General features: G+C 52.4%; 57 protein-coding genes and 2 pseudogenes (1 of these 59 running past the window's edge). 30 read left to right on the forward strand and 29 right to left on the reverse strand.

Features of this window, described 5'->3' with window-relative positions:
• Positions 1-174: 174 nt before the first annotated feature.
• Positions 175-387: a 50S ribosomal protein L31 gene (rpmE, locus tag ACH0VJ_RS20570; RefSeq protein WP_000715284.1), complete on the reverse strand. Its 213-nt coding sequence runs from the start codon at positions 385-387 to the stop codon at positions 175-177.
• 203 nt (positions 388-590) lie between these two features.
• Here rpmE and priA point away from each other — a divergent pair, with 203 nt between their 5' ends.
• The 7 genes from priA to rraA all read left to right on the forward strand — a co-directional run bounded on the left by priA (position 591) and on the right by rraA (position 8,571).
• Positions 591-2,789 carry a primosomal protein N' gene (priA, locus tag ACH0VJ_RS20575; protein WP_000109393.1) on the forward strand — a complete coding sequence of 733 codons (2,199 nt, stop codon included), beginning with the start codon at positions 591-593 and terminating at the stop codon, positions 2,787-2,789.
• Positions 2,790-2,943: 154 nt separating this feature from the next.
• A complete protein-coding gene (gene cytR, locus ACH0VJ_RS20580; protein WP_000841337.1) occupies positions 2,944-3,969 on the forward strand; it encodes a DNA-binding transcriptional regulator CytR in 1,026 nt (341 codons plus the stop codon).
• Between the two features lie 93 nt (positions 3,970-4,062).
• Positions 4,063-5,034, forward strand: coding sequence for a cell division protein FtsN (ftsN, locus tag ACH0VJ_RS20585; RefSeq protein ID WP_000068814.1), 972 nt, complete (start codon positions 4,063-4,065; stop codon positions 5,032-5,034).
• A gap of 91 nt (positions 5,035-5,125) precedes the next feature.
• Positions 5,126-5,656, forward strand: a complete 531-nt coding sequence (gene hslV / locus ACH0VJ_RS20590) for an ATP-dependent protease subunit HslV (RefSeq protein WP_000208240.1) — start codon at positions 5,126-5,128, stop codon at positions 5,654-5,656.
• Positions 5,657-5,665: 9 nt separating this feature from the next.
• Positions 5,666-6,997 carry an HslU--HslV peptidase ATPase subunit gene (gene hslU / locus ACH0VJ_RS20595; protein ID WP_001293360.1) on the forward strand — a complete coding sequence of 444 codons (1,332 nt, stop codon included), beginning with the start codon at positions 5,666-5,668 and terminating at the stop codon, positions 6,995-6,997.
• 66 nt (positions 6,998-7,063) lie between these two features.
• A complete protein-coding gene (menA, locus tag ACH0VJ_RS20600; RefSeq protein WP_000139639.1) occupies positions 7,064-7,993 on the forward strand; it encodes a 1,4-dihydroxy-2-naphthoate polyprenyltransferase in 930 nt (309 codons plus the stop codon).
• A 92-nt stretch (positions 7,994-8,085) separates the two neighbouring features.
• Entirely contained in the window at positions 8,086-8,571 is a 486-nt protein-coding gene (gene rraA / locus ACH0VJ_RS20605; RefSeq protein ID WP_000872918.1) for a ribonuclease E activity regulator RraA, read from the forward strand.
• Between the two features lie 221 nt (positions 8,572-8,792).
• On the opposite strand, the gene zapB is transcribed toward rraA, so the two are convergent.
• On the reverse strand, positions 8,793-9,032 hold the full coding sequence (gene zapB, locus ACH0VJ_RS20610; protein WP_000051370.1) for a septal ring assembly protein ZapB: 240 nt from the start codon (positions 9,030-9,032) through the stop codon (positions 8,793-8,795).
• 398 nt (positions 9,033-9,430) lie between these two features.
• Between zapB and ACH0VJ_RS20615 the strand changes: the two genes are divergently transcribed.
• From ACH0VJ_RS20615 to fpr, 4 genes are all read left to right on the forward strand, one after another.
• Positions 9,431-10,276 (forward strand): MIP/aquaporin family protein, encoded by an 846-nt coding sequence (locus tag ACH0VJ_RS20615; protein ID WP_000084285.1) that lies wholly within the window; start codon positions 9,431-9,433, stop codon positions 10,274-10,276.
• 20 nt (positions 10,277-10,296) lie between these two features.
• On the forward strand, positions 10,297-11,805 hold the full coding sequence (gene glpK, locus ACH0VJ_RS20620) for a glycerol kinase GlpK (RefSeq protein WP_000136808.1): 1,509 nt from the start codon (positions 10,297-10,299) through the stop codon (positions 11,803-11,805).
• A gap of 111 nt (positions 11,806-11,916) precedes the next feature.
• Positions 11,917-12,927: a class II fructose-bisphosphatase gene (gene glpX, locus ACH0VJ_RS20625; RefSeq protein ID WP_001250624.1), complete on the forward strand. Its 1,011-nt coding sequence runs from the start codon at positions 11,917-11,919 to the stop codon at positions 12,925-12,927.
• 96 nt (positions 12,928-13,023) lie between these two features.
• On the forward strand, positions 13,024-13,770 hold the full coding sequence (gene fpr, locus ACH0VJ_RS20630; protein WP_000796289.1) for a ferredoxin--NADP(+) reductase: 747 nt from the start codon (positions 13,024-13,026) through the stop codon (positions 13,768-13,770).
• Positions 13,771-13,876: 106 nt separating this feature from the next.
• Here fpr and ACH0VJ_RS20635 read toward each other — a convergent pair whose 3' ends face one another.
• A complete protein-coding gene (locus tag ACH0VJ_RS20635; RefSeq protein WP_000155237.1) occupies positions 13,877-14,305 on the reverse strand; it encodes a DUF805 domain-containing protein in 429 nt (142 codons plus the stop codon).
• A 100-nt stretch (positions 14,306-14,405) separates the two neighbouring features.
• On the opposite strand from ACH0VJ_RS20635, the gene ACH0VJ_RS20640 reads away from it, so the two are divergent.
• Positions 14,406-15,002, forward strand: coding sequence for a YiiQ family protein (locus ACH0VJ_RS20640; RefSeq protein WP_000802241.1), 597 nt, complete (start codon positions 14,406-14,408; stop codon positions 15,000-15,002).
• Between the two features lie 112 nt (positions 15,003-15,114).
• A complete protein-coding gene (tpiA, locus tag ACH0VJ_RS20645; RefSeq protein ID WP_001216339.1) occupies positions 15,115-15,882 on the forward strand; it encodes a triose-phosphate isomerase in 768 nt (255 codons plus the stop codon).
• Positions 15,883-15,973: 91 nt separating this feature from the next.
• Here tpiA and ACH0VJ_RS20650 read toward each other — a convergent pair whose 3' ends face one another.
• The 7 genes from ACH0VJ_RS20650 to lsrA all read right to left on the reverse strand — a co-directional run bounded on the left by ACH0VJ_RS20650 (position 15,974) and on the right by lsrA (position 22,646).
• Positions 15,974-16,738 carry an epimerase gene (locus ACH0VJ_RS20650; protein WP_001088048.1) on the reverse strand — a complete coding sequence of 255 codons (765 nt, stop codon included), beginning with the start codon at positions 16,736-16,738 and terminating at the stop codon, positions 15,974-15,976.
• 9 nt (positions 16,739-16,747) lie between these two features.
• A complete protein-coding gene (gene lsrG / locus ACH0VJ_RS20655; protein ID WP_001543603.1) occupies positions 16,748-17,038 on the reverse strand; it encodes a (4S)-4-hydroxy-5-phosphonooxypentane-2,3-dione isomerase in 291 nt (96 codons plus the stop codon).
• Between the two features lie 82 nt (positions 17,039-17,120).
• A complete protein-coding gene (gene lsrF / locus ACH0VJ_RS20660) occupies positions 17,121-17,996 on the reverse strand; it encodes a 3-hydroxy-5-phosphonooxypentane-2,4-dione thiolase (RefSeq protein WP_000774146.1) in 876 nt (291 codons plus the stop codon).
• Between the two features lie 28 nt (positions 17,997-18,024).
• Complete coding sequence (lsrB, locus tag ACH0VJ_RS20665) at positions 18,025-19,047, reverse strand: autoinducer 2 ABC transporter substrate-binding protein LsrB (RefSeq protein ID WP_000090737.1); 1,023 nt, start codon at positions 19,045-19,047, stop codon at positions 18,025-18,027.
• 28 nt (positions 19,048-19,075) lie between these two features.
• On the reverse strand, positions 19,076-20,077 hold the full coding sequence (gene lsrD / locus ACH0VJ_RS20670) for an autoinducer 2 ABC transporter permease LsrD (protein WP_000981826.1): 1,002 nt from the start codon (positions 20,075-20,077) through the stop codon (positions 19,076-19,078).
• Positions 20,074-21,117 (reverse strand): autoinducer 2 ABC transporter permease LsrC, encoded by a 1,044-nt coding sequence (gene lsrC / locus ACH0VJ_RS20675; protein ID WP_000911133.1) that lies wholly within the window; start codon positions 21,115-21,117, stop codon positions 20,074-20,076. Before lsrC ends, lsrD begins: the two co-directional genes overlap by 4 nt.
• A complete protein-coding gene (lsrA, locus tag ACH0VJ_RS20680) occupies positions 21,111-22,646 on the reverse strand; it encodes an autoinducer 2 ABC transporter ATP-binding protein LsrA (protein WP_001167248.1) in 1,536 nt (511 codons plus the stop codon). The genes lsrC and lsrA overlap by 7 nt, the downstream gene beginning before the upstream one ends.
• Before the next feature lie 255 nt (positions 22,647-22,901).
• On the opposite strand from lsrA, the gene lsrR reads away from it, so the two are divergent.
• The 3 genes from lsrR to ACH0VJ_RS20695 all read left to right on the forward strand — a co-directional run bounded on the left by lsrR (position 22,902) and on the right by ACH0VJ_RS20695 (position 25,904).
• A complete protein-coding gene (gene lsrR, locus ACH0VJ_RS20685; RefSeq protein WP_086048310.1) occupies positions 22,902-23,861 on the forward strand; it encodes a transcriptional regulator LsrR in 960 nt (319 codons plus the stop codon).
• Positions 23,862-23,947: 86 nt separating this feature from the next.
• Entirely contained in the window at positions 23,948-25,540 is a 1,593-nt protein-coding gene (gene lsrK, locus ACH0VJ_RS20690; RefSeq protein WP_000113085.1) for an autoinducer-2 kinase, read from the forward strand.
• A 13-nt stretch (positions 25,541-25,553) separates the two neighbouring features.
• Positions 25,554-25,904, forward strand: coding sequence for a cupin domain-containing protein (locus ACH0VJ_RS20695; protein WP_001173081.1), 351 nt, complete (start codon positions 25,554-25,556; stop codon positions 25,902-25,904).
• A gap of 89 nt (positions 25,905-25,993) precedes the next feature.
• Here ACH0VJ_RS20695 and ACH0VJ_RS20700 read toward each other — a convergent pair.
• The 11 genes and pseudogenes from ACH0VJ_RS20700 to cpxP all read right to left on the reverse strand — a co-directional run.
• A pseudogene (locus tag ACH0VJ_RS20700) lies at positions 25,994-26,134 on the reverse strand (CDP-diacylglycerol diphosphatase); the annotation flags it as partial.
• 51 nt (positions 26,135-26,185) lie between these two features.
• Positions 26,186-26,311: pseudogene (locus ACH0VJ_RS20705) on the reverse strand (hypothetical protein); the annotation flags it as partial.
• A gap of 97 nt (positions 26,312-26,408) precedes the next feature.
• The gene (locus tag ACH0VJ_RS20710) at positions 26,409-27,131 is read right to left on the reverse strand and encodes a GntR family transcriptional regulator (RefSeq protein WP_001535809.1); all 723 of its coding nucleotides are present in this window, start codon (positions 27,129-27,131) and stop codon (positions 26,409-26,411) included.
• Positions 27,132-27,193: 62 nt separating this feature from the next.
• Positions 27,194-28,234 carry an ADP-ribosylglycohydrolase family protein gene (locus ACH0VJ_RS20715; protein WP_000557884.1) on the reverse strand — a complete coding sequence of 347 codons (1,041 nt, stop codon included), beginning with the start codon at positions 28,232-28,234 and terminating at the stop codon, positions 27,194-27,196.
• 9 nt (positions 28,235-28,243) lie between these two features.
• Positions 28,244-29,203, reverse strand: a complete 960-nt coding sequence (locus ACH0VJ_RS20720) for an aminoimidazole riboside kinase (RefSeq protein ID WP_000646504.1) — start codon at positions 29,201-29,203, stop codon at positions 28,244-28,246.
• A 10-nt stretch (positions 29,204-29,213) separates the two neighbouring features.
• Positions 29,214-30,548 (reverse strand): MFS transporter, encoded by a 1,335-nt coding sequence (locus ACH0VJ_RS20725; protein WP_000777314.1) that lies wholly within the window; start codon positions 30,546-30,548, stop codon positions 29,214-29,216.
• A gap of 264 nt (positions 30,549-30,812) precedes the next feature.
• A complete protein-coding gene (locus tag ACH0VJ_RS20730; RefSeq protein ID WP_000750756.1) occupies positions 30,813-31,568 on the reverse strand; it encodes a CDP-diacylglycerol diphosphatase in 756 nt (251 codons plus the stop codon).
• Between the two features lie 100 nt (positions 31,569-31,668).
• Positions 31,669-32,658, reverse strand: a complete 990-nt coding sequence (locus ACH0VJ_RS20735; protein WP_000758711.1) for a sulfate ABC transporter substrate-binding protein — start codon at positions 32,656-32,658, stop codon at positions 31,669-31,671.
• A gap of 203 nt (positions 32,659-32,861) precedes the next feature.
• The gene (gene pfkA / locus ACH0VJ_RS20740; protein WP_000591793.1) at positions 32,862-33,824 is read right to left on the reverse strand and encodes a 6-phosphofructokinase; all 963 of its coding nucleotides are present in this window, start codon (positions 33,822-33,824) and stop codon (positions 32,862-32,864) included.
• A gap of 184 nt (positions 33,825-34,008) precedes the next feature.
• Positions 34,009-34,911 carry a CDF family cation-efflux transporter FieF gene (fieF, locus tag ACH0VJ_RS20745; protein WP_001077320.1) on the reverse strand — a complete coding sequence of 301 codons (903 nt, stop codon included), beginning with the start codon at positions 34,909-34,911 and terminating at the stop codon, positions 34,009-34,011.
• A 147-nt stretch (positions 34,912-35,058) separates the two neighbouring features.
• Positions 35,059-35,559 carry a cell-envelope stress modulator CpxP gene (gene cpxP, locus ACH0VJ_RS20750; protein ID WP_001233463.1) on the reverse strand — a complete coding sequence of 167 codons (501 nt, stop codon included), beginning with the start codon at positions 35,557-35,559 and terminating at the stop codon, positions 35,059-35,061.
• A gap of 150 nt (positions 35,560-35,709) precedes the next feature.
• Here cpxP and cpxR point away from each other — a divergent pair, with 150 nt between their 5' ends.
• Complete coding sequence (gene cpxR / locus ACH0VJ_RS20755) at positions 35,710-36,408, forward strand: envelope stress response regulator transcription factor CpxR (RefSeq protein WP_001033731.1); 699 nt, start codon at positions 35,710-35,712, stop codon at positions 36,406-36,408.
• Positions 36,405-37,778: an envelope stress sensor histidine kinase CpxA gene (gene cpxA / locus ACH0VJ_RS20760; protein ID WP_000580403.1), complete on the forward strand. Its 1,374-nt coding sequence runs from the start codon at positions 36,405-36,407 to the stop codon at positions 37,776-37,778. The genes cpxR and cpxA overlap by 4 nt, the downstream gene beginning before the upstream one ends.
• Before the next feature lie 50 nt (positions 37,779-37,828).
• Here cpxA and ACH0VJ_RS20765 read toward each other — a convergent pair whose 3' ends face one another.
• The 3 genes from ACH0VJ_RS20765 to sodA form a co-directional block, all read right to left on the reverse strand.
• The gene (locus ACH0VJ_RS20765) at positions 37,829-38,224 is read right to left on the reverse strand and encodes a nuclear transport factor 2 family protein (RefSeq protein WP_000133441.1); all 396 of its coding nucleotides are present in this window, start codon (positions 38,222-38,224) and stop codon (positions 37,829-37,831) included.
• An 11-nt stretch (positions 38,225-38,235) separates the two neighbouring features.
• Positions 38,236-38,925, reverse strand: coding sequence for a 6-hydroxyaminopurine reductase (yiiM, locus tag ACH0VJ_RS20770; RefSeq protein WP_000559225.1), 690 nt, complete (start codon positions 38,923-38,925; stop codon positions 38,236-38,238).
• A gap of 69 nt (positions 38,926-38,994) precedes the next feature.
• Positions 38,995-39,615, reverse strand: coding sequence for a superoxide dismutase [Mn] (gene sodA / locus ACH0VJ_RS20775; protein WP_000122632.1), 621 nt, complete (start codon positions 39,613-39,615; stop codon positions 38,995-38,997).
• Between the two features lie 328 nt (positions 39,616-39,943).
• On the opposite strand from sodA, the gene ACH0VJ_RS20780 reads away from it, so the two are divergent.
• The 3 genes from ACH0VJ_RS20780 to ACH0VJ_RS20790 are packed head-to-tail and all read left to right on the forward strand — an operon-like array spanning position 39,944 to position 42,761.
• The gene (locus ACH0VJ_RS20780) at positions 39,944-40,927 is read left to right on the forward strand and encodes a TRAP transporter substrate-binding protein (protein ID WP_000812816.1); all 984 of its coding nucleotides are present in this window, start codon (positions 39,944-39,946) and stop codon (positions 40,925-40,927) included.
• A gap of 18 nt (positions 40,928-40,945) precedes the next feature.
• The gene (locus tag ACH0VJ_RS20785; protein ID WP_001091408.1) at positions 40,946-41,461 is read left to right on the forward strand and encodes a TRAP transporter small permease; all 516 of its coding nucleotides are present in this window, start codon (positions 40,946-40,948) and stop codon (positions 41,459-41,461) included.
• A complete protein-coding gene (locus ACH0VJ_RS20790; protein ID WP_000566800.1) occupies positions 41,454-42,761 on the forward strand; it encodes a TRAP transporter large permease in 1,308 nt (435 codons plus the stop codon). The genes ACH0VJ_RS20785 and ACH0VJ_RS20790 overlap by 8 nt, the downstream gene beginning before the upstream one ends.
• Positions 42,762-42,918: 157 nt before the next feature.
• On the opposite strand, the gene ACH0VJ_RS20795 is transcribed toward ACH0VJ_RS20790, so the two are convergent.
• Positions 42,919-43,602, reverse strand: coding sequence for an oligogalacturonate-specific porin KdgM family protein (locus tag ACH0VJ_RS20795; RefSeq protein ID WP_000378719.1), 684 nt, complete (start codon positions 43,600-43,602; stop codon positions 42,919-42,921).
• Between the two features lie 618 nt (positions 43,603-44,220).
• Here ACH0VJ_RS20795 and rhaT point away from each other — a divergent pair.
• Complete coding sequence (gene rhaT / locus ACH0VJ_RS20800) at positions 44,221-45,255, forward strand: L-rhamnose/proton symporter RhaT (RefSeq protein ID WP_079833556.1); 1,035 nt, start codon at positions 44,221-44,223, stop codon at positions 45,253-45,255.
• Here rhaT and rhaR read toward each other — a convergent pair.
• Positions 45,252-46,100 (reverse strand): HTH-type transcriptional activator RhaR, encoded by an 849-nt coding sequence (gene rhaR, locus ACH0VJ_RS20805; RefSeq protein ID WP_000013290.1) that lies wholly within the window; start codon positions 46,098-46,100, stop codon positions 45,252-45,254. The genes rhaT and rhaR overlap by 4 nt on opposite strands.
• A 152-nt stretch (positions 46,101-46,252) precedes the next feature.
• Positions 46,253-47,089, reverse strand: a complete 837-nt coding sequence (gene rhaS / locus ACH0VJ_RS20810; protein WP_000217112.1) for an HTH-type transcriptional activator RhaS — start codon at positions 47,087-47,089, stop codon at positions 46,253-46,255.
• A gap of 287 nt (positions 47,090-47,376) precedes the next feature.
• Between rhaS and rhaB the strand changes: the two genes are divergently transcribed.
• The 5 genes from rhaB (at position 47,377) to rhaM (ending at position 52,658) form a co-directional block, all read left to right on the forward strand.
• Complete coding sequence (rhaB, locus tag ACH0VJ_RS20815; RefSeq protein ID WP_000143964.1) at positions 47,377-48,846, forward strand: rhamnulokinase; 1,470 nt, start codon at positions 47,377-47,379, stop codon at positions 48,844-48,846.
• Positions 48,843-50,102, forward strand: a complete 1,260-nt coding sequence (gene rhaA, locus ACH0VJ_RS20820) for an L-rhamnose isomerase (protein WP_000211479.1) — start codon at positions 48,843-48,845, stop codon at positions 50,100-50,102. The genes rhaB and rhaA overlap by 4 nt, the downstream gene beginning before the upstream one ends.
• A gap of 142 nt (positions 50,103-50,244) precedes the next feature.
• Complete coding sequence (gene rhaD, locus ACH0VJ_RS20825; RefSeq protein ID WP_001179685.1) at positions 50,245-51,072, forward strand: rhamnulose-1-phosphate aldolase; 828 nt, start codon at positions 50,245-50,247, stop codon at positions 51,070-51,072.
• Between the two features lie 126 nt (positions 51,073-51,198).
• Positions 51,199-52,347 carry a lactaldehyde reductase gene (gene fucO, locus ACH0VJ_RS20830; RefSeq protein WP_000009260.1) on the forward strand — a complete coding sequence of 383 codons (1,149 nt, stop codon included), beginning with the start codon at positions 51,199-51,201 and terminating at the stop codon, positions 52,345-52,347.
• Complete coding sequence (rhaM, locus tag ACH0VJ_RS20835) at positions 52,344-52,658, forward strand: L-rhamnose mutarotase (RefSeq protein ID WP_000619478.1); 315 nt, start codon at positions 52,344-52,346, stop codon at positions 52,656-52,658. The genes fucO and rhaM overlap by 4 nt, the downstream gene beginning before the upstream one ends.
• 88 nt (positions 52,659-52,746) lie before the next feature.
• Here the strand turns inward: rhaM and ACH0VJ_RS20840 are convergent, their stop codons facing one another.
• Positions 52,747-53,295: a helix-turn-helix domain-containing protein gene (locus tag ACH0VJ_RS20840; protein ID WP_001517951.1), complete on the reverse strand. Its 549-nt coding sequence runs from the start codon at positions 53,293-53,295 to the stop codon at positions 52,747-52,749.
• Positions 53,296-53,395: 100 nt separating this feature from the next.
• On the opposite strand from ACH0VJ_RS20840, the gene ACH0VJ_RS20845 reads away from it, so the two are divergent.
• Complete coding sequence (locus tag ACH0VJ_RS20845; protein ID WP_000683586.1) at positions 53,396-54,055, forward strand: AzlC family ABC transporter permease; 660 nt, start codon at positions 53,396-53,398, stop codon at positions 54,053-54,055.
• A complete protein-coding gene (locus ACH0VJ_RS20850) occupies positions 54,055-54,378 on the forward strand; it encodes an AzlD domain-containing protein (protein ID WP_000527677.1) in 324 nt (107 codons plus the stop codon). The genes ACH0VJ_RS20845 and ACH0VJ_RS20850 overlap by 1 nt, the downstream gene beginning before the upstream one ends.
• A gap of 344 nt (positions 54,379-54,722) precedes the next feature.
• On the opposite strand, the gene ACH0VJ_RS20855 is transcribed toward ACH0VJ_RS20850, so the two are convergent.
• Positions 54,723-55,790, reverse strand: coding sequence for a YiiG family protein (locus tag ACH0VJ_RS20855; RefSeq protein WP_000828051.1), 1,068 nt, complete (start codon positions 55,788-55,790; stop codon positions 54,723-54,725).
• 183 nt (positions 55,791-55,973) lie between these two features.
• Between ACH0VJ_RS20855 and ACH0VJ_RS20860 the strand changes: the two genes are divergently transcribed.
• On the forward strand, positions 55,974-56,816 hold the 5' portion of the coding sequence (locus ACH0VJ_RS20860) for a YiiG family protein (protein ID WP_001536211.1). The gene runs 189 nt beyond the window's last position; only the first 843 of its 1,032 coding nucleotides appear in the window; it begins with the start codon at positions 55,974-55,976; the stop codon falls past the right edge of the window.

The following is a 56,816-nucleotide window of genomic DNA, read 5'->3' on the forward strand; positions in this document are numbered from 1 at the left end:
GACCTGCTCAACGACGGCTATTTTAAAGGATAGAGGATAATCGCGTTGGGTGCGTTTGAACTCAGTCATCATCACGTTCTCCGGATTTAAGTCTGGAACGTGTCAACGCTATTCAGGACGGGTCATAGAAAACAAAAAAAGCGCCCTGCGGCGCTTTTTTTTTCTGGCGGTAACTTATTTGCTGCCAGGGATGCTGAAGCGCTTGTTGAAGCGCTCAACACGACCACCGGTATCAACAACACGCTGCTTACCAGTGAAGAACGGGTGGCATTTGCCGCACACGTCCAGGTTCAGGTCGTGACCCACGGTAGAGTGGGTTTTGATAACATTACCGCAAGAACAGGTTGCAGTAATTTCTACGTAATTCGGGTGAATACCTTTTTTCATGGGGAACCTCAGTGTAAGGCCGCGTCGCTCTTCCAGCCCTAACGCCAGACACCACGCGAAGTTAATAGTAAAGGGTTTGATGCTCACAACACGCACCAAAGGCGGCGAATCATACAGAATTTGACCACCGTATGCAAACTGATCCGCGCTCCCTTATCGTAATGTGTATACTACCCGACGAAATTTCAAGTCAGGAAGATGCTATGTCCGTCGCGCACGTTGCCTTGCCCGTTCCGCTTCCCCGAACCTTTGATTACCTGCTGCCGGAAGGCGGGGTCGCCAAAGCCGGGTGCCGCGTGCGCGTGCCGTTCGGCAAGCAGCAAGAGCGCGTGGGCATTGTCGTCTCGGTTAGCGACCACAGCGAATTGCCGCTTGATGAATTAAAATCGGTCATTGAAATCCTGGATAACGAGCCAATCTTTTCTCCCTCCATCTGGCGCTTACTCCTCTGGGCGGCGGATTACTACCACCATCCCCTCGGCGACGTTCTGTTTCACGCTCTGCCGGTTTTACTGCGTCAGGGAAAACCAGCCAGCAACGCGCCCCTGTGGTATTGGTTCGCCACCGAAGAGGGGCAAGCCGTCGACATCAACAGCCTGAAACGCTCCGCCAAACAACAACAGGCGCTGGCGGCGCTGCGGCAAGGAAAGATCTGGCGCTATCAGGTAGCCGAGCTTGATTTTACTGACGCCACGCTGCAAACGCTGCGGCGTAAGGGACTTTGTGAGCTTGCCAGTGAAACGCCCGCGTTTACCGACTGGCGGGAGCATTATGCCGTCGCAGGAGAGCGCCTGCGGCTGAATACCGAACAGGCGACAGCAGTCGGCGCGATTCACAGCGCGTCGGACGGTTTCTCCGCCTGGTTGCTGGCAGGCGTAACCGGTTCCGGCAAGACCGAAGTGTATCTGAGCGTGCTGGAAAACGTCCTCGCCCAGGGCAAACAGGCGCTGGTGATGGTGCCGGAAATCGGCCTGACGCCGCAAACGATCGCCCGTTTTCGCGAACGTTTTAACGCGCCGGTGGAAGTGCTGCATTCCGGGCTAAACGACAGCGAGCGTCTTTCGGCATGGCTGAAAGCGAAAAACGGCGAAGCGGCGATTGTCATCGGCACGCGCTCCTCGCTGTTTACGCCGTTTAAAAATCTTGGCGTAATTGTCATCGACGAAGAGCACGACAGCTCTTATAAACAGCAGGAAGGGTGGCGCTACCATGCCCGCGATTTGGCAGTGTATCGCGCCCATAGCGAGCAGATCCCGATTATTCTCGGCTCCGCCACCCCAGCCCTGGAAACACTATGCAACGTGCGGCAGAAAAAATACCGGATGCTGCGTCTGACGCGGCGCGCAGGCAACGCCCGCCCAGCCCTGCAGCATGTGCTGGATTTAAAAGGCCAGCGTCTTCAGGCGGGACTGGCGCCCGCCCTTATCGCCCGTATGCGCCAACATCTCCAGGCCGACAATCAGGTAATTTTATTTCTTAACCGCCGGGGATTCGCGCCCGCGCTGCTTTGCCACGACTGCGGCTGGATTGCGGAGTGCCCGCGTTGCGATCACTACTACACGCTGCACCAGGCGCAGCATCATTTACGCTGTCATCACTGCGACAGCCAACGTCCGGTACCGCGTCAGTGCCCCTCCTGCGGCTCCACACATATGCTACCGGTTGGGTTAGGGACGGAACAGTTGGAGCAGGTGCTGGCGCCCTTCTTCCCCGGCGTGCCGATCTCACGAATCGACCGTGATACCACCAGTCGTAAAGGCGCGCTGGAGCAGCATCTGGCGGAAGTTCACCGCGGCGGAGCGCGCATTCTGATAGGCACACAAATGCTGGCGAAAGGCCATCACTTTCCGGACGTCACGCTGGTGGCGTTGCTGGATGTCGATGGCGCGCTTTTTTCCGCAGATTTTCGTTCGGCGGAACGCTTCGCCCAGCTCTACACTCAGGTTTCCGGCCGCGCCGGGCGCGCGGGCAAACAGGGCGAAGTGGTGCTCCAAACGCACCATCCTGAGCATCCCCTGCTGCAAACGTTACTGTATAAAGGCTATGATGCGTTTGCGGAACAGGCGCTGGCGGAACGGCAAACGCTCCAGCTTCCGCCGTGGACCAGCCACGTCATTATTCGCGCAGAGGATCACAACAATCAGCAGGCGCCCGTCTTTCTCCAGCAGTTGCGTAATCTGATTCAGGCCAGCCCGCTATCAGACGATAAGCTGTGGATCTTAGGTCCGGTTCCGGCCCTCGCGCCAAAACGCGGCGGCCGCTATCGCTGGCAAATTTTACTTCAGCATCCTTCACGGATTCGCCTGCAACACATCATCAGCGGCACGCTGGCGTTGATCAATACGCTCCCTGAAGCGCGGAGAGTTAAATGGGTTCTGGACGTCGATCCGATTGAAGGATAGTCCTCACGATGCGAGGCGGATCGTAAAATTAAAGATCCATCACACTTTTTATGAAAATTCTGTAACCGCTTCCACGCACTATCTGATAAAAATGTTTTCGATGAGTGTTACCAGGGATAGATCTGCGCCAGCAGTTCCCAGGCGAGGAGAAAGAGTGAAATCGAACAAGCAGGTTACTGCCGCTACGATGAAGGATGTTGCGTTGAAGGCGAAAGTCTCTACGGCAACCGTATCCCGCGCGTTAATGAACCCCGATAAAGTCTCCCAGTCGACCCGTAGCCGGGTTGAACAGGCCGCGCTTGAAGTGGGTTATTTCCCGCAGTCGATGGGGCGAAATGTAAAACGCAATGAATCCCGTACGATTTTGGTGATTGTCCCGGATATTTGCGATCCCTTCTTCAGTGAAATTATCCGCGGTATCGAAGTGACCGCGGCAGAACAGGGGTATCTGGTGCTGATTGGCGATTGCGCCCATCAAAACCAGAAAGAAAAAACCTTTCTTAATCTCATCATCACCAAACAGATCGACGGCATGGTACTTCTCAGTTCCCGACTGCCCTTTGACGCCAGCGTTGAGGAGCAGCGCAATTTGCCTCCGATGGTGATGTCGAATGAGTTTGCGCCGGAGCTTGAACTGCCGACGGTACATATCGATAACCTGACCGCCGCGTTCAATGCCATGAACTACCTGTTGGATTTGGGCCACAAGCGGATTGGTTGTATTGCGGGGCCGGAAGATATGCCGCTCTGTCACTATCGCTTACAAGGTTACGTACAGGCATTAAGACGCAGTGGCATTGTGGTCGATCCGCATTACATCGCCCGTGGCGACTTTACCTTTGAAGCAGGGGCAAACGCATTAAAGCAGTTGCTTGAGCAACCGTTGCCGCCTACCGCCGTCTTTTGTCATAGCGACGTAATGGCGCTGGGCGCCCTCTCCTGGGCCAAGCGCCAGGGTCTGAAAGTGCCTGACGATCTGTCGATTATCGGCTTTGACAATATCGCGCTGGCCGAGTTTTGCGACCCTCCGTTGACAACCGTGGCGCAGCCGCGTTTTGACATTGGTCGCGAGGCGATGCTGCTGTTGCTCGATCAGATGCAGGGGCAAAATGTGAGCAGCGGCTCGCGTTTAATGGATTGCGAGCTGATTATTCGCGGTTCTACGCGCGCTTTACCCTAAAGTAAATAGCTTTAAGACTCACCTGTCTGGTCAAAGGCCCGCCGCTTCAGTAACATGACGGGCTGACGAACGAATAAATACAGCGAAACGATAGTGGCACAACGAGATTATGTACGTCGCGGCCAACCGGCTCCTTCGCGGCGCAAAAAGAGCACCTCACGGAACTCACGGAAGAAGCAAAGCAACATGCCTGCCGTCTCGCCGGCAATGGTCGCGATTGCGGCAGCCGTCCTTGTGACCTTTATCGGCGGTCTGTACTTCATTACTCACCATAAGAAAGAAGAGTCCGAAACGCTACAAAACCAGAAAGTCACTGGCAATGGGCTTCCGCCAAAACCGGAAGAGCGCTGGCGTTACATCAAAGAGCTGGAAAGTCGCCAGCCGGGCGTGCGTACGCCAACGGAACCGTCCGCCGGCGGCGAAGTCATGAATCCGAATCAGCTCACCAGCGAACAGCGTCAACTCCTGGAGCAGATGCAGGCGGATATGCGTCAGCAGCCAACGCAACTTAACGAAGTGCCGTGGAACGAGCAGACGCCAGAACAACGCCAGCAAACGCTACAGCGCCAGCGTCAGGCGCAGCAGCAGTGGGCTCAAACGCAGCCTGTTCAGCAACCACGCACGCAGCCGCGGGTAAACGAGCAGCCGCAAACACGCACGGTACAGTCCGCCCCGGCGCAACCCGCGCGCCAAAGTCAGCCGCCGAAACAGACGGCCTCGCAGCAACCTTATCAGGATTTGCTGCAAACGCCGGCGCATACCAGCGCGGCAGCGCCAAAAGCCGCGCCAATTACGCGCGCGCCTGAAGCGCCGAAGGCGACAGCAGAGAAAAAAGATGAACGTCGCTGGATGGTGCAATGTGGTTCATTCAAAGGCGCTGAGCAGGCAGAAAGCGTCCGCGCTCAGCTGGCGTTTGAAGGCTTTGACTCCAAAATTACCACCAATAACGGCTGGAATCGCGTGGTTATCGGGCCGGTGAAAGGTAAAGAAAATGCCGACAGCACCATTAACCGTCTGAAGATGGCGGGCCATACAAACTGCATTCGACTCGCCACCGGGGGTTGAAACCCTCAAAATCTCCCCCATCTATACTTGCATTATGCCCCGTACGCCGTACGGGGCCGCAATTCAGCATTAGTAACCAAGGGGTCTGCTCGTGACAACAATAGTAAGCGTACGCCGTAACGGCCACGTGGTAATCGCCGGTGATGGTCAGGCCACACTGGGTAACACAGTAATGAAAGGCAACGTGAAGAAAGTCCGCCGCCTCTACAACGACAAGGTCATTGCGGGCTTTGCGGGCGGTACTGCGGATGCATTCACGCTGTTCGAGCTGTTTGAACGTAAACTGGAAATGCATCAGGGGCACCTGGTCAAAGCCGCCGTTGAACTGGCGAAAGACTGGCGTACCGACCGTATGCTACGCAAACTGGAAGCGTTGCTGGCCGTCGCGGATGAAACCGCCTCGCTCATCATCACGGGTAACGGCGATGTCGTGCAACCTGAAAACGATTTAATTGCTATCGGCTCCGGCGGTCCTTATGCCCAGGCTGCCGCTCGCGCTCTGTTGGAAAATACCGAGCTCGGCGCGCGCGAAATTGCTGAAAAGGCGTTGGATATTGCAGGCGATATCTGCATTTACACCAACCATTTCCACACCATTGAAGAATTGACCGCCAAAGCGTAAGGACCTCTCATGTCTGAAATGACCCCACGCGAAATTGTCAGCGAACTGAACAAACACATTATCGGCCAGGATAACGCAAAGCGTTCCGTGGCGATTGCATTGCGTAACCGCTGGCGTCGTATGCAGCTTGATGAAGAGCTGCGCCACGAAGTAACGCCGAAAAATATTCTGATGATTGGCCCGACCGGCGTCGGTAAAACCGAAATCGCTCGTCGTCTGGCAAAACTCGCCAACGCGCCATTCATTAAAGTCGAAGCCACCAAATTCACCGAAGTGGGCTATGTCGGGAAAGAAGTGGACTCTATCATCCGCGATCTGACCGATGCCGCGGTGAAAATGGTTCGCGTACAGGCTATCGAGAAAAACCGCTATCGTGCGGAAGAGTTGGCGGAAGAACGTATTCTCGACGTGCTGATCCCACCCGCAAAAAATAACTGGGGCCAGGCCGAACAGCAGCAGGAGCCTTCTGCCGCCCGTCAAACGTTCCGCAAAAAACTGCGCGAAGGCCAGCTCGACGATAAAGAGATCGAGATTAACCTCGCCGCCGCGCCGATGGGCGTAGAGATTATGGCGCCTCCGGGCATGGAGGAGATGACCAGCCAGTTGCAGTCTATGTTCCAGAACCTGGGCGGTCAGAAACAGAAACCGCGTAAGCTGAAAATTAAAGACGCGATGAAACTGTTGGTTGAAGAAGAAGCGGCTAAGCTGGTCAACCCGGAAGAGCTGAAACAGGACGCTATCGACGCGGTTGAACAGCACGGCATCGTGTTTATCGATGAAATTGACAAAATTTGTAAGCGTGGCGAAACCTCCGGCCCGGATGTTTCACGCGAAGGCGTACAGCGCGACTTACTGCCGCTGGTAGAAGGCTGCACGGTTTCGACCAAACACGGGATGGTCAAAACGGATCATATTCTGTTTATCGCCTCTGGCGCGTTCCAGGTGGCGAAGCCGTCTGATCTGATCCCGGAACTGCAGGGCCGTCTGCCGATTCGCGTTGAACTTCAGGCGCTGACCACCAGCGATTTCGAACGCATTTTGACCGAGCCAAACGCCTCCGTCACCGTGCAGTATAAAGCGCTGATGGCAACTGAAGGCGTCAATATCGAGTTCACCGATTCCGGTATTAAACGTATTGCCGAAGCCGCCTGGCAGGTTAACGAAACCACCGAAAACATCGGCGCGCGCCGTCTGCATACCGTACTGGAGCGTCTGATGGAAGAAATTTCCTATAACGCCAGCGATCTGCACGGCCAAAACATCACAATTGATGCGGAATATGTGAGCAAACATCTGGATGCGCTGGTCGCAGATGAAGATCTAAGCCGTTTTATCTTATAATCGCGTCCAATGCATTTTCATCACTGTTGATGGGGCTGAAAAGCCCCATTTTTATTGGCGCTAAATATGACTGAACAACAACAAATTAGCCGCACCCAGGCCTGGCTGGAAAGCTTACGACCCAAAACCTTACCCCTCGCCTTCGCAGCGATTATCGTCGGTACGGCCCTGGCATGGTGGCAAGGCTATTTCGATCCTCTGGTCGCGCTGCTGGCCCTTATCACCGCCGGGCTGTTGCAAATTTTATCCAACCTCGCCAACGATTACGGCGACGCTGTCAAAGGCAGTGATAAACCAGATCGCATCGGGCCGCTGCGGGGGATGCAAAAAGGCGTCATCACCCGGCAGGAGATGAAGCGGGCGTTAATCATTACCGTCGTGCTGATCTGTATCTCCGGACTGGCGCTGGTGGCGGTCGCGTGCCATACGTTAACCGATTTTGTCGGCTTCCTGATTTTGGGCGGGCTGTCGATTATCGCCGCCATCACCTACACCGTGGGTAATCGGCCCTACGGCTATATCGGGCTGGGTGATATCTCTGTCCTGGTATTCTTTGGCTGGCTAAGTGTCATGGGGAGCTGGTATCTCCAGGCGCATACGCTGATTCCGGCGCTGATTCTCCCGGCCACCGCCTGCGGTTTACTGGCGACGGCGGTGCTGAATATTAATAACCTGCGCGATATTAATAGCGACAGAGAGAACGGCAAAAACACCCTTGTAGTACGACTGGGCGATGTCAACGCGCGTCGTTATCACGCCTGCCTGTTGCTAGGCGCGCTGCTCTGTCTGGCGCTGTTTAATCTGCTCTCGCTACACAGTCCGTGGGGATGGTTGTTTATTCTGGCCGCGCCCTTGCTCATTAAACAAGCGCGCTACGTAATGCGCGAAAGGGAGCCTGCGGCAATGCGCCCGATGCTTGAACGTACCGTTAAAGGCGCGTTGTTAACCAACCTGTTATTTGTGATTGGGATACTCTTAAGTCAGTGGGCCGTTTAACTGACAAATATCAATTAACAATTGATGATTTTGCCAACAGTATACTTAGCGCGATATACTAAAAATTCTCGCAGCAACTGAACGTTAAGCCTATGAAATACGATACTTCCGAGCTTTGTGACATCTATCAGGAAGATGTCAACGTCGTGGAACCGCTGTTCTCTAATTTTGGAGGGCGGTCGTCGTTTGGCGGACAAATCATCACGGTAAAATGTTTCGAGGACAACGGGTTGCTGTACGATCTGCTCGAACAAAATGGCCGTGGTCGGGTTCTGCTGGTCGATGGCGGCGGTTCTGTCCGTCGTGCATTAGTCGATGCGGAGCTGGCGCGTCTGGCCACGCAAAATGAATGGGAAGGGCTGGTTATCTATGGCGCGGTGCGTCAGGTGGACGATCTGGAAGAGCTGGATATCGGAATTCAGGCGATCGCCGCCATTCCGGTTGGCGCCGCAGGTGAAGGCATTGGGGAAAGCGATGTGCGCGTCAATTTCGGCGGCGTGACGTTCTTCTCCGGCGATCATCTCTATGCCGACAACACCGGGATTATCCTTTCCGAAGACCCGCTTGATATCGAGTGATCAAAAAAGGCGCCGTAAGGCGCCTTTTTTATGCGTTGTCGCTGATTGCCGGATGGCAGCTTACGCCTTATCCGGCCCACCGGTGTCCGCATTCTAAATCCTCTATAGATTTCGCGTCAGGGCAAGGCGGCAAGTAAGTGAATCCCCAGGAGCATAGGCCACTATGTGACTGGGGTGAACGCACGCAGCCAACGCCGCCATAACGTGAAATATGACGAGGATTAGACTTCTTCCATACGACCAAGCAGCGCCTGCAAACGTTCCTGCCAGCCGCTCTGCTGTTCCTTCAGAGAATTATTTTCACGCTCGAGTTCTTCACGCTGATGCTGTGCAGACTGCACTTCCTGCGTCAGGCTGTTGTTCTTTTCTTTCAGCTCTTCAATTTCCATCTGTAACAGGGTGATGGTGTCAATCGCCTGCTGTACTTTTGCTTCCAGTTTCTCAAACACTTCTAAAGACATGATCTTACCTCTCCTGAATTGCAAGGCGACGCTTCACGTAAACGCGCACAATATATAGTGTCGATTGTATGAAGCCCCGCTCTCGCTGTCCAGCGACATACCGCGTAGATCGCGGTTTGCAGCAATTTTCATCCATCTCCTGGTAACATTCATTCAATAACTTAAAAATGTTAACATATTGGTTAATGAAATGATTCAATTCACTCTCTTCTGCTGTCTCAAAATGCGCTTCATGGCGCGATAACGCTCATTTTATTGACGCAGTACACACATTTTGATTTCGATATTTCTCGTTTTTGCTCGTTAACGATAAATTAACAGTGTGCCTACAGGGCATCGTGGATGTCCATGACCTCCTCGCATACCAATAATCATTACATACTCTTCAGGATCCGATTATGAGTCAAACATCAACCTTAAAAGGCCAGTGCATTGCTGAATTCCTCGGTACCGGGTTGTTGATTTTTTTCGGTGTGGGTTGTGTCGCTGCGCTTAAAGTTGCCGGAGCTACTTTTGGACAGTGGGAAATCAGCGTCATCTGGGGTCTGGGGGTAGCGATGGCTATCTACCTGACGGCAGGTGTTTCTGGCGCACACCTGAACCCGGCAGTGACCATCGCACTCTGGCTATTTGCCTGTTTCGACAAACGTAAAGTTGTTCCTTTTATTATTTCTCAAGTTGCCGGCGCCTTTTGCGCAGCGGCGTTAGTTTACGGGCTTTATTACAATCTTTTTGTGGACTTCGAACAAACCCACCATATCGTCCGTGGCAGCGTTGAAAGTCTCGATCTCGCAGGCATTTTCTCAACTTACCCGAATCCTCATATCAATTTTGTGCAGGCCTTCGCGGTTGAAATGGTGATTACCGCTATTCTGATGGGGCTGATTCTGGCGCTGACCGACGACGGTAACGGCGTACCTCGCGGTCCGCTTGCGCCACTGCTCATTGGTTTACTGATCGCCGTTATCGGTGCCTCTATGGGGCCGTTGACCGGGTTTGCGATGAATCCGGCGCGTGACTTTGGCCCCAAAATGTTCGCCGGGCTTGCCGGTTGGGGTGAAATTGCGTTTACCGGCGGTAGAGACATTCCTTACTTCCTGGTGCCGCTGTTTGGCCCCATCGTCGGCGCCATTCTGGGCGCGTTTGCTTATCGCAAATTTATTGGCCGTCATTTGCCGTGCGATACCTGCGTCGTGGAAGAGAAGGACTCCACCGCGACCACACAACAAAATGCTTCGCTGTAATCTGATTACGGGACAAAATTATGACTGAAAAAAAATATATCGTTGCGCTCGACCAGGGTACCACCAGCTCCCGCGCGGTCGTTATGGATCATGACGCGAATATCGTCAGCGTATCACAGCGTGAATTTGAGCAAATTTATCCTAAGCCAGGCTGGGTAGAACACGACCCGATGGAAATTTGGGCGTCCCAAAGCTCAACGCTGGTAGAAGTGCTGGCTAAGGCCGATATCAGTTCCGATCAGATTGCCGCTATCGGTATCACCAACCAACGTGAAACCGCGATCGTCTGGGAACGTGAAACCGGCAAACCGATATACAACGCTATTGTCTGGCAGTGCCGTCGTACCGCCGATATTTGCGAACAGCTTAAACGCGACGGTCTGGAAGATTACATCCGCGACAATACCGGTCTGGTCGTCGACCCGTACTTCTCTGGCACTAAAGTGAAATGGATCCTTGACCATGTGGAAGGTTCGCGCGAACGCGCGAAGCGTGGCGAGCTGCTGTTCGGTACGGTGGATACCTGGCTTATCTGGAAGATGACGCAGGGCCGCGTCCACGTTACGGATTACACCAACGCCTCACGAACCATGCTGTTCAACATCCATGATTTGGACTGGGACGATAAGATGCTGGACGTGCTGGATATCCCACGCGCGATGCTGCCCCAGGTACGTAAGTCCTCCGAAGTCTACGGCCAGACCAATATTGGCGGTAAAGGCGGTACACGTATTCCTATCGCCGGGATTGCCGGGGATCAGCAGGCCGCGTTATTCGGCCAACTGTGCGTAAAGGAAGGAATGGCAAAGAATACCTACGGCACCGGCTGCTTTATGCTGATGAACACCGGCGAGAAAGCGGTAAAATCGGAAAACGGCCTGCTGACCACCATCGCCTGCGGCCCAAGCGGCGAAGTCAACTATGCGCTGGAAGGCGCGGTGTTTATGGCGGGAGCGTCCATTCAATGGCTGCGTGATGAAATGAAGCTCATCAGCGACGCGTTCGACTCCGAATATTTCGCCACGAAAGTGAAAGATACCAACGGTGTCTACGTGGTTCCGGCCTTCACCGGTCTGGGCGCGCCGTACTGGGATCCGTATGCCCGCGGCGCCATTTTTGGCCTGACTCGCGGCGTGAACTCTAATCACATTATCCGCGCGACGCTCGAATCCATCGCTTACCAGACCCGCGACGTACTGGAAGCGATGCAGGCCGACTCCGGCATCCGCCTGCACGCTCTGCGTGTGGACGGCGGCGCAGTGGCCAACAACTTCCTGATGCAGTTCCAGTCAGATATTCTCGGCACGCGGGTGGAACGCCCGGAAGTGCGCGAAGTGACCGCGCTGGGCGCCGCCTATCTGGCTGGTCTGGCTGTCGGTTACTGGCAGAACCTGGACGAGCTGCAGGAAAAAGCCGTCATTGAACGAGAATTCCGCCCCGGCATTGAAACCACCGAGCGTAACTACCGTTATAGCGGCTGGAAGAAAGCGGTTAAACGCGCAATGGCGTGGGAAGATCACGACAAGTAAGGTCGCCATCCGGCAAAATCTTTGTGCGGGGGCAACTCCGCACACACATCAATTATTCCCTCCTTCCCCTGTGCTACACTGCGCGCCACTCCTTTTTGCTACGAGTTTGTTATGAGACGAGAACTTGCCATCGAATTTTCCCGTGTGACCGAAGCGGCGGCGCTGGCTGGCTACAAATGGCTGGGACGCGGCGATAAAAATACCGCGGACGGCGCGGCGGTCAACGCCATGCGTATCATGCTCAACCAGGTCAACATTGACGGCACCATCGTGATTGGCGAAGGCGAAATTGACGAGGCCCCGATGCTCTATATCGGCGAGAAAGTCGGTACCGGCCACGGCGATGCGGTAGATATCGCCGTCGATCCGATTGAGGGCACGCGCATGACGGCGATGGGTCAGGCGAACGCGCTGGCGGTGCTGGCGGTCGGCGATAAAGGCTGCTTCCTGAATGCGCCCGATATGTATATGGAAAAACTGATTGTCGGTCCGGGCGCCAAAGGGGCGATCGATCTCAATCTGCCGCTGGCGGATAACCTGCGCAACATTGCGGATGCGCTGGGTAAACCGCTTGGCGATCTGACCGTGACCATTCTGGCAAAACCGCGTCATGACGAGGTCATCGCAGAGATGGCCAAACTGGGCGTACGCGTGTTTGCCATTCCTGACGGCGACGTCGCGGCCTCAATTCTGACCTGTATGCCGGATAGCGAAGTCGACGTGCTGTACGGGATTGGCGGCGCACCAGAAGGCGTGGTATCCGCAGCGGTGATCCGCGCGCTGGACGGCGATATGCAGGGGCGTCTGCTGGCGCGCCATGATGTGAAAGGCGACAGCGAAGAAAACCGCCGCATTGGCGAACAGGAACTGGCGCGCTGCAAAGCAATGGGCATTGAAGCGGGCAAGGCGTTATGCCTGGGCGATATGGCGCGTAGCGATAACGTTATTTTCTCCGCGACCGGCATCACGAAAGGCGATCTGCTGGAAGGAATTAGCCGGAAAGGCCATATTGCCACGACGGAAACGCTGCTGATCCGCGGCAAATCACGCACCATCCGCCGCATTCAGTCGATCCACTATCTTGATCGTAAAGATCCGGATGTACAGGCGCATATCCTCTAGCGCATTTGTTAGTTAGAGCCTTCCAGCCTCGCGGGGCTGGAAATCTTTCTCCTGACGAACGAAGATAAGGTTAGCGATTCAGAACAGGAGAAAACCATGGCCGATTGGGTAACAGGTAAAGTCACTAAGGTGCAAAACTGGACTGACGCACTGTTCAGCCTGACCGTTCACGCCCCCATTAATCCTTTTACTGCAGGCCAATTTACCAAACTCGGACTGGAGATCGATGGCGAGCGCATTCAGCGCGCGTATTCCTATGTGAATGCGCCTGACAATCCGAATTTAGAGTTTTATCTGGTGACGGTGCCGCAAGGAAAGCTCAGCCCGCGGCTGGCGGCGCTAAAACCTGGCGATGAGGTGCAAGTGGTCAGCGACGCGTCGGGTTTCTTTGTACTGGATGAAGTGCCTGACTGCGAGACGCTATGGATGCTGGCGACCGGAACCGCTATTGGCCCGTATTTGTCTATTCTGCAATATGGCCAGGATGTCGCGCGCTTTAAAAATCTGGTCTTGGTCCACGCCGCACGCTTCGCCGCCGATTTAAGCTATCTGCCGCTAATGCTGGAACTGCAACAGCGTTATGAAGGCAAGCTGCGCATCCAAACGGTGGTCAGCCGGGAGAGCGTGCCAGGCTCGCTTACCGGACGCGTGCCAGCGCTCATTGAAAACGGCGAGCTGGAAAAAGCCGTTGGATTACCGATGGATAAAGAGACCAGCCACGTCATGCTGTGCGGGAACCCGCAGATGGTGCGCGATACGCAGCAACTGCTGAAAGAGACCCGACAGATGACTAAACATCTGCGCCGCCGACCGGGGCATATGACGGCTGAACATTACTGGTGATGTTTTACCGAATGGCGGCTAGGGCTTATCCGGCCTGCAAATCATCACCAATCTGTAGGCCCGGTAAGCGTCAGCGCCACCGGGCAAATTACGGTTTACCGCCCGTTTACGGTTCTGCTTTAAACTTCACGTCCTGTGTCGCTTTCCCAAACTTATTTTCCCCCTGAACACCGACAAACGCGCCCAGATCGATAAGCATCATCACCAGGATCAGCGTCGGAATAAATCGCCCGACGACCCACTGCCACATCCCCGGCAGCATCACCCAGTTTCCGGCCAGCAGCATCCACGCCAGAATCATTAGCAACGCCCACGCGCCGGAGCGTCCCCGGTCATGCAGACGTTTGACCATGACGGCGGCGGTCGGCCACAGCAGGCACACCAGGCAAAATGCCGCCGTTTGGATATCAAGCAGATTTTTCCCCGCCAGCGAAAATAGCGCCAGCATCCCGGCAAACCAGAGGCCGATCCAAATCCAGAAATCACGGCGTCCGATACGCCCTTTAAATGAGAATAACCATTGCTGTATGGTCATGTAAGTTCCTTATATTTTGCCTTCCGCTACAGTTTACCCTTTTGACAAGCCCGACAGTTATCGTTTTAATCGTGAGCAGTCCTAACGAAAGGTAAGATTGATGAAGCCAGGATGTACTCTGTTTTTACTGTTGTTTTCTGCTCTCACCGCCAGCATAACGGCGCACGCGCAGCTCTCTTCATCGACCACGACAGCGCCCTATCTGCTGGCGGGCTCGCCAACCTTTGATCTTTCTATTAGCCAGTTTCGTGAGAACTTTAACCGCCAGAATCCCGATCTGCCGCTCAATGAATTTCGCGCCATTGAGAATAGCCGCGATAAGGCGAATCTGACCCGCGCCGCCAGTAAGATTAACGAAAATCTGTATGCCTCCACGGCGCTGGAGCGCGGTACGCTCAAAGTGAAAAGTATGCAGATTACCTGGCTGCCCATTCAGGGGCCGGAACAGAAAGCGGCGAAAGCGAAAGCGCTGGAATATATGGCCGCCATTATTCGCACTGTCGCCCCGTTGCTGACAAAAGAGCAAAGCCAGAAAAAACTGCAAAAGATGCTTATCGCCGGTAAAGGTAAACACTATTACGCCGAGACCGAAGGCGCGGTACGTTATGTTGTCGCAGATAACGGCGAAAAGGGGCTGACCTTCGCGGTTGAACCGATTAAGCTGGCGTTATCTGAAAATCTGGAAGGGGCGAATTGATGACAAAAAGCAAAGCCTTTCCGGGGATGAATCTCTATACTGTTTCACAGACCATGCTGCTCTGACGAGCGGCCATCTTCCTTAATTCGCTGACTAAGCGTGGAGAAATGAAATGCGACATCCTTTAGTGATGGGTAACTGGAAACTGAACGGCAGCCGCCACATGGTAAACGAACTGGTGGCTAACCTGCGTAAAGAACTGACGGGCGTAGCAGGCTGCGACGTGGCAATCGCTCCGCCGGAAATGTATATCGATCTGGCGAAACGCGCTGCTGCCGGCAGCCACATCATGCTGGGCGCGCAGAACGTTGATCTGAATCTGTCTGGCGCATTCACCGGTGAAACTTCGGCTGAAATGCTGAAGGATATCGGCGCGCAGTACATTATTATCGGCCACTCCGAGCGTCGTACTTATCACAAAGAATCTGACGAGCTGATCGCCAAAAAATTCGCCGTACTGAAAGAACAAGGTCTGACGCCGGTACTGTGCATCGGTGAAACCGAAGCGGAAAACGAAGCGGGCAAAACAGAAGAAGTATGCGCACGCCAGATCGACGCGGTACTGAAAACGCAGGGCGCGGCAGCCTTTGAAGGCGCGGTTATCGCTTACGAACCCGTATGGGCGATCGGTACCGGTAAATCTGCAACTCCTGCGCAGGCTCAGGCAGTGCACAAATTCATCCGTGACCACATTGCCAAAGCTGACGCGAAAATCGCTGAACAGGTTATTATCCAGTACGGCGGTTCTGTTAATGCCTCCAACGCAGCCGAACTGTTCGCGCAGCCGGACATCGACGGCGCACTGGTAGGCGGCGCATCTCTGAAAGCTGACGCCTTCGCCGTGATCGTGAAAGCAGCAGAAGCTGCTAAACAGGCTTAATTGCCAATCAATGTCTGATGGCGCTGCGCTTATCAGGCCTACCAGCCGAGTGCTTATGTAGGCCTGATAAGGTAAAGCCGCCATCCGGCATTTATGCTGTGGAGGGTAAGAAAGTAGTATCCCCGGCAACCTTAAACATCGCCCTCCAGCTCCGCATATTCTCAACCAGCCGATCATCACGAAATAACGCACTACCAGAAACAACACGATCGATGCCCTGTGCAATCAGCGAAGGCAATTGATCCTGCGTTAACGACCCATCAATAACGATAATTTTACCTTCGCGTTTATCACCAAGTAGACAGAGAAGCTGCGCCACGCGCTCATGCAAATCACTGGAGCGCATTTTACTGCCGTATCCAGGGTTCACTGCCAGTAGTTGAATAACCTCAACGTCGCTCAGAATAGGGATAATGACATCCAGAGGCGTTGCCGGGCATAAACTAATCCCCCGAATCACCGGCATTTCACCGCCGATAACGGGCACGGTCTGCTGACCAAGCCAGCTTAGCGTATGATGCAGATGAATATCGCCTTCAGCCTGAAGCGTGATGCAGTGTGCGCCCGCCTTCACGCAGGCTTGCGCCGCCGTCCATTGATCCGCTACCATCAAATGAACATCTTTGATAAAGGTTTGCGGCAGTTGCCCAACAGCCCATGGCCCAACGGTAAACTGCGGGCAAAATTGACCATCCATCAAATCCAAATGCAACAGCGGCTGGTTTAGCGCTTCCAACTGTTGCAGATAGCGATGCAACGCAATCCACTGCCCTGCCAGAATACCCACACTAAGCGGATATGACGCTAACAATGCCACACATGCTTCGCGCGTTAATCCGGCAAACTGGCTGTTCATGAGCACTCCTTAAGGCATCAAACCCATAAAAACTTTTTTTGTCCGCGGACCGGTCATCAACGGTTCAAGCTGCTCCACGCAAGTTTTGTAGTGTGGCGTTGTCTTGTGAAAAGCGACGGCCTGTTCATCAACGTAGGCTTCATAAATATAAAATCGCGTAGGCACCTGCGGATCCTGCAGAACATCAAAACGCAAGTTACCCGGCTCTTTAATTGAGCCCAGATGATTCTGCCGAAAAACATCGATAAATTGTTCAACCTTGTCATCATGAACGTTAATTTCAACCAGCGTAACGTGCATCATTAACCCCCTGATTATTCCAAATAAAATAACCGTCATCCCCATCTCCTCGCATCGGTAAAAGATGGGGAAGCGATCTCATTTAACCTTTCTCACTCAAAAAAAGCTCATAAGCACGCTCTGCTGTTTCGTTATGATGAACGACAGCATGTACCGCTTTAATCATGGCTACCGGATCTTCTGACTGGAATATATTACGCCCCATATCTACGCCAGAAGCCCCCTGGTCAATCGCCTGATAGCACATTTCCAATGCTTCACGTTCAGGCAGTTTTTTACCGCCGGCGATGACAATCGGCACCGGACAACCTGCCGCAATACGCTCAAAACCTTTATCGACATAATACGTTTTGATAATTTGCGCCCCCATTTCCGCAGCGATACGCGTTGCCAGTGAAAAATAACGCTGGTCGCGAGCCATATCTTTACCCACCCCGGTCACTGCCATTATTGGCATCCCGACGCGTAACCCGGCATCAATCAGTTGAATAATATTTTTAATCGACTGATGTTCATGCTCACTACCAATATAAACCTGTGCGGCAGCAGCACAGCTATTCAACCGCACAGCGTCATCCATCGCCACCGCAACCGCCTCATTGCTTAATTCAGTGAGAATAGAATTCGCCCCGGACGCGCGTAAAACGACTGGTTTATTGATTGCCGGAGGTACCACACTGCGTAATATGCCGCGAGTACACATTAAGACATCAGCATATTCAAAGAGCGGCGCAATATTGATATCAATACGCTCAAGTCCGGTTGTCGGCCCCTGGAAATATCCATGATCAAAGGCCAGCATGACCGTTTTTCTGGTCTTGGGATTAAAAATCCTCGCCAGTCTGGACTGCATTCCCCAATCCAGCGCGCCACAGCCTTTTAATGCGAACAAAGTGTTAGTTTGTGGTTTATCGGTGTGAAAATCTTTGCCATCTTTAATATCATCTAAATCAGCCATTCTTTACTCCGTCGATACATAACAGTTATCAGAAATCATATTTGTCGATATTGTCTTTGTTGAAAATGACACGCTCCGGCAATAACACAATGCCGTTACCTTTTGCCTCATAGTGATATCCCTGCTCACTATTAGGTGAAACGGTGACTTTGCCGATGCCGGGAATATCCAGTGAGTCACCGACATTCATTGGCATATTTTTCAGCAACGCGTTGGCGACATATACGGAAATTTTTCCCTGTTGGACGACATCCCACAGGCCAAACTCTTTAACAGTGCCGCGCTGAACATAAGGGCGCATTACATTCGGCGTACTAAAACCAACAATCGCGAGATTATTGCGTTTAAGGTTCTCCGCCGCCTGTGCCGCAGCAGGTAAAGCGTTAGCGTCAGGCGCGATGATGGCATCCAGATCGGGATACGCTTTGATGATACCTTCCGCCGTCTGGAGCGATTTCGTGGCATCGTTATAGCCAAACTGGGTAGTGACTATCTCCCACCCCGGATGTTCCTGGCTAATTTTGGCTTTAGCTTCTTTCACCCACTGGTTCTGGTCGGTCACCGTTGGGCTGGAATAGAAGAAAGCGACTTTCGCTTTCTCTTTGTCCACCTGATGAGCGGCCATCTCTACCAGCATGCTGCCGAGCTGTTTTGGCGTCCCTTGATTGATATAGTAAGAACGGCACTCCGGCTTGGTATCGGAATCCCAGGTTAATATTTTCACGCCTCTTTGCATTGCCCGCTTCAACGCCGGGCACAGGCCGTCAGGCGAAACGGCAGAAACGATAATGGCGTCATACCCCTGATTGACAAAGTTATTCACCAGTTGAACCTGGCCTGAGACGCTGGGCTCTGTAGGGCCATCGTAAGTTACGTCAATGCCCAGCGCTTTTCCCGCTTCCTGCGCGCCATTGCCGCCGCTGGTAAAAAAGCCCACGCCAACCAGTTTGGGAATAAAAGCAATCCGCTCTGCCGCCTGCACGGTCATTGCCGCAGATGCCAGACCAAACGCAGTGAGTAAGGCGATCATTTTAATGCTGTGTCTTGCCATTTTTTTCTCCATAAATTTCAAAAGGAAATCATGCCTGATGCGCATTGCGACGGCGTGAGTACCATTCAAGGATTTGGTGACGATGCAAACTGACGGAACGACCAACGACAACAACAATGAGAAGCGCACCGGACAATGCGCTGGAAATTTGATTCGGCACTCCGGCCATCTGTAGCCCCTGCTGTAAAAATCCCACCAGCAGCGCCGCCAACGCGGACCCCATAATCGACCCGGAGCCGCCATAAATATTGGCGCCTCCCAGCACAACCGCCGTAATGGCCGGCATCAGGAAAGAGGCGCCCAGATCCGAACGTGCGGAGCCAAAGTAAGAAACCAGTAATACGGCGGCGATCGCGGAGGCGCATCCGGTCATGGCATACACGGTATACAACGTGCGATTCACCGGGATCGCGCTGTACTGCGCGACACGGGCGCTCTGGCCAATCAGAAAAACGTTGCGTCCCATATGCGTGCGATGCATGAGCAGCCAGAAAAACAGACAGCACACAAGAAAAAAAATAAGCGGCATGGGAATACCAAGAAATGAAATATTGGCAAAATCAGTGAACGCTGTGGGAAATCCACCAATACCTTCATAACCCGTGGCGCCAGCCATACCAGATAACAATAATGCGCTACCACCAAATAAATACATGGTTCCCAGGGTAATCACCAACGGGTTTACGCCGGTATAAATAATAAGTCCGGCATTTATCAGCCCACATATTGCGCCGAGTAGTAGGGTAATAATAATCGCTAAAGGTAGCGGCATACCGAGCTGAAACAGCACACCCAGGGTAATCGCGCATAGCCCGATTGTAGAACCAAATGAAATATCCATACCACCGCTGACAATAACCATTGTTAGCGGCAAAGCGACAATACCGATACAAATAAAATCGCTAGTGCTAAAAAGTAAGACATTAATATCTAATAAACGTGGATTAATCAGACCGAAAGCCAGAATTTCAAAGATCAATAAGGCTGCCAGCGCAATTTCCCAGCTATAGCGTCGCCATGGATTCATCATGCCACCTCTTTGTTTTTATTCTGTTGTGCGTGCGTTTTTGCTTCCGCCTGTAGTGGAGTGGGTGGTGATATAAAACGGGCATATTTCTGGCGGCGCAGATTGCGTTGTAATGCGCAACGCAGCCGCCCATCGAATACCAGTACGCCCAACAATACCAGGCCAGCAATAAAATCGTTCCACCAGGCGGGGATACGCAGCAGCACTAACACACTATCGATTTGCGTAAGAAAATAAGCGCCGAGAATAGCGCCGATGACCGTGCCTGACCCGCCTAACAGGCTAATTCCCCCCAATACGCAGGCCGCGATGGCTTTCATTTCCAGCCCCGTGCCGGTTTGATTGGGAATGAAGCCAATCTGCGAGGCAAACACGATTCCAGCCAATGCCGCCATACCGCCATTAAGTGAAAATGCCATGATGCGTACCATCTCGGTACGGACACCCAATTGCCGGGCGCCCTGCAGGTTATCGCCGGTGGCGTAAAAATTGCGGCCAAAGGCGGTTTTCGCCAGGAGCCAGGCCATAAGCAGCGCTAACACCAGGGTAAACCAGCCGATTGCGGAAATTCCCAGAAACACCGGAGCAGAGAGTTGCTTTAAGCCTGCGGGTAATCCTTCAATCCATTTCCCCCCTGTCCATAGCAGCATGATCCCACGATACAAGCCCAGCGTTCCCAGAGTGGCGACAATGGCGGGTATCTTCAACCAGGCAACCAGTACGCCATTAAAAAATCCGGCGACAATTCCTAATATTAGTGTGGCCAGGCAGGCGACCGGCAGGCTATAGCCGGCGTTTAACATCACTCCCAGCAATACCGCGCACATGCCTGTCGTCGAGCCCACCGATACATCAATATTGCGGGTGAGCATTACCATCGTCGCGCCAATCGCCAACAGCATCAAAATTTGCGCGCTACTGAAAACCATTGTCAGCGTTTGCACGCTCAAATACTGGCTATCCAGCGCGCCAGGAAACACGAATAAACAGACTATTGCCAGCAGTGCCGTCGCTTCCCGGTTATTTTGGATGAATTTCAACATGTTGCCTCCGACGCACCATGTTCGCCAAACGCAACGTGCATGATGGTATCAACGTTAATTTCCTCGCCGCATAACGCAGGCCCCCCCAGTTCCCCCTGGTGCATGACATATACGCGATCGGCCATTTGCTCTATCTCTTCCAGATCGGAGGAAATAAACAGCACTGCGACATTTTGTTGCGCGATACTGCGCAACAGCTGATAAATATCGCTGCGGGCGGAGACATCGACACCGCGGGTCGGTTCATCGACAATCAGTAATTGCGGAGAGGCTTCCAGGCATTTGGCAATCAATACTTTTTGCTGGTTACCGCCGGATAAAGTACGCGCCGCCTGTTCGGCATTATTGAGTTTGATATTTAACGCGCGGTGGTAACGTTCAAGGGTGGCGTTATCCCGCTGGGGCTTTATCCAAAATCCTTTTTGGTTGTGGGTCAGCGAACAGACATTCCATGCCAGGGAAGCGTCAAGATACAGCCCGGATGACTGCCGATCTTCCGGCAAATAGACCAGGCCGAGCTGCAACCGCTGTTGGGTTGTCAGGGCGTTAATTTCTTCACCATTGAACAGCATCCGCCCCGCATTGACCGGTCTAATACCGTACAGCGTTTCAGCCAATTCTGTGCGTCCCGCGCCGACCAACCCGGCCAGACCAAGGATTTCGCCTGCCCGCACCTCAAGGTTGATATTCATAAAACCTTCGCCCGTCAGTGACTCCAGCGCTAATACCGTCGCGCCGCGTTCGTTCTGCGGGCGGCTGCCAGGCAATTCCAGCCACAACTTTTGATTCGCGGAAAGACTGACGCCCTGCGTTGCCGGGGTGATAGCTTGAATAATCTCGTCAGTAGAAAGGTCATGCGTTTTTCCGAATAATGCGATTTTACCGTCACGCATCACGCTAACGCAGTGAGCTAACTGTCTAATTTCTGGTAGCTTATGAGAAATAAATACAATTCCGACACCCTTTTTCAGCAACTCTTGCAGACGCGTAAATAACCGATCAGTTTCGGCTGGCGTTAACGACGCCGTGGGCTCATCAAGAATTAAGATTCGCGAGTCGCGCATCAAGCCGCGCATAATTTCAACGATCTGGCGGTCTGCAACATCAAGCGTACCCGCAGCGCTCGCCGGATCGAGTTGGCATCCCATCGCCTTTAATAGCTGCTGCATTTTTTCCGTGGAGGCCTGACGTCCCTGCAAGCCAAACAAGATATTTTCCCGCACAGATAAACTCGGAAATAACAGAGGCTCCTGGGGAACCAGATAAATGCCATACTGGTGCGCCTTCAGAGGCGTTAAATGACTGCAACGCACACCAGCAATATCGATAGTCCCTCCATCTGGCGGGACTATACCGGCAATAATCTTCATTAATGTTGATTTACCCGCACCATTGCCGCCAAGCAATGCGTGCACCTCTCCCGCATGCAGAGTAAAGTCAATTCCCTTTAGTACTTCGACGCCGGAATAACTTTTATAAATGTTCTGCACACAAATCAGAGGGGATGCAGTATTGTGACTGATTTGCATGTTGCCTCCGCTCCCTCAATGTTGACTGACGGGACTGAACAAATGTTTTTTGAAAAAGAAATTGTTCAAAACGGTAGTAGTTATTTGGTCAAAAAACTCTCATCCAGATCACGTTTTCTGAATAAATGAATTTTTAGATGATAAATGTTCAGATTTGGCGCGTTTTTGTGGCGTTAATCACGGTTATTTCGGAGTGATAACTGAACAATTGTGTTAATGATTTAGAAATGTTCAAAGTAAAGCCAGGTTATGACAATGAGCGATAATACGTTGGTATCTGATTATGGAATGTGCGAAGAAGAGCAGGTGGCGCGTATTGCCTGGTTCTACTATCACGATGGATTGACGCAGAGTGAAATCAGCGAGCGTCTGGGGCTAACCCGGCTGAAGGTTTCTCGTCTGCTGGAGAAAGGGCATCAGTCCGGTATTATTCGCGTACAAATCAACTCCCGCTTCGAAGGGTGTCTTGAGTATGAAAATGCCTTGCGCAACCACTTCGCATTGCAGAATATCCGCGTGCTGCCGGCATTACCCGATGCCGATATTGGTCTGCGCTTAGGAATCGGCGCCGCCCATATGTTGATGGAGTCACTGCGGCCACAGCAACTGCTGGCCGTCGGCTTTGGCGAAGCCACGATGACCACATTAAAACGCCTCAGCGGATTTATCTCGGCGCAACAAATCCGACTGGTCACGTTATCCGGCGGCGTGGGGCCGTATATGACCGGAATAGGCCAGCTTGATGCCGCTTGTAGCGTAAGTATTATGCCCGCGCCGCTGCGCGCATCATCGCAGGAAATTGCCTGCACGCTGCGCAATGAAAATAGCGTGCGGGATGTGATGCTCACAGCGCAAGCTGCCGATGCCGCCATCGTGGGGATTGGGGCAATTAACCAGAAAGATCAAGCCAGTATCTTAAAATCCGGCTATATCACTCAGGGTGAACAACTCATGATTGGCCGCAAAGGCGCAGTAGGCGATATTCTGGGCTATTTTTTTGATGCTCATGGCGAAATTATTCCAGACATCAAAATCCATAACGAATTAATTGGCCTGAAGTTAAATTCACTTTCCACGATCCCAACCGTGATTGGCGTCGCCAGCGGCGAACAAAAAGCAGAAGCTATTATTGCCGCTATGCGCGGTAACTATATCAATGCGCTGGTTACCGATCAGAAAACCGCAGGAAAAATAATTCAACTTATTGAAAAATAAAAAATAAAATAACACTTACCTCAATTCAATAAACAATAACTGACAGGATTTTATGTAACGATGTAAAAATAGCCGAGGATAAAAAAATGGCTCGACTCTGTACCCATACTGAATCAGGACATTACCTGATGGCTCTTGACGCCGGTACCGGTAGCGTCAGAGCAGTAATTTTTGATCTACAAGGAAAGCAAATAGCTGTCGGTCAAGCGGAATGGCAGCATCTGGCCGTGCCGGATGTGCCTGGTTCGATGGAGTTTGATCTTGCCAAAAACTGGCAACTGGCTTGCCAGTGTATCCGTCAGGCACTACAGAAAGCCGCCATCCCTGCAACGGCTATCGCTGCCGTATCGGCCTGCTCGATGCGTGAAGGCATTGTTATTTATGACAGTAACGGCGAACCAATTTGGGCCTGCGCTAATGTTGACGCCCGCGCGGCGCACGAAGTCAGTGAATTAAAAGAGCTGCACGATAACACCTTTGAGGAGGAAGTTTATCGTTGCTCCGGGCAAACGCTGGCGCTCAGCGCTATTCCGCGTCTGCTCTGGCTTGCCCACCATCGTCCGGATATTTATCATCGCGCGTCAACCGTCACTATGATCAGCGACTGGATGGCCTTTATGCTCAGCGGCGAACTGGCGGTCGATCCCTCCAACGCAGGCACGACGGGGTTATTGGATCTGGTGACCCGCAACTGGAAACGTAGTCTGTTACAGATGGCGGGCCTGCGTTCTGACATTCTCTCGCCGGTAAAAGAAACCGGGACGCTGCTCGGTCACATTTCACAGAAAGCGGCTGAACAGTGCGACCTGCAAGCGGGTACGCCGGTCATCGTTGGCGGCGGCGATGTGCAGTTAGGCTGTCTGGGGCTGGGCGTCGTACGCCCGGCGCAAACGGCCGTGCTGGGCGGAACCTTCTGGCAACAGGTCGTCAATCTTCCCGCGCCGGTCACCGACCCAAACATGAACGTTCGCATCAATCCTCATGTGATCCCCGGTATGGTACAAACCGAGTCTATTAGCTTTTTTACTGGGTTAACGATGCGTTGGTTCCGCGACGCCTTTTGCGCCGAGGAAAAACTAATCGCTGAAAGGTTAGGTATTGATGCGTATTCCCTGCTGGAAGATATGGCCAGCCGGGTGCCTCCCGGCGCGTACGGTGTGATGCCCATCTTCTCTGACGTTATGCGTTTTAAACGCTGGTACCATGCCGCGCCGTCGTTTATCAATCTGTCTATCGATCCTGAAAAGTGTAATAAAGCGACCCTATTTCGCGCGCTGGAAGAGAATGCCGCCATTGTTTCCGCCTGCAATTTACAGCAAATTGCCGCGTTTTCCGGCGTACAGGCCGACTCGCTGGTTTTTGCCGGCGGAGGATCTAAAGGCAAATTATGGAGCCAAATCCTTGCCGACGTTACGGGACTCACCGTTCACGTACCTGTCGTCAAAGAAGCTACCGCGCTAGGGTGCGCTATTGCCGCAGGCGTTGGCGTGGGTGTCTGGCCATCGCTGGCGGAAACGGGAGAAAAGCTAGTGCGCTGGGATCGGGAGCATAAACCTAATCCTGAAAATTTCGCTGTCTATCAGCAGGCCAGAGAAAAATGGCAGGCCGTTTATCAGGATCAACGCGCGCTGGTCGATGGTGGCTTAACGACATCCCTCTGGAAAGCGCCAGGCCTGTAACAGGAGAATAAGCATGCAAAAAACGAATGAGAAGAATCATGAATACCGCTTTGGCGATAATGGCCCTAAATACTTAATCCGTGGGCCGGGCTGCGATATGGGCGTCGTCATACTACAACCAGGGCAGTCATTCCCTAACCATCGCCATAATACCGCTTGTGAGATTTTTTATACCCTAAGCGGTGAAGTGTGCCTGTATCTGGAAGGAACACCTCATATCCTGCAAACTGGAGATGTTTTACAGTGCGAACCTGGGGAGGCGCATTATCTCATTAATAACGGTGATAACCCCTGGAAAGGCGTGTTTATTAAATCGCCGCATCTGGAAAATGACAGCCACCCCGCAGATCCACCGGCCTGGTAACGCCCGCGCCATCGCCAGATTTTGCCGGATAGCGCCACAAGAGCCTTGTCCGGCCTCCAAACGGCATTCGTTAATGCAATATCAAGCTGTCATTTGATGACCTGTTGGTTCAAGATATCACACTGATGATCCTGAATTTCCTCGGCAGAAGCGCGATTGAAGGTCAGTAAATTACGCTCGGTCGCCAGCAGGACAAAAGAGCCATCGCTTTGGCGTATCACCGCCAGCGCGATACATCACAGCATCCCCGCCCGCGCAGGAACTTTCCCTGGTCCCATCGCCACCACAGCAGCAAAAAATAGCAGTGCGGTCATAAACTCCGGCAGTAGCGAAGTCGCCCACAGAAGGATAGTAACGCCAACCATGATGAAAGGAAGAAACAGAGGATGGGGCAACCAGAGCGACATACCTGTCTCCTGACGATTTTTTCAGCAAGAATACGACGGACAGTCAGGCAGGTAAACGCCATATATAGTGGGGTTATCGCAGGATTAAGTGGACAAATCAGTGATAATGAATTTCACCAAAGTATTCAGACAGCACGTAATAGCGGCAATACTCAAAAGGGCTGTCCTTCCCGGCCTGAAACGTCTGTCTGGCGACGGATAACAGCGGTTTATTGGCGGCGATTTGCAATTTTTCGCACAGGTCAGCGGAAGGTAAAATCGCCTCAACTTTTTCTATCGCCGAGTCGCTTGTGACGTTTAATAACGAATAGAGCGACGTATGCTCCAGCGCCTGCGGTGTGAGTTGCAGATCGGGAAAGAAGCTAAGATCGAGATAGATCTTTTCATGGTTAAACGGACGGTTATTCAGGCAACGAATACGCGAAATATAGAGATAGTGATGCTGTGCGGGCAGGCTCAAGCCGTCTGCCTGAGCGTCGCGCGCGCGGCGCGGCGCGATTTCCAGAATACGGTTCTCAATCGCCACGCTGGCGTCCTGGAGATCGCGGGTAATACCGCGAAACGTGTGCCCGTAGCTCACGCCTTCCGGTACCGAGCACACCACCGAACCACTTCCGCGCTGGGAGGAAATAATGCCCGCATTGATTAATTCGCTCCAGGCCTGTTTAACCACAATCAGCGAGACGTTGTAGGCTCTGGCAATCTCTTTTTGCGTCGGCAGCTGGCTGCCTAAAGGCAGGGATCCATTTTGAATCTGCTGACAGATGATAAAAAATAGTTGCTTATAAAGCGGAGTAAAGCTCGTTTTATCAACCTGCAAGCTGCGCACCTCACGTCTTCGCCAGCAGGGGACGTTTTACCGTCCCCGGCAGGGTGAAGTCGCTACCCTGCGATTTGCCTGGCCAGTTCTGCCAAATCGAAATGATTCATACGATCCAAAGTCGTTAAATAATCGGCGGGAAAAGCCTCCACGCCATGGAATGCGCCGGAAATCGCCCCGACCATGGTGGCGACAGTATCAGTATCATTGCCGATATTAACGCCGGAGATAATAGCATCTACGGCAGAATTCGGACAACACGCGAACAGGCCAAAGGCCGCCGGCACCGCTTCACTCACGTGCAGCCCGGAGCCAATAATATCAGCAAGTTCCACCACCGCCGTTTCCCAATGGCGATGACGTTTACCGATATCTACGGCCAGCTCAATGCGTCGGGCAACGGAAGGCCCGGCGACCATCATCGCCCCTTGCTCCTGCGCCAGCAGATAGCCCCTTTGCGCACCGTAAATACCGGCGGCAATAATGCTGTCTGCATTGGTCTGCGCTCTTAACGCCTCGCTGGTTGCCGCCGCCATCGCCGCTGCGCCGGACATCGCCAGCACGTTATTATGGGTAAAGCGGCAAATCTGTAGCGCGCATTCAATCGCCGCGTCAATATCACCCGGGTGCAGCACCGCCGCTGGCCAAATCTTCATGGCGGCGCCGTTCGTTGCCTCCGCGTTACCCTTATTAATAATCTGTACCGACTGTTTCTCGCCTTCCAGCTCACCCTGTAAAGAGGCGCGGTTATCATTGAATATTGCCTTCATTGCCGCACGCGTCGTCGGGCCGGTAAAGTTGGCGTAGTACGGGTAATCCAGCCACTGCTGGAAAGCCTCGCGCATCGCCTCGTCGCTGACCTGGCGTTGATGGCGCAGCAGCGCATCCATGATGTACTTCGCCTGAATAAAATCATCCGTGCACATCCCCGCTTCGTTGCAGCGGCCAAACGTGTCCGCTGGCGGTTTTTGAAAGGTCGTCACCCAGCCGCCAAAATAGTCTTTTATTTGCTGCTGGGTGCGTACTTCCGTCGCGGCTCCCATCGCGTCCGCGGCGGCGGCGCCCACCAGGCATCCCAGTATTTTGTTTTGATCAACGTGCATGATGACTCCTTATTTCACGGTCATGGCTTGTGCCAGCGAATGGCTGGACAGAAAAGTGTTGAGCTGCTCAGGAAACGGCAGAGCGGTCATTGCGCCTTTTGCCGTCACCGCCATAGCGCCGCAGGCATTGGCATTGCTGATGGCTTCCGCCAGCAGGGCATGATCCCAGCAATTTGCGCGGGAAAGGGTGAACAGCAGGCCGCCGACAAAAGCATCGCCTGCCCCGGTGGTATCGACGACATCGACGCGTGGTGCGGGAAAATGGAACTCCCCCTCGGCGGTAATCAACAGCGCGCCATCGGCCCCTAGCGAAATGATCGTGGTGTCACAGCCCAGATCGCGCAGGTAATAACGCGCATCCTGCCAGTGACTGGCCCCGCTGAGCTGGCACAGCTCATCTGCCGAGACTTTGCAGATAGAAGCCAGCGCGGCGGACCGGGCGATCAGTTCAGGGATTTCATCAGTATTGCGCCACATCTTGCTGCGTAAGTTGACGTCGAATAACACGTAGCCACCGGCTTCTCGCATGCGTCTCGCCCCTTCCAGACATGCTTCGCGAGCGGGACTGTCGGTGAGGCCAATTGAGCTGAAGTAAAACCATTCGTACTGCCTGAACGGCGGCAAATCCTGCGGCGAAACGTAGGTATCAGCCCCCGGATGCACCAGATAGGTAAAGCTGCGTTCCCCGTCAGCCGTCAGGTTGACGATCAGCACCGCGCTGGTCAGGTCCGCATCCAGCCTTAGAAACGTGACATCCACGCCGTTATCCTGAAAAACCTGGCGCAGGAAGCGGCCGGCGTCATCGTCACCAAGACAGCCAATAAAACCGCACTCTCCGCCCAGCCTGGCAACGCATACCCCCACGTTCGCCGACGCTCCGCCGGGGCATTTCAGATAGCTGTTCTGTTTTTCCGGCACCAGGTCAACGGAGGCATCGCCGATAACCCAAACCTTATTCATGGCCTTCATTTGCGCCTCCTTATGCCTGTTTCTGCGCCAGGGCAAGCTGAATATCACGATAATATTCGTTGTTAATCAGATACTTTTTCATAAGCAGCCCAACCGCAAGGTGAAACAGAGCCGGAATGAGCGTCATCATCAGCGCAATACCGGTGAGCGAACGCGCGCTCTGTTCAACATCGGCCTGATAGCCAAAGTGGCTCAGCAGGAATCCGAGTATCCCGCCCGCGATCCCCATCCCAAACTTCTGGAAGAAGAGGATGCCGCCAAACGCCAACCCGGAAACGCGCAGACCGGTTTTCTTTTCTCCGTAATCCACCGCTTCGGCGATAGAGGACCAGAACACCGGCATTTGCATATCGCAGAAGAAATTAATAAGAAAATAGAACGCAAACGCCAGGATAAGATTTTCACGCCCGACGGAGAAATACATCAGCGCGCTCAGGATAAAGGTAATAATCTGGGTGTAGCGGAACATCTTAATTTTGTCCCAGAACTTGGTTATCCAGGTGGTAGCGATCATCGCTAAAATAGAGGCAACGACGCCGGTAGTCAGGAAGGGTGAAATCAGGCTATCTCCGCCGTTCAGATAATACTTGGCGTAATAAGCGGCAACGGAACCGCGAATAACATAACCGCACATCAGCAGCAGAATAACAACGCCGAGAATAATCCACTGATCGTTACGTAACAGATATTTAAACTGTTTCCCCACCGATAGCGAGGTAATTTCCGGCTCGCTGCGTTCACGCGTGGTAAGAAAACAGAAGATAAACAGTAAGGCGCCCATCGCCCCCATCAGCCCCATCGAAAACTGGTAACCCAGCGCCTTGTTGCCCTGCCCCAGCCAGACGGCAAGCATCGGTACGACGATAGTCACCAGGAAAGCGGCAATCTTAGTCATCACAAAACGATAGCCGTTGGCGCTTAACCGTTCGACGGGGTCGCTGGTAATGACGCCAATCATCGAAATATAGGGAATGGTGATCGCAGTATAGACCAGGGTCATAAGAATATAGGTGCCATAGGCCCACGCCAGCTTGGCCATATAAGCCATGTCAGGCGTAATAAACATCAAATACACGGCGAAACCAAAAGGAATGGCAAACCACAGCAGCCACGGGCGATAACGTCCCCAGCGCGTATTCAGTTTATCGGTCAGAACCCCCATGGCCGGATCGATAATGGCATCAATCATCCGCACAACCACAAACAGTACGCCAACATCAGCGGCGCTCAGGCCGTAGATATCGGTATAGAAATAGGCGAGGAGCAGCTGCATGGCGATAATCACAACGTTTATCGCCATATCTCCCGCGCCGAAGCCGATTTTTTCCACGATAGAAAGTTTCATGTTGATATTCCTTTACGCTTAGCAGCGCAAATCTGGTGAACAATTAATGATGTCACTACATGAAATAAAAACGTTTTTATAAATAAGCCGCCTGTCCGACACGCAATGGAGGCTATGAAGAGAGTGTAACCATCCTCAAAAAGATATAAAGGTATACCTTTATATCTTTTGATCGGTTTCACATATTTTTATAGACACGATCTTACCCCGGTTTTAAACCGGGATAAGAATCAATAAGATAATGAGCAGGGGGTGTAACGAAAATCAGCGGGAAGACAAAATGGCGCAACTATGGTCCTGAATCTCTTCCGCCGATGCGCGATTGAAGGTCAGTAAATTACGCTCGGTCGCCAGCAGGACAAAAGAGCCATCGCTTTGGCGTACCACCGCCAGCGCATAGCGTCCCATATGATCGCGCGCTTCCGGCACCTCTTCCGCCAGCATCATAAACGGACTACGCTGCGCCAGCTCGCTCTCGGTTACCCGGCGCGCCAGGTATTCATGCCCCATCAGGTCGCCCGGTAGCGGAAGCCAGCGAGTGCTGATGCGCGTGAGATCGTTATCCAGTTGCTCCCGAACGTCAGGACGGATGCAAGAAATATGGATATGCAAATGGTCCTGTGAACGACCAAGCCGCGAATTAATCGCCAGCGAGACCGCGCTATCCGGAATATCATGCCCGTATTTTTTACTCATATAACCGCGAGCCTGCCAGGCCAGCCAGAAAAAGTTGGGCGTAGCGGGTTCCAGCAATAGCGGGCTTTCTGTACCGTTGATACGGTAGGTGGGCATCAATAAATATTGCAACGGACCGTGACGATCTTTAAAGACGACATAGCCGGCGCGAGGTTTGACTTCCGCGCAAGGCGCTGGGTTTTGATGCTGTAACTGATCGGGCAGGCACTGTTCAAGCACGATTTCCCGTAATGCATCAGGGTTGCCGGAAAATTTCCAGTAACCGACGCCCGCCGCGGCGACAATCACTATCACCGCCAGTAAAAAGTAGCCTGTTTTTTTCATGATATGCGTTCCCTGTGACCCATAGACGGGGAAGAGTAACGCAAAATTGTGGCAAAGAAAAAACCCGGTAACATAATACGTTACCGGGTTTATAAACGGTTTAGCGTTTGCTAATTTGGTCGAACGTACCGCCATTAGCGAAGTGATCTTTTTGCGCCTTCGCCCAGCCGCCAAACACCTCGTCAATGGTGAACAGCTTCAGCTTCGGAAACGCATCGTCGTATTTTTTCGCCACGTCAGCATCGCGCGGACGGTAGAAGTTTTTCGCTGCTATCTCCTGCCCTTCCGGCGAGTAGAGATACTTCAGGTAGGCTTCCGCTACCGCTTTGGTGTCTTTCTTTTCCACCACTTTGTCGACCACGGAAACGGTCGGCTCTGCGAGAATAGATTCACTCGGGGTCACTATCTCGAATTTATCTTTACCCAGTTCATTCGTCGCCAGTAGCGCTTCGTTTTCCCAGGCAATCAGCACATCACCGATACCGCGTTCAACGAAAGTATTGGTTGAGCCGCGCGCGCCGGAGTCCAGCACTTCAACGTTTTTAAACAGGGCTTTGACAAAGTCCTGCGCTTTGGCCTGATCGTTATTGTTGTGGTGCAGGGCGTAGCCCCATGCCGCCAGATAGTTCCAGCGTGCGCCGCCAGAGCTTTTCGGGTTTGGCGTAATCACCGACACGCCCGGTTTAATCAGATCGTTCCAGTCATGAATTTGTTTTGGATTGCCTTTACGGACCAGGAAAACGATGGTGGAGGTGTAAGGTGCTGAGTTATCCGGCAGACGCTTAATCCAATTTTTATCGATACGACCACGTTCCGCAATAGCGTCCACATCGTAAGCCAGCGCCAGCGTCACGACATCGGCTTCAATGCCGTTAATAACGGAAGTCGCCTGTTTACCCGAACCGCCGTGCGATTGACGGATCACGACGTTGTCGCCGGTTTCCTGCTTCCAGTGCGCGCTAAACGCTTTGTTGTACTGCTCGTACAGCTCACGCGTTGGATCGTATGATACGTTAAGTAACTGAATATCCTTTGCCAGAATGCTGGTTGACGCCAGCAATAATGTGAACCCCACGCCCCACTTTTTCATCGCCCGACTCGCTTATGTTGTGTTGTGATGAGCAAAGCGTGCCAGAAAGAGATCCAAACATTAAAGAATAAAAAAAGATTGGCTATAACTTCGAGGAATAAATCTGAGGGATTGCCGGATGGCGGCTAGCGCCTAATCCGGCCTACACGTTTCTGCAACCTGTAGGCCTGATAAGCGTAGCGCCATCAGGCGCGCAAAAACAATCAGTACAGTTTTTTCGCGCACTCCATCCAGTCGCTTTTGAACGGACGCTTCATGTTTTCAATCGCATCGATGATGTCATGATGAACAAGCTGCTCGTTCTGGATACCGACACAACGACCGCCATGGCCTTCCAGCAGCAGGTCAATAGCATACGCGCCCATACGGGAAGCCAGAATGCGATCGTAAGGTACCGGGGAACCACCGCGCTGAATGTGGCCGAGCACCGTCGCACGCGTTTCACGGCCCGTTTCTTTTTCAATAAAGTGCGCCAGCTCGTCAACATCACACATATGTTCGGTGATAGCGACGATAGCGTGTTTTTTCCCTTTCGCGATCCCGGCTTTGATTTCCGCCACCAGATCCTCGCGATTAAATTCAACTTCCGGCACCACGATAAACTCACAGCCGCCAGCAATAGCCGCCGCCAACGTCAGGTCGCCGCAATAACGGCCCATCACCTCAACGATAGAGATACGCTGGTGAGAAGAGGAGGTGTCACGCAGACGGTCAATCGCTTCCACTACAGTGCCGAGAGCAGTGAAATAGCCGATAGTGTAGTCGGTGCCTTTGATGTCGTTATCGATAGTGCCTGGCAGACCGATGCACGGGAAGCCCATTTCAGTCAGACGTTTTGCACCCATATAAGAACCGTCGCCGCCAATAACTACCAGCGCATCGATACCGCGTTTTTTCAGGTTTTCGATCGCGACAGCGCGAATATTTTCGTCACGGAATTCCGGGAAACGGGCAGAACCGAGGAAAGTACCGCCACGGTTGATCATGTCAGATACGCTGTAACGGTCAAGCTGAACCATACGATCTTCATACAGGCCCAGATAGCCGTCATAAATGCCCATGACTTCCAGCCCTTCCGTCAACGCTGCGCGCACAACACCGCGGATTGCCGCGTTCATGCCCGGCGCATCACCGCCGCTTGTCAACACACCGATTTTCTTAATCATGACTACCTCTGAACTTTGGAATGCAAAATGAAATCTATTGCCGGAAGCCGATTTCGCACTTCGAAACGATCCAACGAATATACAGATAGTATAACAATCCCTTCCTGCTGAATTGATTCAGGTCAGGCCAAATGGCGGTAATTTATACACAAAATGCTGGCCTGGCTCACTTTTTAACAATCAATTATACAAGCTCGAACTTCCTGCCTTCCCTGGGAACGACTGAACAGGGATCCTGATGAATAATGACATCTGAACCCGGAAAACGCTGTAAAATCGCCTGCTCTACCTGGTCAGCCACAAAATGCGCCTGAACGAGCGGCAGATTATCTTCCATTTCCAAATGAATCTGAATAAAGCGAGTCGGCCCTGACTGCCGCGTGCGGAGATCGTGCGCGCCGCTGACTCCCGGCCATGACGTCACGATATCAATAATTTCCTGTCGTTCCGCATCGGGCAGCGCGCGATCCAATAATGACTGCACCGCCTCATACCCCATACGTAACGCGCTATACAAAATATAGATGCCGATACCTAACGCAAACAGGGCATCCGCACGATGCCAACCGTACCAGGATAACCCCAGCGCGATAAGAATCGCTCCGTTCATCATAACATCAGACTGATAATGAAGCATATCCGCCCGTACCGCCTGACTTTGGGTCTTGCGTACCACCCAGCGCTGAAACGTGACCAGTATAATAGTGCATATCAGAGCGATGACGGTAACGCCAATCCCCACGCCGGGGTCGTTCATTGGCGTCGGCTTAATCAGATTCTGAATACTGGTCAAAAACAGAAACAACGCCGAACCGGAAATAAACATACTTTGCGCCAGCGCCGCCAGCGACTCCGCTTTACCGTGCCCAAACGTGTGTTCATCATCTGCGGGTTGCAGCGAATAACGCACGACCAACAAATTCGTCAATGACGCGGCAATATCCACCAGCGAGTCCACCAACGCCGCCAGAATACTCACCGATCCCGTATACCACCACGCAAAAATTTTGATCAAAAGTAACGCTGATGCCATCGCCGTTGCCGCGATAGCCGCCCGGCTAACCAGCCGTCCATAGGTTTGATTCATAAATACTCCCGCTATCTTCTGCCGGTAGTATAACGGATGGTTTAAAACAGTAAGCTAATAACAGAATGACAAACTGGAGATAAAAAAAACCCCCACATCATGTGGGGGAAGACAGGGATGGTGTCTATGGCAAGGAAAACAGGGTTGTTACTGGGAACGTGAGTTGCTACTACTCAATAATTTCAACGATGAACTTTTTTGCCATTGCGCCACGTCGCGCAGTTGCTCCATTCGTTGCTGATGCTTTTCATTCAAAACCGCTTGCTGCTCCGGCGTTAACAGGCGATACATCTGGTTACGCACGCGGGCCATTTCGACCTGGCGGGCAACCTGCTCTTGCGCCATTTTTTCTGCCTGAGCGCGCACAGCGCTTTCATCAAATTTTTCTGCGGTGACAAGCCGATGCATTGTCTCCATTTCGCTAACATTAACAGGAGGCTGTTCGTGCCTTGCCTGTTGCATAAGATCTCGCATCTGCTGACGCTGATGTTCGGTTAAACTTATGCCGTCAAACATATGATTTTGCGCGCTACGCTGCGTGGCCCCGTCACCGGGGTGCCAGTTATCGCTTGTAACAACTTCAGCTGCGTGGCTTAAAAAACTGAATGCCAGCGTTGAGGCCATAACAGCAGCGGTAACTTTGCGCATCGCTTGCTCCCAAAATCTTTTCTGTCGCGATTCAACGAGAGACAGTTTACGATTCGGGCTGCAAACATGCGTCAGGGGGTGTAAAACAACGTAAAGTCATGGATTAGCGACGCCTGATGACGTAATTTCTGCCTCGGAGGTACGTAAACAATGAATAAAATCCTGTTAGTTGATGATGACCGAGAGCTGACTTCCCTGTTAAAAGAGCTCCTCGAAATGGAAGGCTTTAATGTCCTGGTGGCCCACGACGGCGAGCAGGCGCTTGAGCTTTTGGATGACAGCATCGATTTACTTTTGCTTGACGTCATGATGCCGAAGAAAAACGGTATCGATACGTTGAAAGCGCTTCGCCAGACACACCAGACGCCTGTCATTATGCTGACCGCGCGCGGCAGCGAGCTGGATCGCGTTCTCGGCCTTGAGCTGGGCGCGGACGACTATTTGCCCAAACCGTTTAACGACCGCGAGCTGGTAGCGCGCATCAGGGCTATTTTGCGCCGTTCCCACTGGAGCGAACAGCAGCAGAGCAGCGACAACGGCTCGCCGACGCTGGAAGTCGATGCGCTAAGCCTTAATCCGGGCCGCCAGGAAGCCAGTTTCGATGGTCAAACGCTGGAGCTGACCGGTACGGAGTTCACCCTGCTCTATTTGCTGGCGCAACACCTCGGCCAGGTGGTTTCCCGTGAACATTTAAGCCAGGAAGTGCTGGGTAAGCGCCTGACGCCGTTCGATCGCGCCATTGATATGCATATTTCTAACCTGCGCCGCAAACTGCCGGAACGCAAAGACGGTCACCCGTGGTTTAAAACATTGCGTGGTCGCGGCTATCTGATGGTTTCCGCTTCATGATAGGAAGTTTAACCGCGCGCATCTTCGCCATCTTCTGGTTGACGCTGGCGCTGGTGCTAATGCTGGTACTGATGTTGCCCAAGCTCGATTCACGCCAGATGACCGAGCTGCTGGACAGCGAACAGCGCCAGGGATTGATGATAGAGCAACATGTAGAAGCTGAACTTGCGAACGATCCGCCCAACGACCTGATGTGGTGGCGTCGCCTGTTCCGCGCGATCGATAAGTGGGCGCCGCCTGGACAGCGGTTATTACTGGTGACCTCTGAAGGACGCGTGATCGGCGCTGAACGCAGCGAAATGCAGATCATTCGTAACTTCATTGGTCAGGCGGATAACGCCGATCATCCGCAGAAGAAAAAATATGGCCGCGTAGAGATGGTGGGGCCGTTCTCCGTTCGTGACGGAGAGGATAATTACCAGCTTTACCTGATTCGACCGGCCAGCAGTTCGCAATCCGATTTTATTAATCTGCTGTTTGACCGCCCGCTCCTGTTGCTCATTGTCACGATGCTGGTCAGTTCGCCGCTCTTGCTATGGCTGGCATGGAGTCTGGCGAAACCGGCGCGTAAGTTGAAAAACGCGGCTGATGAAGTGGCGCAAGGCAACCTGCGTCAGCATCCGGAGCTGGAGGCGGGTCCGCAGGAGTTCCTCGCCGCTGGCGCCAGTTTTAACCAGATGGTGACGGCGCTGGAACGGATGATGACCTCGCAGCAGCGTTTGCTGTCAGACATCTCCCATGAGCTGCGAACGCCCCTTACGCGCCTGCAACTGGGTACCGCTCTGCTGCGTCGTCGTGGCGGCGAAAGCAAAGAGCTGGAGCGTATTGAAACCGAAGCGCAGCGTCTGGACAGCATGATCAATGACCTGCTGGTGATGTCGCGTAACCAACAGAAAAATGCGCTGGTCAGCGAAACGATGAAAGCCAATCAGCTATGGGGCGAAGTGCTGGATAACGCCGCCTTTGAAGCCGAACAGATGGGCAAGTCGTTAACGGTAAATTATCCGCCGGGGCCGTGGCCGCTCTATGGCAACCCAAACGCGCTGGAAAGCGCGCTGGAAAATATTGTTCGTAATGCGCTGCGCTATTCACATACGAAGATTGAAGTCGGCTTCTCGGTGGATAAAGACGGTATTACGATCACGGTCGATGACGACGGGCCGGGCGTCAGCCCTGAAGACCGCGAGCAGATCTTCCGTCCGTTCTATCGCACTGATGAGGCGCGCGACCGCGAGTCTGGCGGCACCGGGCTGGGGCTGGCGATTGTCGAAAGCGCCATGCAGCAGCACCGCGGCTGGGTGAAGGCTGACGATAGCCCGCTGGGTGGGTTGCGGCTCACGCTGTGGCTACCGCTGTACAGGCGAACCTAAAAACCATCGGCCTGCGAATGCAGGCCGATTTTTTATCTCGCCGTCGAGATTTACCGGGAAATGTCCGGCGCCAGAATCCACTCAGCGCTGTCATTCCACACGTCCATCCGGGTAATTTTGCCATCGCGCACTTCGAAACGGTCAATAAAGCGGTTATCGGCAAACGGGCGACCGTCGGGCCATTCGCCATACAACGTACCGTTGGAATAAATCACAACGTAATCATCATGCTGCACCGCATCAAACTCGCCCAGCGCCTTCTTCACCCACTTGTAGCGAGCGCCGTTAAACTGCGCGATATCTGCCGCGCCCGCCATCGCCCGGCCTCCGGTGAAGGTAATTTTCACCTCCGGGTGCATATACGTTGCGGCGCGTTCAGCATCGGGAATCATCGAGGCCACCAAAAATTCTTTTACGATCGCCACCGCATTTTCAGCTTCAGTCATAATCCTTCCTTTCATTTTGGCGGAGTTTTATCCCCCCACAGTCGTCTGGCGCTATCTTCAATTTTGCCGCTCAAACGACGCTTTTGCATGGTGCGGCTCCAGCTCGCCGACAGCCCGGCGGCGCTCAACAGCCGGTGATATTGTTCGTCATCAAACGGCATAGACCAGGCGATAACACCCGCTTCATGAACCGAGACATCGCTCAGACGCGACGCCAGTTCCAGCGGCGCATCGCTGGAGACCTTACCTGGCGCAATGACCCGATACAGCCAGCCGGTTTTTCCGCTGTTCTGCATAAGGAGGGCCATGTCGCTGATGGCAAAGTGGAAATTAAGTTTAAAGCATGGAGAGCGCGGCTGAGTGACCTGGATCAACGCCTCGCCCCAGCGGTAGATGTCGCCAATAAACACGTTGTGTTCGGTCATTCCGTCCGTCGACAGATTCTCGCCAAACGCCGGGGCGCAAAACAGCGTCGCCTGCTCGGGGAACTGGCGAATCCAATCAGCATAGTGTTCGCGGGGGTAATGGCATAGCGCGCGGTCGGGGCCGCCGTGGATTTTCTTTTCGGCCTGCTGATCGCCAGCCAGACCGAGCTCGGTCAGCATGAGTTCGCCGTCGATTTGCACCTTGGCGATAGCGCTCGGGCGGCTGCCGTCATAGTCACGAATTTTGCCAATAAACACGTCAACCGGATAATGCATCTGCTGCTCCTTACGCGGATACAAAAAAAGCGAGTCATCAGACTCGCTTCTACAGACGTGCAATGCAAATTATTTTTTAGCGGCGAAACGCGCTGCTGCTTCGTCCCAGTTCACCACGTTCCAGAACTCTTTGATGTAGTCCGGGCGGCGGTTCTGGAATTTCAGATAGTAAGCGTGTTCCCATACGTCCAGACCCAGGATCGGGAAGCCGGAAGCGCCGGAAATGGCTTCACCCATCAGCGGGGAATCCTGGTTTGCGGTAGAAACCACAGCCAGTTTGTCGCCTTTCAGCACCAGCCACGCCCAGCCGGAGCCGAAACGGGTTGCTGCTGCTTTTTCGAATTCAGCTTTGAAGTTGTCAACGGAACCGAAGTCACGCTCGATAGCCGCTTTCAGATCGCCCTGCAGAGTGGTGCCTTTTTTCAGCCCTTTCCAGAACAGGCTGTGGTTAGCGTGGCCGCCCGCGTTGTTACGCAGCACGGTTTTTTTGTCCGCTGGCACCTGATCCAGTTTAGTAATCAGTTCTTCAACCGGCAGGTCAGCAAACTCAGGCAGGTTTTCCAGCGCCGCGTTAGCGTTGTTGACATAGGTTTGATGGTGTTTGGTGTGGTGAATCTCCATCGTCTGCTTATCGAAGTGCGGTTCCAGTGCATCATAAGCGTACGGCAGGGATGGCAGTGTATAACTCATAATCATCTCCATTATTGTCGAGCGGCACAGTGTTAACGCCGCGTAAGCAGTTGGTTCATTATAGTTAATTAAATGATATTGAAAATGATTATCAATGCCGTACTTTTTCCAGGGTTATAAACGTTACGGCATCCGCTGAAAAAAATCGTTTTTTACGCCTCCAACCGAAACCGCCTGTTGATGAATTCCTGGAAATCATGAAATGTGAAACAGGGTTTCAAAATCTTTCTTTTGGTGCCAAATTTTGTCAGCGGTGGCAAAATCAAGAAGGTTATAATTTCACCATGCAATTACATTCCCGGTAAATTATTACAATTGCGAGGGAATTATGAAGCAACCTGGTTTTATACGTCTGGCTACGTTGGCCTTACTCTCCACACTCTCTTTCTTCTCCCACGGCGAAACCATTTTGCGCCTGGCCTACGCTGAAAATAGCCAGCCGGTAAAAGATGCGTTGCACTTCCTGGGGCAGCAAGTTGAAGAGAAAACGGGCGGCGATATCAAAGTACAGTACTTCCCGGACGGACAGCTTGGCGGCGAGCGCGAACTGGTGGAGTTGACGCAGGTCGGCGTCGTCGACATCACTAAAGTGTCGTCCGGGCTGATGGAGAGTTTTTCGCCTGAGTACGGCGTGTTCTCACTTCCCTACCTGTTTGCCACCGTCGATGAATACTACCGCGTAATGGATAACCCACAGGTGATGGAGCCTGTTTATCAGTCCACCGCCGCGCAGGGGTTTGTCGGCGTAGGCTGGTATGATTCCGGCGCGCGTAATTTTTATATGAGCAAAGCGCCGGTTAAACGCATTGAGGATTTACGCGGGAAGAAGATCCGCGTCATGCAGAGTGAGACGGCGATCCAAACTCTCAAACTGCTGGGCGCTTCGCCCATCGCCATGAGCCAGGCGGAGGTCTATACCTCGTTACAACAAGGCATTCTCGACGGCGCGGAAAACAATGAGTTCGCTCTCACCATCGCCCGCCACGGCGAAGTCGCCCGTTATTACACCTACGATATGCACACCCGCATTCCCGATATCCTGCTAATGAGTACCCTCACGCTGGAAAAGCTGACGCCGGAACAGCAGCGCATCGTCGAAGCCGCCATCAAGGCGTCGATCGAATTTGAGAAAGCCGCATGGGACAAGGAAATAGAGAAAACCAGGCTGGCGGCGGTAAAAGATTTCAACGTTGAATTCTACGAGATCGACAAAAAACCCTTCCAGAAGGCAGTACAGCCTATTTACGACGGCCTGAAAAACAAACCGCGGCTTTACGGGCTGTATCAACGTATCCAGACAGCAAAAAATTAATCTAATCAGGAAATTAAGATGAACACATTCAGAAAAGGACTTGATTTATTGCTGGGCGCTATCTGTTGCCTGGTGCTGGCGATAATGGTTGGCATCGCCTGCTGGCAGGTGGCGAGCCGCTACATTCTGGGCGTTCCCAGCACCCTTACCGAAGAGATGCTGCGATTTCTCCTGGTGTGGGTATCAATGCTGGGCATGGCTTTTGTCGCCGGTCAGAAACAGCATATCAGCCTGACTCTCTTACTGGATAAGGTATCGCCGACGATTCGCGGCTGGTGGGATATTATTCTGCAGGTCATTTTTATCGCATTTTCCATTTGGGTATTGATTATCGGCGGCTTAAAGATTTCTGCGATTTCTATGCTGCAAATCTCCCCTGCGCTGGGCATTCCGATGGGGAAAATTTATTACGCACTCCCCTGCGCGGGCGTACTGATCATCCTCTATGGGCTGCTGAATATCGTTGACGCCCTGAAAGCTATCCATTCCGCCACGGATACCACTGAGCACACTCTGGAGAAATCACATGATTGACCCTATTTTTGCGTCCTGTACGCTAATTGCCGTCTTTGTTGTTTTACTGGCCATGGGCGCGCCTATCGGGATCTGCATCGTTATCGCCTCTTTCAGCACCATGATGCTGGTACTGCCTTTCGATATTTCGATGTTCGCCACCGCGCAAAAAATGTTCTCCAGCCTGGACAGTTTTGCCTTGCTGGCCGTGCCGTTCTTCGTTTTGTCCGGGGTGATCATGAATAGCGGGGGAATAGCCGCCCGGCTGGTCAATTTTGCCAAACTGTTTACTGGCAAACTGCCCGGCTCGCTCTCTTATACCAACATCGTCGGCAATATGATGTTTGGTGCTATTTCCGGATCGGCGATTGCCGCCTCAACCTCTATCGGCGGCGTGATGGTGCCGATGAGCGCGCGCGAAGGTTACGATCGCGGTTTTGCGGCCGCGGTGAATATCGCCTCCGCGCCGACGGGAATGTTAATTCCGCCCACCACGGCTTTTATCCTTTATGCGCTGGCAAGCGGGGGAACATCGATTGCCGCTCTGTTCGCCGGCGGTCTGGTTGCGGGTGTGCTGTGGGGCGTTGGCTGTATGCTGGTCACGCTGGTGGTCGCTAAGCGTCGAAATTATCGGGTTTTCTTCACCGTCCAAAAAGGCATGGCGCTAAAAGTTGCCGTTGAGGCCATTCCCAGCCTGCTGCTGATCGTGATTATCGTCGGCGGCATTGTGCAGGGGATTTTCACCGCCATTGAAGCCTCCGCGATTGCCGTGGTGTATACGTTATTGCTGACGATGGTGTTTTACCGCACGCTGAAAATTAAGGATTTGCCTTCGATTTTGCTCCAGACAGTGGTAATGACCGGGGTCATCATGTTCCTGCTGGCAACCTCTTCGGCGATGTCCTTCTCAATGTCGATCACCAATATTCCTGCGGCGCTGAGCGATATGATCCTCGGTATTTCCGCCAATAAACTGGTTATCCTGTTAGTCATTACCGTCTTTTTGTTGATTATCGGCGCATTTATGGATATCGGTCCGGCCATTCTGATTTTTACCCCGATTCTGCTGCCGATCATGGCTAAACTGGGCGTCGATCCGGTGCATTTCGGCATTATCATGATCTATAACCTGGCGATTGGCACCATTACGCCGCCAGTTGGCAGTGGTTTATATGTCGGGGCGAGCGTCGGTAAGGTCAAAGTTGAGGAAGTGATTAAACCGTTGCTGCCTTTTTACGGCGCGATTATCGGCGTTCTGTTATTAATTACCTACATTCCGGAAATCACACTGTTCTTACCCCGTCTACTGGGCATCATGTAAGCGCATAGTTTCCTGCACATCTCGTTGCCGGATGGCGATTCGCGTCTTATCCGGCCAACGCACGATAATAATTATCCGCAGGTCATCACCAGGTAAAAAAAACCGGCTACCTATAAAGTAGCCGGAAAAGGGAATAAATAATAAACAGGGATAATGATTAGAATGTGTAGCCTATACCCACGCGGAAACGGGTTTGTCTTTCATCGCTGTTGCTATTGACGGAAACATTACCTACCTCAACGAATGGCGACCATTGATCAATAATATAGGCAGTTCTGAAGTTATATTCATAGTTATCTTTGCCACCATCGTAAAGATCATATTTATCAGCTTTCTTATAAATTCCTTCGATTGTCCAGTCAAAGTTTTTCCATTTATAACCCGCCCAGACATCCATACGATTGATGGTATCATCATCACGGATATCAGAAGAACGGCGTACATATTCAAAACGATAGCGCGCACCAACCCACCAGCTTTCATTTAATGTCCACGTCGCGCGGAAGTAAGGCTTATAGGTAGAGTAACCGTTGCCTGTTTCCAGCACGAAACCCGGTTGCCAGGCGACATCACCGGTTTTAAATTGGTAGCTTATCGTATATTCGTTGCCCTGTGTTTCCAGGTCATTAAACGCTTTATTGGTGTCATCCCCGCCTGATTTTGAGATAGCTTCTATCGCAAAACCAACACCATTCGCAAACCGATGAGAAATATACGCACGGTCATAGTTAGCTTTACTGTCATCAAGATATTCATGACGAACATCGACATATACTGCATGCGCATTTGTTACAACAAGAGGTAATAGTAAGAAAAGAGATTTTCTCATAACAGAATCCATTTAATTTAAAATTAAAACGTTGTTTCATGTCAGACCATTACAACCATAATACGCAATGTGAATGGCGACAATATAGACAAAGATCTTTAATTTAAAATTGGGATAATGTTCAAAAAGCAAAATAAAATAAATGAAATTCATATTCGTCATATAAAATAAAAATCAAAACTCCATCAACAACGCCAATATAGGGATTTCCTTATATTTATATTTCATTGATTCCTAACGTTAATTTCAATATATTTAAATTGTAAATACAAATAAAACAACTAAATAATTACTGTATAACTATCCTTTTATCAAACGGTAAGTCAGACTATTCCCATTATGTGATCTCACGCAGCGTTTTCTTTGCATTGCTGCCAGCTAAGTCGTTTCGTGTCGTTATGATGAAGGTATTTTAGAAAACAAATATTACCCACTGATTTAAATAACATCCAGACGGTCACGATGCGCTCCGACTTTTTTAAAACGTGAAGTTAATCACTTCATTAACGTGCTGATTGCCAGAATACACCCAACGGCGGCAATCGTTATAAGGTTACCAGGCTGCGTAATTTTTAAACTCATGCAAACGGAAGGGGTATCCCGTCCATAAAAAATAATGAGGAACATGTCATGAGTAACGCGATTACGATGGGTATTTTCTGGCATCTGATAGGGGCGGCCAGTGCAGCCTGCTTCTATGCCCCGTTCAAGCAAGTGAAACAGTGGTCATGGGAAACCATGTGGTCAGTGGGCGGCATCGTCTCATGGCTTATTCTGCCGTGGACAATTAGCGCTCTGTTACTGCCTGATTTCTGGGCCTATTATGGGCAGTTTAACCTCTCCACCCTTTTACCGGTTTTTCTGTTCGGCGCCATGTGGGGCATCGGCAATATTAACTACGGCCTGACCATGCGTTATCTCGGCATGTCGATGGGTATCGGCATCGCTATCGGCATTACGCTTATCGTCGGCACGCTGATGACGCCTATCATCAACGGTAACTTCGATGTGTTAATCCATACCGAAGGGGGACGCATGACGCTACTTGGCGTTTTTGTCGCGCTGATCGGCGTCGGGATTGTGACGCGCGCCGGACAGTTAAAAGAACGCAAAATGGGCATTAAAGCGGAGGAGTTCAATCTGAAGAAAGGGCTTCTGCTGGCAGTGATGTGCGGTATTTTCTCGGCGGGGATGTCTTTTGCCATGAACGCCGCGAAACCGATGCATGAAGCTGCTGCCGCGCTTGGCGTTGACCCGCTCTATGTCGCGCTGCCGAGTTACGTGGTGATTATGGGCGGCGGCGCGCTGGTTAACCTCGGTTTCTGTTTTATCCGCCTGGCAAAAGTACAAAATCTGTCGATAAAAGCCGACTTCTCGCTGGCAAGACCGTTGATTATCAGCAATATTCTGTTGTCCGCGCTTGGCGGTCTGATGTGGTATTTACAGTTCTTTTTCTATGCCTGGGGTCACGCGCGCATTCCCGCGCAATATGACTACATGAGCTGGATGCTGCACATGAGCTTCTATGTGCTGTGCGGGGGGCTTGTCGGTCTGGTGCTAAAAGAGTGGAAAAATGCTGGCCGCCGTCCCGTTGCCGTATTAAGCCTCGGCTGCGTGGTAATTATTATCGCGGCGAATATTGTCGGTTTAGGCATGACCAGTTAATCGCTTTGATTACTGAGATGACGCCATTGGCTCGGCGTCATCCCGGTTTCCCGCGTGAACACCACTGAAAAATAATTACTATCTTCAAAACCGCACTGCATCGAAATCTCACTAATCATCAGCGGGCTATGCTGAAGCAGATACTGCGCGTGGCAAATACGGACCTGGCGTAAATATTGATTAATCGTCATCCCGGTTTGGGCGCGAAACTGCTGCCGCAGCACCCGTTCGCTGCATTGTTCCTGCTGGCAAAACGCATCCAGCGCAAAGGGACACTCAAGGCTATTAGCCAAAGCGGTAATTAATTTATCCAACAGGGTTTCTCGGGAGGTTGCCGGAAGATCGTCGGTCGCGTAGCGATGCCGTTTTAACGTCATCACCAGTTGACCAAACAGCAATTCTGCCATCTCATTCGCCAGCGGATCGCGTCCATTACTCTCATGTTCAAGCTGGTTAATGACCTGCCGCGCCTGATTCATTCCCATACTGCCCAGCCGCCAGTGAGGATGCCACTGCGCTCCCTGAAAGCCGGGAATCATCGCCTGCCAGTTTACATTGAGTTTCAAACGCTCCGGGCAGTAAATGATATTTTGCAGCACCAGATCGTTAACGGAGGTATAGGAGTGTTTGTCTTCAGCACGAATGTAAAACAGATCGCCGCGGGTAATTCTGTATGGGCGCTCATTAAGAACGTGTAGGCCATTGCCCCGCCAGACCATCACCAGTTCACAAAACTCATGCGTATGTTCCGCAAAAACATCCTGTGGATAGCGATCGGCAACCGTAACGGCCTGCTGCTCATCAGTAAAAAAATCTTTTTTCAAAAGGATTAACTGATTTGCCACCGCAGCACCTCATGTTGAATGCTTGCCGGATGGCGCTACGCTTATTCTGTCTACCGCTCGCCGCCGTAGGCCAGGTAAGGCGCAGCCGCCATCCGGTATTAAAGGGTATAATTATCAGCATATTGGCGACGAAAACGTTGATAGCGTTCGCGTTACTGGATTATCGCATCGCGTCCCTGACGGATATCCCGCGGCGACCAGTTAAATTCTCGGCGAAACAGAGTCGAAAAGTGGTTACTGTCGCCAAAACCGCAGCGGTACGCGATTTCTGTCACGCTATGATCGCTATGGCGCAATAAATGCCGGGCTTTGATCAAACGCAGGCGATTAAGGTAACGTTGCGGCGTCAGCCCGGTATGCTGTTTAAGCTGACGATGCAGCGTGCGTAGCGACAGCGAAAACTGTTCAGCTACCGCCTCCCAGCAGACCTCCTCCGCAAAATGGTCTTCCAGCCATGCCATCAGTTGGTTGAGTTTGGCGTCGTTATTGGTCGCGCCTTCCATCAGGCTACTGCGGCGTAACAACACCAGTAGTTGCATAAACAAAATTTCGCGATTCGCCACGGCAGGCGCATCCATGCCGTCTCCGGCGCGCTCCATCAGACCGACCAACTGGCGCACCTGCTGCAACACACTCTGATTCACCCGCCAGTGAGAAGGATAGTAACCATCCTGCTCCTGCGGCAGCAATTGATCCAACCCCGCCAGGAACTGGAAGGCGTCCGGTGAACGCCACAGTACATTCGTCAGGCATAGGTTGTCGGTATGTTCATATAAATGCCGGTCGTGATCGCGAACAAAACACACGGTACCGCCGCTGATGGTATACGGCTGCCCGTTGAATACATGAATGCCCGTACCGTGTTCCACAATCACGATTTCATGAAAATCATGATGATGTTCAGGGAAAGCGGCTTGCGGCAGACGAGGTTCAATCGCCACGGGCGCTTTACCTGATGGAAAAAAATCCACGCTATGCAGTACGGTCATGGTTGCTTCCTCCTGAATTCAACATGTCCGAATAGTAATTAAGGGTTATCGGCCTCACCTTAAATTTTTGACGCTAAAGCGCGCAAACATGGTCTTTTTTTCAAGAAAAGGCGGGAAAAAGCGGGAAATGCGGACGACATCACACCGGCCTATTAGTAGAAACTGTGAACGCTATCACGTTCATCTTTGCCTTGTTGCCAGCGGCTCATTTTCCTGTCAGTAACGAGAAGGTAGGTCTTTGAGGGCTTTTTTAGACTGTGCGCAATGACTCTAAGAAGGACCTGATTATGACTTTTCGCCATTGTGTCGCGGTTGATCTCGGCGCATCCAGCGGGCGCGTGATGCTGGCGCGTTACGACAGCAAACACCGTACCCTGACGCTACGTGAAATTCACCGTTTTGTGAACTGCCTACAAAAAACAGACGGGTTTGACACCTGGGACATCGACAGTCTGGAAAAGGATATCCGTCTTGGTCTGAAGAAAGTCTGCAATGAAGGCATTCTTATCGACAGCATCGGCATCGACACCTGGGGCGTCGATTATGTCCTGCTGGATAAACAAGGTCAGCGTGTCGGTCTGCCGGTCTCCTACCGCGATAACCGTACCACGGGCATCATGCCGCAAGCGCTGGTCCAGATCGGCAAAAGCGAAATCTATCGCCGCAGCGGGATTCAGTTTCTGCCGTTTAACACCATCTATCAGCTACGCGCGCTGACGAAACAACAGCCTGAGTTAACGGCGCAGGTCGCTCATGCGCTGCTGATGCCCGATTATTTCAGCTACCGCCTGACCGGTGAAATGAACTGGGAATACACCAACGCCACGACCACCCAGTTGGTCAATATCAATACCGATGACTGGGACGATACCCTGCTGGCGTGGACTGGCGCGAAAAAGAGCTGGTTCGGCCGCCCCTCGCACCCTGGCAATGTTATCGGCGACTGGATTTGCCCGCAGGGCAACCGTATTCCGGTGGTAGCCGTCGCCAGCCACGATACCGCCAGCGCCGTTATTGCCTCTCCGCTGGCAAATAAACATAGCGCTTACCTGTCTTCAGGCACCTGGTCGTTGATGGGTTTTGAAAGCAAAATGCCCTACACCACTGACGAGGCGCTGGCTGCCAATATCACCAACGAAGGCGGCGCAGAAGGGCGTTATCGGGTACTGAAAAACATTATGGGTTTGTGGCTGCTCCAGCGTGTGCTGAAAGAACGGCGCATTACCGATCTGCCTGCGCTTATTGCCCAAACAGAAGCGCTGCCGGCCTGCCGTTTCCTGATTAACCCGAATGACGATCGCTTTATCAATCCTGACGATATGCGCGCTGAAATCCAGGCAGCCTGTCGCGAGACCGACCAGCCCGTTCCCGTCAGCGATGCCGAACTGGCGCGCTGCATTTTCGACAGTCTGGCGCTGTTGTATGCCGACATTCTGCACGAACTGGCAAATCTGCGCGGCGAAAAATTTACCCAACTGCATATTGTCGGCGGCGGATGCCAAAACGCGCTACTCAACCAGTTGTGCGCCGATGCATGTGGCATTCGCGTGATGGCCGGGCCGGTTGAAGCCTCCACCCTTGGCAATATTGGTATTCAGCTTATGACCCTCGACGAATTAAACAACGTCGATGACTTCCGTCAGGTCATCAGCGCTAACTACGACCTGACAACCTATATCCCTAATCCTGATAGTGAAATTGCCCGCCACGTTGCGCAGTTTCAACCCAAACGACAGACAAAGGAGCTTTGCGCATGACCACTCAACTGGAACAAGCCTGGGAACTGGCAAAACAACGTTTCGCCGCAGTAGGTATTGATGTCGAGGAGGCGCTGCGCCAGCTCGATCGCCTGCCGGTTTCCATGCACTGCTGGCAGGGCGACGATGTTGCCGGATTCGAGAACCCGGAAGGTTCGTTGACGGGCGGAATTCAGTCGACCGGCAACTATCCGGGCAAAGCGCGTAACGCCACCGAACTGCGCGCCGATCTGGAACAGGCGCTGCGTCTGATCCCAGGACCAAAACGGCTGAACCTGCACGCCATTTACCTTGAGTCGGATACGCCGGTTGCCCGCGACCAGATCAAACCGGAGCATTTTAAAAACTGGGTGGAGTGGGCGAAAGCGAACCGGCTGGGGCTGGATTTCAACCCCACCTGTTTTTCTCATCCACTGAGCGCTGACGGTTTTACCCTCTCTCATCCCGACGCGAAAATTCGCCAGTTCTGGATCGATCACTGCAAGGCCAGCCGCCGCGTCTCGGCATACTTTGGTGAGCAGCTCGGTACGCCGTCGGTGATGAACATCTGGATCCCGGACGGCATGAAAGACATTACCGTCGACCGTTTAGCCCCGCGCCAGCGCCTGCTGGAAGCGCTGGATGAGGTCATTAGCGAGAAATTCGACCCGGCGCACCACATCGACGCCGTTGAGAGCAAACTGTTTGGTATCGGCGCGGAAAGCTACACCGTCGGCTCCAATGAGTTCTACATGGGCTACGCCACCAGCCGTCAGACCGCGCTGTGCCTGGATGCGGGCCACTTCCATCCCACTGAAGTGATTTCCGACAAAATTTCCGCCACCATGCTCTATGTGCCACGGCTGCTGCTGCACGTCAGCCGCCCGGTACGCTGGGATAGCGACCACGTGGTGCTCCTGGACGATGAAACCCAGGCAATTGCCAGCGAGATCGTCCGTCATAACCTGTTCGACCGTGTGCATATCGGTCTGGATTTCTTCGACGCCTCTATCAACCGTGTCGCCGCGTGGGTTATCGGTACCCGCAACATGAAAAAAGCGCTGCTGCGCGCTCTGCTGGAACCCACAGATCAACTGCGTCAGCTTGAAGCCAGCGGCGATTACACCGCGCGTCTGGCGCTGCTGGAAGAGCAAAAATCTCTGCCGTGGCAGGCCGTCTGGGAAATGTATTGCCAGCGTCACGACACGCCGGCTGGCAGCCAGTGGCTGGACAGCGTTCGCGTCTATGAAAAAGAGATCCTGAGCAAACGTAGCTGACAGCGACACCTGATCTGTAGGCCGGATAAGACGCCCGCGTCGCCATCCGGCAATAAATGAAACACGATTGCCGGATGGCGCTGCGCTTATCCGGCCTACGTAAGACCCGAATAACCTTCGGGCAATAAATGGGAACACGAACATGCAAAATATTACCGATTCCTGGTTTGTCCAGGGCATGATTAAAGCCACGTCTGATGCGTGGCTGAAAGGGTGGGACGAACGTAATGGCGGTAACCTGACGCTGCGTCTGGATGAAGCCGATATCGCGCCTTTTGCGGCTAATTTCCACGAAAAACCACGCTATATCGCGCTAAGTCAACCCATGCCGCTGCTGGCGAATACGCCGTTTATCGTTACCGGTTCCGGCAAATTCTTCCGCAACGTGCAGCTCGATCCGGCAGCCAATTTAGGCGTGGTCAAAATCGACAGCGACGGCGCAGGCTACCACATTCTGTGGGGCTTAACCCACGACGCGGTCCCCACCTCTGAACTCCCGGCGCATTTCCTCTCCCACTGCGAACGCATCAAAGCCACCCACGGCAAAGACCGCGTCATTATGCATTGCCATGCGACTAACCTGATCGCCCTCACCTACGTACTGGAAAACAACACTGCGCTGATCACCCGCAAACTGTGGGAAGGCAGCACCGAATGTCTGGTGGTATTCCCAGACGGTGTCGGCATTCTGCCGTGGATGGTGCCAGGCACCGATGAAATCGGCCAGGCTACCGCGCAAGAAATGCAGAAACATTCGCTGGTACTGTGGCCGTTCCACGGCGTGTTCGGAAGCGGACCTACGCTGGATGAAACCTTCGGTTTGATAGATACCGCAGAGAAATCCGCTGAGGTATTAGTCAAAATCTATTCGATGGGCGGTATGAAGCAGACCATCACGCGCGAAGAACTGGTCGCACTCGGCAAACGTTTTGGTGTGACACCGCTGGCCAGCGCCGTAGCGCTGTACTAATACCTCCCAACTCAACGCCGGATGCGGCTTTGCCTTATCCGGCCTACAGGCCGGTGCGCATTTTACCGTAGGCCCGATAAGCGTAGCGCCATCGGGCAACAGGGAATTTTTTTAAGGAGAATAGTGATGAGCTTTATGTTGGCACTGCCAAAAATTAGCCTGCATGGCGCTGGAGCGATTGCCGATATGGTGAACCTCGTGGCGAATAAGCAATGGGGCAAAGCGCTGATCGTTACCGATGGTCAACTGGTAAAGCTGGGCCTGCTGGATAGCCTGTTTAGCGCACTGGATGAACATCAAATGTCTTACCACCTGTTTGATGAGGTGTTCCCAAATCCGACAGAAGAGCTGGTGCAGAAAGGTTTTGCGGCGTATCAGACCGCAGAATGTGACTACATTATCGCCTTCGGCGGCGGCAGCCCGATCGATACCGCAAAAGCGGTGAAAATTCTGACCGCCAACCCAGGTCCATCTACCGCCTACTCCGGCGTCGGCAAAGTGAAAAACGCCGGCGTACCGCTGGTAGCGATTAACACTACGGCAGGTACCGCGGCAGAGATGACCAGCAACGCGGTGATTATCGACTCTGCCCGTAAGGTCAAAGAGGTGATCATCGACCCGAATATCATCCCGGATATTGCCGTGGATGACGCCAGCGTCATGCTGGAAATCCCCGCTTCTGTGACCGCCGCAACCGGCATGGATGCCCTGACCCATGCGGTGGAAGCCTATGTCTCCGTTGGCGCGCATCCGCTCACCGACGCTAACGCGCTGGAAGCGATTCGCTTAATCAATGTGTGGCTACCGAAAGCGGTTGACGATGGCCATAACCTCGAAGCCCGTGAGCAAATGGCATTCGGCCAGTACCTGGCGGGTATGGCGTTCAACAGCGCCGGTTTGGGGCTGGTTCACGCGCTGGCGCACCAGCCGGGCGCAACCCACAATCTGCCGCACGGCGTCTGCAACGCTATCCTGCTGCCAATTGTCGAGAACTTTAACCGTCCGAACGCCGTCGCGCGTTTTGCCCGCATCGCACAGGCGATGGGCGTAGAGACGCGCGGTATGTCTGACGAAGCCGCAAGTCAGGAAGCGATTAACGCTATCCGTACGCTGAGCAAACGCGTCGGCATTCCAGAAGGTTTCAGCACGTTGGGCGTCACAAAAGAAGATATCGAAGGCTGGCTGGATAAAGCCCTCGCCGACCCGTGCGCGCCGTGTAACCCGCGCACCGCCAGCCGCGATGAAGTTCGCGAGCTGTACCTGGAGGCGTTATGATCCGCAAAGCCTTTGTGATGCAGGTAAATGCCGACGCGCACGAGGAGTATCAGCGTCGTCATAACCCAATCTGGCCGGAGCTGGAAGCCGTATTAAAATCTCACGGCGCGCATCACTACGCGATTTATCTCGATCAGGAGCGCAATCTGCTGTTCGCCACCGTTGAGATTGAATCCGAGGAGCGCTGGAACGCCGTTGCCAGCACCGACGTTTGCCAGCGTTGGTGGAAACATATGCGTGACGTGATGCCCGCGAATCCGGATAACAGCCCGGTCAGCGCAGAGCTAAAAGAGGTGTTCTATCTGCAGTAAGTCGTGTGCCCGGTGGCGCAAGCTTACCGGGCCTACGGTTTTATTTTTTGTCGGCCGGATAAGGCGGTTACGCCGCCATCCGGCAATTTCAATTCTGCTCCGCTACCAGGATAGCCTGAGTATCCGGTTCCAGCGCTTTAAAGATATGCGCCTGGTCGCCGGGATAACAAATGTAATCGCCCTCCGCCAGCTCTTCCGGCGCCTCGGTTAAGCCGACGAGGGCTTTTCCCTGCGTAACAATAATATGTTCCACCGACCCCGGCGGATGCGGATGAGAGATCCGGTCGGCCCCCGGCTGCGTCAACAGCAGATAGATATCACGCCGCGCGCCGGGCGGACACGCCGCCAGTAATATCGCCTGATAATGCGCCTGCTCCGCCACCACTTTGGTGCCTTCTCCGCGGCGAATCACCTGCGTTTTTTGTACCTGCGGCTCCAGCAGTCTGGCAAAGGGAATGTCGAGCGCGACGCATAGCGACCATAACGTCTCCAGGCTGGGGTTGCCGTTCCCTGCTTCCAGTTGTGAAAGCGTAGATTTAGCGATGCCTGCGCGCCGCGCAATCTCCGCCAGCGACAGTCCGGTTCGCTGGCGTTCGCGTACCAGACTTCTGGCAATGACGCTAATAGGTTGTGTCATAAAGCATCCAACGTTCACTATAACGAACGAAATGTTCGTCTTGTAAAGCAAATCTGTTCCGTTCATTATAATGAAAATTCGTTCGATATGACTAAAGAAGATGAAACACTATTTTTCCTGTCTCAAGGGAGACACGATAAAAGCGATATTTTTAGTGTGCCTGGCCGTGGGCGTCGTCGGCATGTCCTATGGCTCACTGGCGATGGCCTACGGTTTCCCACTGTGGGTGCCGTTTGTCCTCTCTATTTTTGTACTGGCGGGCGCGTCCGAATTTATGTTTATCGGCATTGTTGCCAGCGGCGGCAATCCGTTAGCGGCGGCGGCGGCAGGACTGCTGGTGAATGCGCGCCACGTGCCGTTTGGCGTAACGGTGCGCGATTTGGTTGGCACCCGCGCCGCCAGCTTTTTCGGCTGCCATATTATGAATGATGAGAGCGTGGTGTTCGGCCTGTCGCAAAAAACACCCGAACAACGTAAAGCCGCCTACTGGCTATGCGGTCTGGGCGTCGCCCTATTCTGGCCGATTGGCACACTGATTGGCGCAGGTGTCGGCAAACTGCTTCCGGCCCCAGAAACCATCGGTCTGGATGCCGTATTCCCGGCAATCTTACTGGCGCTGGTGATCCCGGCGTTTAAAAACCGCACCACATTGATTCGTGGTTGCAGCGGCGCCGCGCTGTCGCTTGCCGCCGTTCCCTTTGTGGCTGCCGGATTGCCGGTGTTGCTTTCGCTGCTTGGCCTACTGGCGAGGAAAAAATAATGGGCAATATGACGCTATTTATTATCGGTATTGCTCTTTTATCTGCGGGAACCTATTTGATGCGCCTCGGCGGCGCGAAACTTGGCAGCCGTCTGGCGCTGTCTGAGCGTTCACAGGCGCTGCTCTCGGATGCGGCAACGGTGCTGCTATTCTCCGTCGCGCTGGCGACCACCTTTTACGAAGGCGAGCATTTTGCCGGAATGGCGCGCGTTCTTGGGGTTGGCTTCGCCGTATTTTTAGCCTGGCGTAAAATGCCGCTTATTGTGGTGATTATCGCCGCTGCAGTGGTGACCGCGTTATTACGAATGGCGGGTATTAATTAACGTCTTACAGAATAGCTGGACGTGACACCCTATAAGTGATGAAGGCTGGGCCGCCCTATGCTGAAGTGGCTCAGAATTTTCGCATCAGGGGGATAAATTCTATCCATATAAATGCCGATCCTCAATTACACTATCAGAGTAACTTCAACATCTTGTGATAGCTTCAGATTACTGGTTTTTCTAATAGCTCTCTTTAGTTAATGTTTACGTCAGCTATTTTTACGGATATTGCCTGATGAAGAATACATAAACGAAAAAAGCGCCTGATCGGCGCTTTTTATTGGCGTTATAGCGTAATTTTATAGGCACTTGCGCCAGCCTGCGCTCAGTTAATGTGCCGTCACTCAACGCAGGCGGTTATAATCATCCACCATCTCGTTATAACTTCTCAACGACGCCGGATAAGAATCCGCAACCATCCATCCTGTTGCAGGGTCCTGCACCCGTTTCTTTTCAAAATCAGAATACTCAACATTGTCTCTGATGCGACGAATATATTTTTTAGCTTGTAGCTGATAATCAGCCGCAGAGCTGATGAAAGAAGAATTACGGCCATCAGTATTCACTTCTTTCAATTGTGCAATCATTGTTTCCAGTTCCGCGACTTTTTTCATCATCGCTTCGGCATCAAAGGTATCGGCAGAAATAACCTTGTTGATCTGCTTTGCCGAAATCATGACAGCCAGAGAATAATAGTTAAATGTTTTACCTTCCGCTTCTTCTATTCTCTTCAACTGTGTCAATTGCCGCCTGTCATTTATTTCCTGAATAGCCTCATGATATTTTTCCGAGACGGGTTTAAAATCCTCGATATTCTTCAGTAATGTCTGATGCAGCGCCTTACCTTTAGCAAAGGCATCATCTTTATAGTTTTCCTGGGTATAATATTTTTCCATTTCGTTAATGGTATTACCCAGCGCGGCGGCGCTATCAATATAGCTAACGGCAACGCCATCAATAGGCTCAAGTAATGGCGTTAAGGCGGCCACCTGTTTCATCTCTTTCTGGCAATTCGTTATGTAAGACTCCGTAATACCATAAATGCCATAAACCAGGCTCTCTTTCCCTGTCGGACCTTTTTTAAAGTCTTTCACCCAATCCGCGTAACGCGCCAGACTGCGCTGAACGGGCAATTGAAGTTTATTAAAACAATCGATATAGACATCCATTTTTTCACTATAAACTTCTTCAGCGTCAACCTCCGGCTGAGCTGGCGTTTCTGGCTTCGCTGCTGGGGGCTGCGCTGGACTTTCGCCAGATTGCGTTTCCGGCGTCTGAGAAGGCGCTGGCGTCGCAGGCTGACTGCTGGCGGCCGGCGTCGCCTCGGTTTTAACATTATTGTCATCACATCCTGTTGCGCCCAGGGTCATTAGCGCAATGATTATCGCTGAGGATAATAAATTCCTTTTCATTTAATTGCCTTTTGTATATTTACGTTGGGGGTTCTCTTATTTTAACGAACACATTGATATTGATAATGTTAATTATAATGAAATATGGATTAAGTATTTTTTGTGTTGAATAAATCACATACCTGTTTTTTTTCATTAAAATGAATCTGTAAATTTCAATGATATTATTTATAGGTTATTCTAATGAAAAAGGATTTGTTATCATCAATTATTATCGCTATGCTGATGACTGCCGGGCTAAGCGCTTGTGATGAAAAAAAAGCGGACGAACAACCTGTAGCTCAAAGTGCGGATTCATCAGCGAGCAATACACAATCCACATCAGCGGAAAGCGCAGATGCGAACGATGTTCTTAACCAAAAGCTGAATGTTTACATTGATTGTTATAATAATCTCCAGGCAGATATTTACCGTGCTGTAAATCGTTATGCTAACACATTCGACGATTTCCGCGCCGGCCCTACCGGTAAGGAAGACGATCCCTCTCCGCTGGTTCCTGTGTATCCTGCATTTATCCAGGACTGCCGGAAAGACATCAAGGCGGCGGCTGAATTAAAGCCGGCGTTTGCCTCTCTGGATAGTGCTGCTCTGGCATTTATTAATGCGGCTGGGCCACTAGCTGAAACAATCAATAGTATGAATAAATACTATGATCAAGATAACTTCAAGGATGATGCCTTTGCTGGCGCTAAAGCGTTCCATAAAACGTTTATAAAACAGTTCGATGAGTTTGATCCCATTGCGAAGAAATATATCGCCGAGATTACCATTATGAGTAAGCAGCATGCGGCTAATGAAATTAAGGCGACCGAGAAGAAAGAAGGTAAATCCATTAAGTACTATACGCTTTTGACGATGCAGGAAGCCGAGACGCTTAATGACGCTGTAGCTGATGATTCTTTTGATGTGGCGGCAGTAAGCAAACAGCTCGCTGATTTTGAAGAGCATACTCAGAAGCTAAACGAGAAGATCAACGTTGATATAGATAAACATCGTAGCTTCCCTGGTTTTATTTCTGAGCTGGAA

Origin of the sequence: Salmonella sp. 2020_1459, assembly GCF_043847915.1 — a bacterium.
In the GTDB taxonomy this organism is placed as follows: domain Bacteria; phylum Pseudomonadota; class Gammaproteobacteria; order Enterobacterales; family Enterobacteriaceae; genus Salmonella; species Salmonella enterica.

Bases quoted from the DNA above. Each gene is read 5' to 3' on its own strand.
- rpmE (WP_000715284.1), bottom strand. From the start codon at position 387: ATGAAAAAAGGTATTCACCCGAATTACGTAGAAATTACTGCAACCTGT.
- priA (WP_000109393.1), top strand. From the start codon at position 591: ATGTCCGTCGCGCACGTTGCCTTGCCCGTTCCGCTTCCCCGAACCTTT.
- hslU (WP_001293360.1), top strand. From the start codon at position 5,666: ATGTCTGAAATGACCCCACGCGAAATTGTCAGCGAACTGAACAAACAC.
- menA (WP_000139639.1), top strand. From the start codon at position 7,064: ATGACTGAACAACAACAAATTAGCCGCACCCAGGCCTGGCTGGAAAGC.
- rraA (WP_000872918.1), top strand. From the start codon at position 8,086: ATGAAATACGATACTTCCGAGCTTTGTGACATCTATCAGGAAGATGTC.
- zapB (WP_000051370.1), bottom strand. From the start codon at position 9,032: ATGTCTTTAGAAGTGTTTGAGAAACTGGAAGCAAAAGTACAGCAGGCG.
- ACH0VJ_RS20615 (WP_000084285.1), top strand. From the start codon at position 9,431: ATGAGTCAAACATCAACCTTAAAAGGCCAGTGCATTGCTGAATTCCTC.
- glpK (WP_000136808.1), top strand. From the start codon at position 10,297: ATGACTGAAAAAAAATATATCGTTGCGCTCGACCAGGGTACCACCAGC.
- glpX (WP_001250624.1), top strand. From the start codon at position 11,917: ATGAGACGAGAACTTGCCATCGAATTTTCCCGTGTGACCGAAGCGGCG.
- fpr (WP_000796289.1), top strand. From the start codon at position 13,024: ATGGCCGATTGGGTAACAGGTAAAGTCACTAAGGTGCAAAACTGGACT.
- ACH0VJ_RS20635 (WP_000155237.1), bottom strand. From the start codon at position 14,305: ATGACCATACAGCAATGGTTATTCTCATTTAAAGGGCGTATCGGACGC.
- ACH0VJ_RS20640 (WP_000802241.1), top strand. From the start codon at position 14,406: ATGAAGCCAGGATGTACTCTGTTTTTACTGTTGTTTTCTGCTCTCACC.
- tpiA (WP_001216339.1), top strand. From the start codon at position 15,115: ATGCGACATCCTTTAGTGATGGGTAACTGGAAACTGAACGGCAGCCGC.
- ACH0VJ_RS20650 (WP_001088048.1), bottom strand. From the start codon at position 16,738: ATGAACAGCCAGTTTGCCGGATTAACGCGCGAAGCATGTGTGGCATTG.
- lsrG (WP_001543603.1), bottom strand. From the start codon at position 17,038: ATGCACGTTACGCTGGTTGAAATTAACGTTCATGATGACAAGGTTGAA.
- lsrF (WP_000774146.1), bottom strand. From the start codon at position 17,996: ATGGCTGATTTAGATGATATTAAAGATGGCAAAGATTTTCACACCGAT.
- lsrB (WP_000090737.1), bottom strand. From the start codon at position 19,047: ATGGCAAGACACAGCATTAAAATGATCGCCTTACTCACTGCGTTTGGT.
- lsrD (WP_000981826.1), bottom strand. From the start codon at position 20,077: ATGATGAATCCATGGCGACGCTATAGCTGGGAAATTGCGCTGGCAGCC.
- lsrC (WP_000911133.1), bottom strand. From the start codon at position 21,117: ATGTTGAAATTCATCCAAAATAACCGGGAAGCGACGGCACTGCTGGCA.
- lsrA (WP_001167248.1), bottom strand. From the start codon at position 22,646: ATGCAAATCAGTCACAATACTGCATCCCCTCTGATTTGTGTGCAGAAC.
- lsrR (WP_086048310.1), top strand. From the start codon at position 22,902: ATGAGCGATAATACGTTGGTATCTGATTATGGAATGTGCGAAGAAGAG.
- lsrK (WP_000113085.1), top strand. From the start codon at position 23,948: ATGGCTCGACTCTGTACCCATACTGAATCAGGACATTACCTGATGGCT.
- ACH0VJ_RS20695 (WP_001173081.1), top strand. From the start codon at position 25,554: ATGCAAAAAACGAATGAGAAGAATCATGAATACCGCTTTGGCGATAAT.
- ACH0VJ_RS20715 (WP_000557884.1), bottom strand. From the start codon at position 28,234: ATGCACGTTGATCAAAACAAAATACTGGGATGCCTGGTGGGCGCCGCC.
- ACH0VJ_RS20720 (WP_000646504.1), bottom strand. From the start codon at position 29,203: ATGAAGGCCATGAATAAGGTTTGGGTTATCGGCGATGCCTCCGTTGAC.
- ACH0VJ_RS20725 (WP_000777314.1), bottom strand. From the start codon at position 30,548: ATGAAACTTTCTATCGTGGAAAAAATCGGCTTCGGCGCGGGAGATATG.
- ACH0VJ_RS20730 (WP_000750756.1), bottom strand. From the start codon at position 31,568: ATGAAAAAAACAGGCTACTTTTTACTGGCGGTGATAGTGATTGTCGCC.
- ACH0VJ_RS20735 (WP_000758711.1), bottom strand. From the start codon at position 32,658: ATGAAAAAGTGGGGCGTGGGGTTCACATTATTGCTGGCGTCAACCAGC.
- pfkA (WP_000591793.1), bottom strand. From the start codon at position 33,824: ATGATTAAGAAAATCGGTGTGTTGACAAGCGGCGGTGATGCGCCGGGC.
- fieF (WP_001077320.1), bottom strand. From the start codon at position 34,911: ATGAATCAAACCTATGGACGGCTGGTTAGCCGGGCGGCTATCGCGGCA.
- cpxP (WP_001233463.1), bottom strand. From the start codon at position 35,559: ATGCGCAAAGTTACCGCTGCTGTTATGGCCTCAACGCTGGCATTCAGT.
- cpxR (WP_001033731.1), top strand. From the start codon at position 35,710: ATGAATAAAATCCTGTTAGTTGATGATGACCGAGAGCTGACTTCCCTG.
- cpxA (WP_000580403.1), top strand. From the start codon at position 36,405: ATGATAGGAAGTTTAACCGCGCGCATCTTCGCCATCTTCTGGTTGACG.
- ACH0VJ_RS20765 (WP_000133441.1), bottom strand. From the start codon at position 38,224: ATGACTGAAGCTGAAAATGCGGTGGCGATCGTAAAAGAATTTTTGGTG.
- yiiM (WP_000559225.1), bottom strand. From the start codon at position 38,925: ATGCATTATCCGGTTGACGTGTTTATTGGCAAAATTCGTGACTATGAC.
- sodA (WP_000122632.1), bottom strand. From the start codon at position 39,615: ATGAGTTATACACTGCCATCCCTGCCGTACGCTTATGATGCACTGGAA.
- ACH0VJ_RS20780 (WP_000812816.1), top strand. From the start codon at position 39,944: ATGAAGCAACCTGGTTTTATACGTCTGGCTACGTTGGCCTTACTCTCC.
- ACH0VJ_RS20785 (WP_001091408.1), top strand. From the start codon at position 40,946: ATGAACACATTCAGAAAAGGACTTGATTTATTGCTGGGCGCTATCTGT.
- ACH0VJ_RS20790 (WP_000566800.1), top strand. From the start codon at position 41,454: ATGATTGACCCTATTTTTGCGTCCTGTACGCTAATTGCCGTCTTTGTT.
- ACH0VJ_RS20795 (WP_000378719.1), bottom strand. From the start codon at position 43,602: ATGGATTCTGTTATGAGAAAATCTCTTTTCTTACTATTACCTCTTGTT.
- rhaT (WP_079833556.1), top strand. From the start codon at position 44,221: ATGAGTAACGCGATTACGATGGGTATTTTCTGGCATCTGATAGGGGCG.
- rhaS (WP_000217112.1), bottom strand. From the start codon at position 47,089: ATGACCGTACTGCATAGCGTGGATTTTTTTCCATCAGGTAAAGCGCCC.
- rhaB (WP_000143964.1), top strand. From the start codon at position 47,377: ATGACTTTTCGCCATTGTGTCGCGGTTGATCTCGGCGCATCCAGCGGG.
- rhaA (WP_000211479.1), top strand. From the start codon at position 48,843: ATGACCACTCAACTGGAACAAGCCTGGGAACTGGCAAAACAACGTTTC.
- rhaD (WP_001179685.1), top strand. From the start codon at position 50,245: ATGCAAAATATTACCGATTCCTGGTTTGTCCAGGGCATGATTAAAGCC.
- fucO (WP_000009260.1), top strand. From the start codon at position 51,199: ATGAGCTTTATGTTGGCACTGCCAAAAATTAGCCTGCATGGCGCTGGA.
- rhaM (WP_000619478.1), top strand. From the start codon at position 52,344: ATGATCCGCAAAGCCTTTGTGATGCAGGTAAATGCCGACGCGCACGAG.
- ACH0VJ_RS20840 (WP_001517951.1), bottom strand. From the start codon at position 53,295: ATGACACAACCTATTAGCGTCATTGCCAGAAGTCTGGTACGCGAACGC.
- ACH0VJ_RS20845 (WP_000683586.1), top strand. From the start codon at position 53,396: ATGAAACACTATTTTTCCTGTCTCAAGGGAGACACGATAAAAGCGATA.
- ACH0VJ_RS20850 (WP_000527677.1), top strand. From the start codon at position 54,055: ATGGGCAATATGACGCTATTTATTATCGGTATTGCTCTTTTATCTGCG.
- ACH0VJ_RS20855 (WP_000828051.1), bottom strand. From the start codon at position 55,790: ATGAAAAGGAATTTATTATCCTCAGCGATAATCATTGCGCTAATGACC.